The following is a 57671-nucleotide window of genomic DNA, read 5'->3' as shown; positions in this document are numbered from 1 at the left end:
TCTAAAGATATTTTAGGCCAGTACGGTCACTCAGTTTTAATTGTTGCGATTAACGCTGTATGGATGAGCACTTTAATACACGGTATTGCAGCAGCTCCTATGGCTAATTGGTACGGCGCTAAAATTAAAGTGCTAAAGGTTAAATCAAGAGAGCTCGCAAAACTAAAAAAAAGTAGCAATTGAACCCAAATAGGAACTCAGCCACGTCAAGCAATGGCAAAAGGACTACCGTTTGAGCTTACATCGTACCTTGAACTTGTTGAACTAACGGGGCGCTGTATATGAGAAGCCAAACGAGGGTATATTGAAAGTACACATTAACCCTTACTCGAAAAAGTCAACATTACCCCCGAAAACGGGTTAAAGCTCACCACACAATTTACGCGCGTATTTCATGGTGCCCACTTCACAAGCAAGTTACTGTGAAAACTTAAAGCAGAAACGGCGATCAAATATTAGCAACTGCGAAAAGCTATTCGCATAAATTAAAAACCATTCGGTAAAAGTTAAAACGGCAACCCTGCAGTTATTTTCATGCGTGTAATTCGGGTTTAATAGCAACAATGGCATATTTAATTGATTATATGAGAGCAACCAAGCAATAAAAGACAAATACCCAGGCTAAAAAACAAATTTAGAAGTATTATCTTATTTTTTAAATTAAGATGGGTGTTTAGCTTAGAAAACCACTACACAATCGAGTCGAGACTAATTTTTAGATAGGATTGAGACATTAAAAGTAACATAACGAATTATGATTTTAATACAAGTAAATAGGCAGGGCCAAACTCTCCCTCATACTAAAAATACCAATGCATCTTATATACAGGAGTGTAGATGAAAATCTGGATAGGCACGTTCGCGATACTTACCACACTGACATTACTGGTTGGGTGCGATTGGTTTGACGATAAAGTAACAGTGGCTCCTGAGCAACAGGCTTATTTGATACCTGAACGTCATATAGAGAACGCTAAGTTACAAAAACTATCGGCTAAAACATTATCTAATGAGCAGCTTTATCGTCGTGCTTTAAGTTTGTGGCCAGTAGCTTATCGCGAGCTTAGTATTCCTACTTCACTTGGTCAGGCTCGGGTTATAGTAGCAGGGCCAGAAGATGCTGAGGCTGTTGTTCTACTGCATGGTATGCAAGCGAACTCAGCTATGTGGTACCCAAATATAGCGGCGCTAGCCGAACATTATCGGGTTTATGCCATTGACGATTTACTTGGTTCTGGAGGTTCACTTGCTAATGCCGATATTTCAGGAATGGCTCAAGTGGTAAGTTGGTATCAAGAATTATTTGATCTATTGCAATTGGACTCGCTAAATCTAGTTGGTGCCTCGCGGGGAGGTTGGCAGGCGACTGCAATTGCACTAGCAGAATCAAATAATGAAATGTCGCGCATTCAAACTTTGGTGTTACTTAGCCCTGCGCAAACGTTCGGTTGGATTGAGCTAAGCGGTGACTTATTGTCGAGTATTCTGTTTACGTTAAACCCTGTACGCGATGAGGTTCAAGAGAGCTTAAAAACTTTGTCTACCAAAGTACACATGATTAACCCTATTTACTTGGATCAATATGTGGCAGCACTTGATGATAATCCAGTACCAGGTTTAATCACCGAAATGCGACCATTTTCAGATCAGCAGCTTCAACAAATTACTTTGCCTACATTAGTGATGATTGGCGATAATGACATAATGAACAATCGAGATAGTCTTGAGCGGGCAAATAAAATGCTGAAAAAAGTTCAGACTATACAGATTCAAGATGCGGGACATTTTTTAACAGTCGATCAAGCTGAACAAGTAAATCGTGCAGTATTGGATTTTTTATCTCTTTAACTTTTGGTGAGTTTACTTAAGCATAAAATTTTCACTCAAATCCCCACCGAGATCACGTTAGCTATTGAAGCAAATAAAGTAAGACACTTAGCTTTTCGCAGTTTGTATTTGGGTACAGGCTGTACGGAACAACTAAATTGTAATTTTTAGTGTTAATGCCTTTTTCAGCTATTTTAAAGGTTCTTTTAGAAGTGCAAATTGCGCCTTTTTTATTTCCTCGAACTTCTCATCGTTTACGACCATCTCAATGAGTTAGGTTAATTTAATGAAAGGTAAATACTTAAACTAGCCATTGCAACGTTTTAAAAGGAATAGATAAAGTAATTATTCTAACAAGGTTTTTGTTGATAGGGCACAAGGAAAAAGAGCTTACTACAACCTGATATTGCATATAACGGCATTGATTGGACAACTAATGTGTTGCTTGAGCAAATAAAAGCGTTATAAAAAACCGCTCAGTGAGCGGTTTTTTGCATTTTTCCTAAAGGAAATTTAGTTAGAACGTGTAACGAGCACCAATTGAGTAACGAGGACCGTATTGATTAGCAAATAAGAACTGCTCTTCGTAACGTCCGTAACCTTCTTCGGTTGCATTGTTTAAGTTTATGCCATCAAAAAATACCGTTACGTTTTCGTTTACATCGTAGTTAACGCTCATATCCCATTGGCCATACGCTTTAGCATATTGCGGAGGCGCATCAGCTGAACCTTGCGCTTGGCCAACACCAATTAGGTATGAGTCGCGCCACGCGTAAGTAATTTTAACGGATAGGCCGTCTTTTTCGTAAAAGCCTTGGAAGTTAGCAGAGTCACTTAAGCCCGTAAGCGGTGCTTGTTGATCTAGGCTTTCGCTATCAAATTCTACGTCGCCATCTACAAATGTTGCGTTAACACCAATACCAAAACCGGTTTCACCAATTAAGTGCTGAACTGCAACTTCAAAACCATCTACCGATTTACTGTCGGTGTTTTGTGGCTGGCTAATATTCCATGTAATTAGCGGATCGTCGCTGCTTGGTTCAATCACGCCATTTGCATTACCATAACCGCTGGCAATCATTTGTGCAAAAATAGCGTCGGTTGTTGCTTGCTCACCAAGTGATTCAATATCGCTTACGGCCTGTAAGTAACGAGGGCCGTTTAAAATATCATACAAGCCATCAATAGTGGTTTGCGTAATGGTGGTTTGAATAAAGTTATCAACATCTTTTTTAAAGTAACCAACAGACGCGTAGCTGCCTTCTGCGTAGTAATACTCAAGTGATAAATCAAGGTTTGTTGATTCAAACGGCAATAAGTTTGTATTACCTTGGCTACCTGTACGAGAACCTGGTTTTGGGCTGCCTGTTAAACTACGGCCACCGGCTAGATTACCTAGTGGTGCACGCGACATTGTTTTACCCCAAGATACGCGGGCAACTACGTCTTCAGTTAAATCAACACTTACGTCGATTGAAGGCAGTAAAACATCGTAATCACCTTGTTGCTCTAAGAAGTTATCATCGCCGCCAGCAGCGTATTGCATGATCCACTCAGAAGCGCTGATCCAATTAACTTGATCCTCAACGCGTTGACGTACAGTACTGGTTACGTCTGTTTGCTCATAGCGTAGGCCTGCATTTACTTTTACGTAGTAGTTACTTACGTCAAATTCCCAGCTTGATTGAACATAAAAGCTATTAGTGATTTCTTCTACGTAGCTTTCGCTGTCAATACCATCCATATAGGCATTTGCGGCGTATGCATCGCTACCGGTTACATCAGCCGTTAAATACGCAATTTGGCGTGCAACAGCTTCGTCAAAGTCATACGTGTAGTAATAATTAGGTTGTAAATCGCTACCGCCGCCATCAAACTGATCTAATAATCCTGATGTGTCATGGCGAGTAAACATGCTATCTGGGAATATTTCTGTGAACGATGGGTTAAAGCCTGGACCACCTACTAAACCACTCCACGCGGTGTAACCACCGGTGTTTTGTTCAGTGCGTGATGCGCCAAATTTAACTTTAACTAAACCAATGTCATAACTTTCGTTATACCATGTTGTGTGTAGCTGTAATTGCTCAATGTTTGATTCACCTGGAGAGTGAGTAAACTGACTAAAGTTTGAATCAATTTCGCCAGGCGTTAATTCACTTGTGCCATTTAACCAGTTAACTTGTGCACTGGGTACTTCGCCCGTGCGGTAATCATAAATTTTATTAGCTAGCTGATCAGAACCTAAAATTACTTGACCTGCACTTCCCAGCCCGTTGTCGGCGCCGTTATCAGTTTCGTTTTTAGAGTCGTGGTAATCAAGCTCTACGTGCCACGTGTCGCTAATTTCCCAATCTAGGTTTAAACCAATAGAGCGCGCTTTTACTTCTGAAGTGCCTTTATTAGCTGTGAATGACGCGTCATTACCGCTAATATCTGCATATACTGCAGTGCCATTCTCATCAAGCTCGTAGCCATTAATATTGCTACCAAAGTCGTTCCAAATACCCCAACCAATACTCTGTGAACCTGTAACTGCTTTACTTGCAGTGTAATCAAGTGTGGCTACAAAGCCATCTACCGGTGCAAACTGAAAAGTAACTTGTCCGTTTGTACGTTCACGTTCTACATCTTCAATAGAGTAGTTCATGTCTTTAGGGAAGTAGTAGTTACCTGCAGAATCTGTGCGGTTATCAACGACGTTGCTGCTATCTAATTCAGGTAAGTCTACGTTTGCCTGCCAGCCTTGAATATTGGCACTTTGTTTTTGAAAGTCACGCTCTTGGTGCGAAAATGAAAAACCAAAACCAAAAGTGTCATCTACAAAAGTATTGCTGTAAACAGTAGAAAACTCTGGTGTTACGTCATCGCCAGCTTCGTTTGACGAGTCGTGATTTGCTTTAACGGTAGCTGAAAAGTTTTGACCCGGCTTTTGAAAAGGGCGCGCAGTAGAAATATTAACCGTTGCACCTAAGCCACCGCTTGGCACGTCTGCACGTGCAGTTTTAAATACTTCAAGCGCGCTTACACCTTCAGAGGCAACGTTTTCAAGATTATACGAGCGTGTATAACCTGTGCCCGGCATTTGGCGGCCATTTAAGGTTATTAAGTTAAACTCAGGACCAAAACCACGTACTGTAATTTGGCTACCTTCACCGTTAGCGCGGCTTACCGATACACCGGTAATACGCTGTAATGATTCTGCTAAGTTTGTATCTGGGAATTTACCCATTTCTTCAGACGAGATAGCATCTACAATACCCGAAGAGTCGCGTTTCATATCCATAGAACGAATAAGTGAACCACGAATACCTTTTACTTCAATAATTTCTACATCAGGCTTTGCTGATATGTCTGCTTCTGCTTCTGCAGCTATAGCTGTGTTTAATGTGCTCGCAGCAATGATGAGAGACACAGAAGCCGCAAGTTGGCTCTTTTTAAAATTGAATGTGTTCATAATAGCTCTGCTTTATAAAATGTTGTTCAAGAGTGAAGGTGCTGTGTAATACCAATTTTATTAAAAACATGATCATTTTATCGCATTAAATAACTCACTAACTGCGTTAAAAATGATTCATATAGAACAGCTATATGTCACAATTTTCGCCTTGTTATTGTGCTATTTTCTTAGCGCTATAATAGGTCTCTTGTTTAATGCAATTGGTATAAACACCTAGAATTTTGTCAGTGAAATCTTAATTATGGGTTTGAAATTTTTACATTATCAACACGATATACTGCGCCAGCACCTTGGCCCCAATTAGGAAAAATCATTAATACATCTATCGCACTTACATCTAAACCGGCAGCCGATAAGTCAGAAAGCGTATAAGTATATGTTTGCCATTCGTTTAAAACAGGGGCAATGCCTTCAACACTTTCAGTAAGTGCAAGCTCTACTTCAGAGTCACCTTCGTTTGATTCAACTTTGAAAAACCATGGGGCATCAGGTGTGCTTGGCATACTCGTAACTTTCATATCAAACGTAATTTGACCAACCGTTATGATAGCGCTTGCATCAAATGCTTCGCCGCTCCCGCCAACAGATGTACGGCTATTAAATCCCATTACGGTAGGCGTATCATTTATAGTAAATTCTGCTGTTATACCGTGTTGTTCATCATCCATTGCTTCCACTGGCGTAGAGCCGCTACAGCAGTCCCACATTGGCCAATCAAGATTTTGGGTATCAGAGAACACATCAAGTTCAGGGAAATCTTGCGTAATTTTTACATCATCAACTCTATAAACAGCACCGTTACCAGTTCCCCAAGCAGGGAAAATCATAACTACATCAATAGCGCTAATATCTAAGTTTGCAGCAACAAGGTCGGTTAATTTAAATGTGTATGTTTGCCATTGACCTGCAACAGGCGCAATACCTTCAACGCTTTGGGTAATAGGCAATTCGGCTGCAGTAGGGACGTCTCCTGTGCTTTCAAGCTTAACAACCCATGTAGAGTTTGCATCAGCAGGTGCGCTAGTTACTTTCATTTTAAATTGAAAATACCCTTGTGCTAACAGGGGCGTAGCATCAAAAGGGGAGGCTACACCAGCTTCATCAGTAATGTTTGCCGCTCTTGAAATAAAACCGTTTACAGTTGGGTTTTCACCAACACTAAATTCAACTGTATTACCTTGCTGTTCATCAACAACTACTGCAGGAGTTGAGCCTCCGCAACAATCCCACGCAGGCCAATTAATATTAAAAGAATCACCAAATATGGTTAATGGAGTAACTCCTCCTGCTATAGGAACTGGTGCATCACCCTCAAGTAAGGCATCGTCTAAGCTATCGTAACCTGGACGAATGGTTTCACAACCTTTACCAGTATCAGGGTTTGATGCACATTGATAAACACGTACGTAATCAATAGCAAAAGTTTGGCCATTTTCAAATGCGCTAGCGTCTACACCTAAATCATTAACGTTTTCAGGCCAGTCGCCGCCTACTGCTAGGTTTAGCAATAAGTGAAAATCTTTATCAAATGGTGCGCTATCCCAATGCGTTGTAAGTTCGCCAGAACCTTGCTCGAAGTATTCTGCAAACCAACCACGATGTTTTAAGCCCGCAGGCTCATTTTTGGAATTGTATAAAACCTCAGATTGACGCTGGGTTGCATAAAGGTAACCATCTACGTACCAGCGAATTTCACCTTCTTGCCATTCAACAGCATACGTGTGGAAATCATCTGCCGGGTTAGTATCTTCAGGGAATTTGTATTCTTGCCCTGTGTAGCTGTTATCTGGCCACGCGCGTCCGTAATGAAGGGTGCCATGGATACTAGACTCTATACCGCCATCTTCATCTGGTGTTTTAAGGTTTACTGATTCTAAAACATCTATTTCGCCAGAACGAGGCCAAGTGCCGTAAACTTCATCAGTTGGCAGCATCCAAAATGCTGGCCAGCTACCTTGTCCTGATGGAAGTTTGGCGCGCACTTCAAAGCGACCATATGTAAAGTCGGCGTTGTAACGCGTATTTAAGCGCGCTGAAGTGTAAGGTTTTTCTGCACCTTCTTCAGCGGGTAGGGCAACAATGTTTAACACACCGTCTGCAATAAATGCATTTTGCTCGCTGTCGGTGTAACACTGTTTCTCATTGTTACCACCGCCATCGCAGTTTAATTCATAGTTCCATTTGTTTGTATCAATGGCTGAGCCTTCAAACTCGTCGCTCCAAACCATTTGCCAATCTGATACTGGCTCAGAGGCATCTACATTTTCAAAATTTGATTTAGTGGCAGAGTCACCACCACAGCCAGCTAACGTAACTAAAGAGATAGCGGCAAGTAAACGTGTAATGTGCGTTGTTTCAATGTTCATAACTGAACCCCGGTTTCAACAGATTATTGTCAGATTAATTGTTTTTTGAGCTTTGTTTTCTCATGCTGTAAGCGCTTACATTTTGATATGTGTTTTGTAAGCGCTTACAAATGATATTGTGGAGTACGCAAATGGTCAACATATTTGTTTATTTTATTTACAATTAGTTTACGGTAAGACCAGTTTACCAATTTGAGACTGTACATAAATTGCATTTTATACACATGGTTACGTTGTTTGTATTTTTTGATGGGAGCAAGAACGGAATATTTTTTACGACTAAAAGTAGGAAAGGACTTAACAATTAAAAGGTTAGTTACAGGTATATTTATAGTATTTAAAGAGTATTTTGTTTATACCAATCTACATAAAAGTAATTTTAAGTGGATTGGTATCGTATGAGATAAAATATGCTTGTCTTTACTTGTTTTTAAAAGGCATTGAAAGTAATCCCCAAAGCGAGGCATTTTGCTTTTGGCTTGGGTATTCTTTTAAGCCAATATTTATATCTGCGTCGGTTTTTTTAGCTTTATCTTTGTAGCTACCAAATAATTTATCCCACCAAATTACACTAAAACCATAGTTTGAGTTAGTTTCACTAACCACTTGGCTATGGTGAATTCTATGTAATATTTGCGTCATTAATATTAAACGCAGTGGTTTTTCAATGGCATTAGGTAGGCGTATATTTGCATGATTAAATAATGCTAAACCATTAAGTGCTATTTCAAATATAAGTACCGCAATGGCAGGTACGCCAAGAGCAGTTACTGCAATGAGTTTTATAAGTATGCTCAGTACAATTTCGATAGGGTGAAAGCGCAAGCCCGTACTTGTATCAACGTGGGCATCGGCGTGATGTACGCGGTGCAAGCGCCATAAAATAGGCACTTGATGAAATAATCTATGCTGCCAATAAATTAATATATCGAGTAAAAGTATGCTCAATATAATAATTATAATGCTTGGTAGGGCTATTTGATTAAATAAGCCAATGCCGTGCTCTTGATTGTAAAGTGCCACGGCGGTTAACCCAATAGGGACCACTAAGCGCGCAATAACTGATGAAGCAAACACTAACCCAAAATTAGCAAACCAACGTGTACTGCTTTTAATAGGTGCTTGGCGAGCAGGCTTTTGCCATTCAAGCAGCATCATTATAATTAAAACACTAAAAAAGCAGCCGAGTCGCCACCATACTTCATTAGTCATTTATTACCTCTGAATTTGCACTGCTAGGCATGTTTTCAGCTGCTTTGTTAGCATCGGCTTCTTGTTGCTTAAGCGTGTGATAACCGCCATGTATACGGGTAAAAATAGTTATGCCACACGCAATAGCAAAAATGCTCGCCATAATCGCAAAGTGCTGCGGCCAAATACAAAATGCAATAAATAGCGCTATTGTTTCAGTGCCTTCGGTTAAGCCGTTTAAGTAGTAAAAGCTTTTGTATTTAAATTGCGGTTTTTCGAGTTTAAATTTTTCGGCGGCAATCGCAAAAGCTAAAAAGCTTGAGCCCGTACCAATAAAAGTGGCAAGTAATAACGATCCCGCTATCGCGTTTTGCTCAGGGTTTGCCAAAATAAAGCCAAGCGGAATAGCCGCGTAAAATAAAAAGTCGAGTGTGATATCTAAAAAGCCACCCGCGCTTGAACTTTGGTTTGCATAGCGTGCTAATGCGCCATCAAGTCCATCTAAAATTCGATTTAAAGCAATGGCAACTAATGCCCCGTACCACATTTCAAATGCCAGTAATGGCACGGCTAATAAGCCAACTAAAAAGCCTACAACGGTTAGCTGATCGGCAGTTATGCCGCGTTTATGCATAAGCATAACCACAGGTGTTAAAAGTGGCTTAATTATAGGGGTGATAAATTTGTCTAGCATGTTTTTTGCCTTATGCGTTTAAAGCTATGTATTTAAAGTGCGCTACTTAAAGTAATTAGTTTGCCACTTGCAGCGTCGGCGTCGCTATGGTCGTGAGTTACCATAATTGCAGGTAGCTTATGATCGCGTATTTGGCTAAACACGAGTTCGCGTGTATCAACACGCAGCTGGGTGTCGAGTTTGCTAAAGGGTTCGTCGAGTAAAATGGCTTTAGGTTCGCTCAGCAGCATACGTAATAATGCAACACGGGCTTGTTGCCCGCCCGATAAGTTATCGGGATGACGATTGCCCATGTCTTTAAGACCTACTTGCTCAAGTGCGTGTTCTATTTTTTCAAGGCGTTGTTTTTTATTACCTTTGGGCATTGCAAAGGCAATGTTACCAGCAACAGTTAAATGCGAAAACAATAAAGCGTCTTGATAAAGCACTCCAATATGGCGCAAGTGTGGAGGGGTGTTATCGATATTTTGACCATTAAGCCACACCTCACCATTGGCCTTAAAGCTACTTGGTAAAGTACCCGTAAGCCAATTTAATAAGCTTGATTTACCACTGCCTGATGGGCCCATAATAGTCAGAATTTCACCGCCATTAACTTGCTCGTTTAAGCTAAGTAACAGCTCATTTTGGCGATAAAGCTGACAATTTTTAATCTGTAACGATGACTGCATTAAAAAACCTTAACCCTGATAGTGTTAAACATGGGTGCTTTAAATATGTGCACGTTTAAACACGTGCACTTTTGAAAAAATATTTAGGTAAAACCCATGCCAGTATAAATCCAATAAGTGGCAACGCCATTTGCATAATAGCGTACACGGCACTGGTGCGTCTGCTTGCGCCATTAGCAAGCGTAACGGCTTCGGTTGTTATTGTGGCTATGCGCCCGCCGCCAGCTAAAAGCGTGGGGAGGTATTGTCCAAAACTAATTGCTAAGCCCAGTGCGGCTGCAATTAAAATAGGGGCAAACAACTGAGGTAGTTTTACTTTAAAAAACACCTTGCATGGCGCTGCGCCTAGGCTTGCTGCAACATGAGCAAAACGAGGATCTAAGCGCCTATAACTGCTCGCAAGTGACAAAAACACATAAGGCAACACAAACAGTAAATGCGTAAGTACCACATTAAAAAATGCGGCTTGGTTATTTACCAATTGTTGTATCCATACTAGCCCAAACAAAAAGGCAATACTGGGTACTAATAACGGTAAGTAAATAATTAAACTGGTAAAACGAGAAATAGGTTTGTCACTCAACTGCTCTGATTCTAAACACAATAAAGTAAGAATAATGGCAAATAGTGTGGTTACTAAACCGATTGCTAGCGTATTAAAAAGCGGACTGCCCATTTGCATTAGCGCACTTTTAAAATGCAGTAGTGTAAATTGCTCAGGCATTGCATCTGGAAAGCGCCAAAAACCTGCAACCGACCACATAACTAAACCAATAAGTGACAACAGTATAAAGCTAATTACTAATGTGGTGAGTACGACCGTTATTTTTTGCCAATAAAATCCGCCGTATTCGCGCACTCCATTAGTGAGAGAGTCGCTAAATAGCACTTTTACGGCCTTTTCCCCGCCAAGCCAAAGGGCTAACAAACCGCCTGTAACAGCCAGTTGTAATAAAGCACCTGCTGAGGCTTTAATACGCAGGTTTAAATCAACATCGTTAAACCAATGCATTATTGCAACGGCCAACGTGGGTGGTGTATTTGGGCCTAATATAAGAGGCATTTCTACACTTGCGCTTGCATAGGCAAGCACTGCTAAAAGCGGCAAACGCAGTAGCGGATAAAGACTTGGCAGTATTACTTTAAAAAAGGCGGTCATTGGGCAATAACCCAAGTTAAGCGCAACCTTATGTTGTTGGCGTAATTTTTTGCCAAGCTCAGGTTGAGCAAGTACGCCCAGTGCCATTAGTAATAAAAAGGGAAGCTCTTTGAGTGTTAAGCCTAAAATAATACTAATACCGAACGAATCATGCGGAAATATGCCGTTTGGCGCAAGTTCCCAGCCGCTTAACCAGGGCGACGCTAAGCGTGAAATCATACCTGAAGGGGCAATTAAAAATCCTACTGCAATAGCCGCGGCGGCATGAGGTATCACTAATATAGGGCTCAATAAACGCTGAATTCGGTTAAGCCACGGGCTATTAAAAAACGCAGCTAAAATCATTAAGGTAATGATAAATGCAAGCAGAGTACTTATTAAGCCCGTTGCAACGCTTAAGGTAACCATTTGAGTAAGGCCAGGTGTTTGCCAAAGGGCATTAAAACCTTGCAAGCTAAACGTTGTTTGCTCAAGTACGGGCGCATAACCAAAGGCAGGCAGCAATACGCTAATTAAGCCACCAAGTACGGGTAATATAAGTAGAGCGAGTAAAAATCGCGGGCTAAATTTTACAATGCGCGTAAACATATCGGTGCTGCACTGCGTTGTTGCTTTGGTATTTACTGGTACACTTTTTGAAATAACGCTCATTGGCTTACTCCATAACGGGTTTGCCAACCTTGCATAATGGCGTTTACCCAGCTTGGATGAGGTTCGCTCAATGTGCGTTTAATACTGTTTAAAGGCAGTGCAGTTGGATGCGGTTTAGCTGTTTTAAATAAGGCTTGCTGATCAGGCGTTAACGTTGATTGAATAAGTACGCTTTTATCGCCCCATATATGCGCTTTTTGCTTTTGAGCTTGCGCTTCAGGGCTGAGTAAAAAATTAGCCACTAATTGCGCACTTTGCTGGTGGCTTGCATTGTAAGGGATTGCCACAAAATGGGTATTACTTAAACTGCCATCACTCATTGCGTAACTGCGAATGCTGTTTGGTAAATCATAGCGTTTTACAGCTGCCGGTACTTCAGGTGCTGAAAAAGTAAAGGCTAAACTCAACTCTGTATCGTCTACTAAGCGGCGCATTTGAGCACCACTTTGCATAAAATGAGTGCCACCACGCCAAAGAGTTGGGTGTAATTTATCTAAAAAGTCCCACAGTGGGTTTAACACTTGCGCTGTATTTTTAGTTGTAGCTGGTTGGTTTAGCTGCGCTTTAATATTTTCGCTGCTTTGCTGATGCAGTACAACTAAGGCGTATTTTAAAAAGCTCATACCTAAAAAGTCAGGCGGCTTTGGGTAACTAAAGCGACCAGGGTTTTGCGCGCTCCAGTTCAATAATTCGTTTAATGTCGTCGGCAATTTATTGTTTGCCTTACCATTTATTGCAATGCTGTCGTAATAAAATGTAAGTGACGCTTGCCCCCATGGCGCTTCCATCCCATTGGTAGGTAAACCAAAATCAAAGGTTACAGCAGGGTTATTAGCCGGATCGGTTAATGCAAAGTAGGGGAGTTTATTTGCCCATTGCTTTAAAAGCAGAGAGTGCTCACTCATGGTGGCAAAGTTAGCCCCGTTGATCCACATTAAATCTACGCTGCCTTGGTTGTTATTGTTTGCTGATTTTTCGGCAAGTACACGGCTTACTGCTTCGCTGGTATCGCTTAATTTTACATGCACTAGGTTAATGTTGTACTTAGTTTTAACTTGCTGCGCTGCCCATTGAATATAAGCATTTATTTGCGCGTCGCCACCCCATGCATAAAAGTATACATATTGATTGCTACCAAGTGTTTGAACTTGTTGCCAGCGAGATCCCTGTTGTGTGTTTATTACTAAATTACTTTTATTATTTGAGTTAATAACGGTATTAGCAAACGCAGTGCTCGAAAAAACAGCTAAATTTGCGATTGTACAAACGCAAAACGCGACACAGCAAAAGCTGTATCGCGCCTGTGTTTGCCAAAACTTAATGGCGAACATTTAAATCCCAGTTATAGTCTAAAAATTTAACTTTCATGTCATCATTTTTAAGTGCTTTTTGCTGAGCGGGTATCAGTTTAAGAGCATCGCTGTATTGCAAGAAAAACTGCTGTAGCGTGTTTGTACCTCTAAAACCTTTTTCAAAGTCATCGCCGTACCACTTAAATATTGAAGACACGCTTAGCGTATTTTCTTGAGCCATATTGCGTGTCATATCTGATAAAAAGCGGACTGTTTGCTCTTGCAATTGGCTTTCTAAATCAGTGGCTGTATACGCTTCTTCTCGAAGCGCTGGGCAACCAATACTCGCGCAATTTACTGCAAAGTGAATGCGTGGGTCGTTGTATTTACCGCTGCCACGTATTAAACCATGCTCTATACCATCAAGGCTGCGAGTTTTGCCAAGTAATGGCACAAACTCTTTACTCCATGGTGAGCTAAAAAAGCTTCCTAAGTCTTTAATTGACTTGAGATCAGGGTACTTAGTTAAAATAAGCTCAACAGTCCACGCATTATAAGCATTGATTAAAAAAGCGAGTTGCTTAGGCTTTTCCCATGCGTCAAATTCGCTTTGCGTTACAGCCGTTAACGAATCTAAATACGTTTTTAGCTGGGCATGCTCACGTTTTATGGCAGTGTAATCAACCTCAGTACTGTGATTATGGTTAATAGCGACAACATGCTTATTTAACAATGTATTCCAGCTATCGTGCATGTTTTGGGCTTGGGCTGAAAATGACGTTGCAAACGATGTTACAACTAAAGCCGAACCAAGTAGCAATGCTTTTAGAGGTGTTTTAAACATAATTAACCTCGACGCCAAGTGTGGTATTTTTCAAGCAAGTTAAGCACTTTTTCAGGTGCATGAGCGCGTTTCCACTCACCTGCTGCGTATTTATTACCTTCAGCCCAAGTAGGGTAGCTGTGTATAGTACCCAATATTTTATTAAGACCTAAGCCGTGTTTCATTGCCAGTACAAACTCAGCAATTAAATCGCCAGCGTGTTCAGATACCACGGTAACGCCCAATATTTTGTCTTTGCCTTTGGGTGTAATCACTTTAATAAAGCCTTTTGTAGCGCTGTCGGTAATTGCACGGTCTAGCTCTTCAAATTCAAAGCGAGTAATTTCGTAGTCTATGCCTTTGTCTTTTGCGTCTTGCTCGTTTAAGCCAACACGTGCAACTTCTGGGTCAATAAACGTAGTCCACGGAATAACACGGTAATCTACTTTAAACTTTTTAAGGTGACCAAATAAGCCATTTACCGCTGCGTACCAACCTTGATGGGCTGCCACATGTGTAAACTGGTATGGACCTACAATATCGCCTGCTGCAAAAATATTTGGGTACAGTGTTTCTAGGTATTCGTTAGTTACTACTGTGCGGTTTGTTTCAATGCCTAGCTCTTCAAGACCGTAACCTTTTAGGCGCGCACTTCGACCAACAGCACATAATAGCTCGTCATATTCAATATCTATTTCTTTGTCGTTATGTTTAACAACAATATATTTTTTACCATCGCGCGTTTCACAGCGAAGTGCTTGGTGCGATGTTAAAATATTAACGCCACTTTCGGTTAACGCTTCGTGAGCAAAAGTAGACACTTCAAGGTCTTCTTTGATCATGATGCGTTCGCTCATTTCAATTTGCGTAACACTTGAACCTAAACGTGCAAAGCTTTGTGCTAATTCGCTACCAATTGGACCACCGCCTAGTACTACAAGTTTTTTAGGTGCCTCATCTAATTCTGCAAATTTATTCCACAATGTATCGCTTGTTACATAGCCAGTTTCTTCAATACCAGGTAGTGGCGGTACAAATGGGCGTGCGCCAGTGGCAATTACAATGGTGCGCGCCGTGAGTGTTTGCGTGCCACCGTCGTTAAGTTTAATTTCTACAGTCCACGGGTCTATTAATTTACCGTAACCTTTTACTACATCTACGCCTAAGTCGGTGTAGCGCTCAACACTGTCGTGTGGTGCTACATCTGCAATTACTTTGTGTACACGTGCCATTACTTTTTTGAACGAAAACTGCGGTGTCGCATTTTCTAGGCCGTAGTTTTCACCATGGCGAATTTGTTCTGCAATTTTAGCGCTTTTAATGACTGCTTTACTTGGAACACAACCATAGTTTAAACAGTCGCCGCCCATTTCGCCCGCTTCAATAAGGGTTACTTTTGCTTTAACAGCAGCAGCAATATAACTTGTTACCAAACCACCTGCGCCTGCACCAATAACAATCATGTTACGGTCGAATTTTTTAGGCTTAGTGTAGTTTTTGTATACGCGACGTTTTTTAAACACGTTTAAGATTCCTTTTGCAATGAATGGGAATATACCCAATAAAGCGAATGATAAGATTAAGTTGAATGATAAAATTCCAGATAAGCTCTCTATTTGCGCCAGTTGTGTACCTGCGTTAACAAATACAAATGTACCGGCGAGCATACCTGCTTGGCTTACCCAGTAATAAGTCCATGACTTTATTGAAGTAACACCCATTAGTAAGTTGATTAAAAAGAACGGAAACACCGGCACTAAACGAAGAGTAAATAAGTAAAATCCACCTTCTTTTTCAACGCCTGCATCAATTGCGGCTAAGCGCTCAGGAAAACGTTGTTTAATAGTGTCGCGTAGTAAGTAACGCGATACTAAAAAGGCAAGTGTTGCGCCAATAGTTGAGGCAAAAGATGCAACCAATAAGCCTTCAACTAAGCCAAATAATGCACCTGCTGCAAGTGTCAAAATAGCCGCGCCCGGTAAAGAGAGAGCAGTTACTACTACGTATAGTAAAAAGAACCCACCAATAACTAGTAATGGTGACTGCTCTTTGTATTGGTTAAACTGATCCATCGATCCTTTTAAGCCATCAAGCGTAAGTAGTTGGTGTAAGTCAAAATGAAAGAACAGGCCGACGGCGGCCGCTGCAATCAATAATAGAAATATTTTTTTAATCATGTTCTCTCTCTTTCAAACTTGTCTTTAAAAATTATGGGTAAGCGTAAGCTTGGCGTTAATTGGCAACTCAGGAAAAGCTAAAGTTGCACCAAAGTAACCGCCTTCAAATACTGGGCGCCAGTTTTTTTGATTCGTTACGTTGTTCACATCTAATCGTAACTTGGTACTAGGCGTAAAAGCATAGCTAGTATTTACGTTTAGTGTGTACTGATCACGAATTTTTACTGACGCCAAAAAGTCTAATGGGTAACTCTTTGTATATAGACCTGAAAAACCCGTTTGCCATTTCGAATTAATTGAATAATTTCCGTTAAAGCTGAACGATTGCTCAGGGATACCCTGTACACGGGTGTTTGAAGGTGCAAAAGCGGTAAAGCTAGGTGCGCCAACACTGGTACCTTCAATAATATCTGGACGTGAGTTGTCAAATGCATCGGCTACTTGAGCTGAATCTTGGCTACTTGCAGAATTATCGTAGCGAGCATCAATATAGCTGTAGCCAGCACTTAGCCAATAAGGGTAAGCATCATAAAATACTTGGCTTTCAAAGCCGGTAGTACGAATGCCGGTATTGCTACCATCGCGATTACGTAAACTACGACGTTGGCTGAATACTGCTCCATCGGCGTACCAATCGCTGTCGGTTGGTGCGTATTTTAAACCAAATTCAACTAAGGTATTTTCGGTTGAAAAGTTTTGCGCGCTAATCGTGTTGTCGCTACCAAGAGACGTGCCGCCAGCCATGCTATTTGATGTGGCTTCGTTGTAACTTGCTGCGCCATAAGTGGTGTAATCACCGTTTAATCGGTAGTTAAAGCTTATTTGCCCAGAATGTAGCTTATCGTTAATGCTATCGCGAGCTGCAATTTCACCCTCTGGTGCTATTGGGTCGTGCGCGTCTACATCATAAAAATCAATGCGGTAGCCAACACTTGTATGAAACTTATCTGTCCAATCTGAATCTTGCTGAATAGCAAAACCTGTTTGCCATGAACGCGAATCAGTAGTGTCTGATAAGTTAAAGTCGCCACTGCCGTCATTATTAATATCATATTGACCACCAGGGGATACAAATACACCTGGGCTAATTTCAATTAAACGCGCTTGTTGTACATCAGTTAAAGGAATGCGGCGGTTTGAAAGTGGGCCAGTTAAATCAATAGGTAAATCGGCTTCTGTTGTAAATTGGCTGTAGCCTAATACGCGGTTATAACGCACATCAAATGCAAAAATTGTTTGCTGGTCGCTATTCCAAAGATAGGTAAGCTCGGTACGGTTTTGCGCGGTGTCGGCACCATCTATAATTTCAACAAAGCTATTTTGTGCAATTTCTTCACGTTGTAAGTGCTGAAAATACGTAATGTTTTTTATTGATGCATTGTTTGAAAGTTCACGCTTATAAATGCTGTGTAGTAAATAAGTAGTGGCTTCGTTTTGATTATCAGGGTCGGTAAGCACTGTACTGCGATCTATTTTTACTTGCCCAGTTGGTGAGATTATTGAACCTGCTGCCGGTACAGTACTGCCGTTTGCTTGCACGCCTTGGCCGGTAATATAAAGGCCATTATCTATTAGCGCTTGAGTAGGGCGGTTAATACCTGCGTTATCGGTAAATTCAACTTGGTATAACTCAAAGTTAATATCCCAGCTGCTCTTGTCATCGGGTAATACGCGTAATGATGCAAATAAGCTGTCGCTCTTTGTGCCCGAAAAGTCGTAGTAGCTGCCGTTATCTATGTGTTCAGCGCTTACTCTAAAACCTACTTTATCTTTTACAATGGGTGCACTGTAATCCACTAAAACACTGTACTGATCCCATCGACCTGCAGATACCGTTGCTTTGCCTTTACTTTCGTCAGTTGATGCTTTTTTAGAATGTAAGTTTACAAAACCACCGTTGCGTTGGCTTGAGCCAAATAATACCGGCGGCGCGCCTTTTACCACATCTATCTGTTCTATAGAGTTGAACGATAAGGGCACACCAAAGCCGTTATTACCGGCTTGGCGGCGTGTGCCATCTTGAAAAAGCTCACCTAATTGCCCACGAATAGTAGGTAAACTAGGTGCGCCAAAACCACTGGCTGAATATGTATTAGGGCTTACTGCGAGCACGTCTTGTAAAGTCGTAATATTGAGTTGCTCTATTAACTCGCTTGAAATTGGTGTGACTGAGCGGGCTATATCTTGTAGGGCTAAGTTGTCGCCAAAAGGGCCGTCTACAGTGGCGTTTTTAACCGAAAGACCTTGAGATTTAATAACTTGGCCTGCCACCTCAATGCGTTCTATTGCGCCATCTTTTGTTGTTTTTGATTCTTCGGCTGCAAAAGCATTCAGTGGTGTATTTAATATGGTGGCTAGGGAAAGTGCTAAATATGCGTGTTTCAAACGTTTTCTCTCTACGGTTAAAATGTTGTTGGCGATAAAGACCGAAAGGATTAAAAATAAATTTCAGTAAAATTTCGATTCTTTTTGTTTTTTAGAACATAACAAAACAGATGTATTATAAAGGTGGTAATTAAGTACTATAGTTTTATCAGTCGATAAAATATCAATAGAGCGATTGTATTAGAGTGAATGTAAATATTTGCTTTTAATGGGCTTTTTTAATTATAGACTACTTTTCACCTGCTAACATTTTAAAGTTGTTAACTTTTACGCAGCATTTTTTAATTCCTAAAATAAGCTTCACTTTTATTACTACAAAGCTTAATTACTTTTTTAGTTAAAATAATTAAATTTTTTTGAAATAAAAAATAACTTATACGGTCTAGGTTACTTCAACGTTTATTAATATTCATTTAAGGAAATTTTATGACAGGTTCAATGAGTTCTGATGTGCAAAACCGTTTGCAATGGTCACTTTTATCTTTGCGTTTAGGCGTATTTATTGTAATGGTTATGTGGACGTTCGATAAATTCGTAAACCCTGGTCATAGCGCACGTATTTTTGAACATTTTTACGGTATTAGTGGCTCATCTGACATAGTTGCTTATGTTATCGGTGCTCTACAACTTGTATTAGTATTGGCATTTTTAGCGGGTATTAAAAAGCGCATAACTTACGGTATCATTTTTGTAATGCATGGCTTATCTACGCTTTCTTCGTACAACCAGTATATAGATGGCTTTAACAACTTATTATTTTTCACTGCATGGCCAATGTGGGCTGCGTGTTTTGCACTTTACTTATTACGCGACCAAGACGTAAAATTTACTGTAAAGTAATAAAACAATAGCTATACCCTTAAGGTTGTAGCTAAAAATACATTGGGCTGAGTTATTTACTATTTCAGCCCAATGTATAGCCTTTAAGTACTTCTTTTAATAATCCAATCTCTTTGTCATCTTCTAAAAATAATCCTTTTTATATTATTTCATCTTAAATATTGCGTTAGATCAAAGTTAATATATTTGTAAGAACAATATCGACAGCTTTAGTTTATGTTAGCTATACGGTTAGTAGGTTTTAATTACCTCAAGTTATTCAACTCAATGTTGTATAGAAGGCTCGTATGGGAAAGGTCAAAATTTCGTCAGTGCATCAGTCATCAAATCGTTCAGTAAACAAGTCTTCACATAATCAAAATTGCGATGAATGGAGCAAGCTCGATTTAGCACAATTACAAGCAAAGCTAAAAACATCATCCGACGGGTTAAGCCAAACTGATGCCACACAAAGATTGGCACAATATGGACCTAACGAACTAGTTGAAGAAAAAACAAACCTACTACTCAAATTTTTATCTTACTTTTGGGGACCAATACCGTGGATGATCGAGGCTGCTATTATTTTATCGGCGCTTGCTAAGCACTGGGCTGATTTTTTTATTATTCTTGTATTATTGTTGTCCAACGTATTGGTTGGCTTTTGGGAAGAGCATCAAGCGGGTAATGCAATTGCCGCATTAAAAGCAAAATTAGCCAACAAAGCACGCGTTCGCCGCGATACTCAATGGCAAAATTTAAATGCCAGCGAGCTTGTACCAGGTGATGTTATTAGAATGCGGATGGGCGATATAGTGCCTGCAGATGCGCGTTTGCTCGATGGTGATTCAGTAGAAGTAGATCAATCATCACTTACGGGTGAGTCGTTACCGGTTGTAAAGTCGGCGGGTGAAACTGTTTATTCGGGCTCTATTATTCGCCAAGGTGAAATAGAGGCAATAGTATACGCAACCGGCGCTAATACCTTTTTTGGTAAAACAGCACAGTTAGTGCAAGGGGAGCGAACCGCAAGTCATTTTCAGCGTGCAGTGCTTAAAATTGGTAATTATTTAATAATGCTTGCTGCGGCTTTAGTACTGCTTATAGTTATTGTTGCTTTGTTTCGCGATGATCCAATGATCACCACATTGCAGTTTGCACTGGTATTAACTGTTGCTGCAATACCAGTTGCAATGCCAACAGTGCTATCAGTTACTATGGCTGTAGGCGCTCGTTTATTGGCTAAAAAGCAAGTGGTTGTAACGCGTTTAGCTGCAATTGAAGAGCTAGCAGGTGTTGATATTTTGTGTTCCGATAAAACCGGCACATTGACACAAAACCTATTAACGTTAGGTGACCCGTTTTATATCGAAAACTCAATAAATAAAGGCTCTGCTGAGCAAGTTATATTGTACGCGGCATTAGCATCTCGCTCAGAAAATAACGATCCGATTGACTTAGCAGTATTACAAAGTGTAAAAGCTGAGCAGCATCTAGATTCTTATCATATAGAGCATTTTCAGCCATTTGATCCTGTGAGCAAACGTACTGAAGCATTAATTAAAAATGCTGATGGCAAAACGTTTAAAGTGACCAAAGGTGCACCGCAGGTTATTTTAGCTTTATCGGCTAATATTGAGGCAGTTAAAACTCAAGTTGAGGCATCGATAGATGAATTTGCAGCGCGTGGGTTTCGCTCTTTAGCGGTTGCTAAAACAGACGAGCAAGGTAAATGGCAATTTATAGGTGTATTGCCGCTTTTTGATCCACCGCGTGAAGAAGCAATACAAACCATTGCCGATGCAAAAGAAATGGGTATGAGCGTTAAAATGGTCACGGGCGATCAAGTGGCCATTGCGCGCGAAACTGCAAGTAAACTGGGTTTAGGGACAAACATTCTTGATGCTAGTGGATTTGGTGCAACTGAGCATCATCAAGCCACACAGTTAGATGACTCAATCGAGAGCGCTGACGGATTCGCACAAGTATTTCCTGAGCATAAATACCATATTATTGATGTGCTTCAGCATAGAGGGCACATTGTTGGTATGACAGGAGATGGCGTAAATGATGCGCCAGCACTTAAAAAAGCTGACTGTGGCATTGCTGTATCGGGCGCTACAGATGCAGCGCGGTCAGCAGCATCAATCGTGTTAATGACCGATGGCTTGTCGGTTATTATTGATGCAGTTAAAGAAAGCCGAAAAATATTTCAACGCATGAACAGTTACGCTATTTACAGGGTTGCTGAAACACTGCGCGTATTACTTTTTATGACAATGGCGATATTAATTTTTAACTTTTATCCGTTAACAGCAGTCATGATTGTGATGCTTGCTTTACTTAACGATGCCGCCATTTTGTCTATTGCATACGACAATGTGCATTATCAAAATAAGCCCGAAACATGGAATATGCGGCTCGTTTTAGGTATTGCATCTGTGCTGGGAATTGTAGGGCCAATTGCAGCCTTTGGTTTATTTTACTTAGGAGATAAAGTATTTGAACTCGACCGTCCTCATCTTCAAACATTAATGTACTTATTACTTTCTGTAGCAGGGCATTTGACTATATTTTTAGCGCGTACCCGAGGTCCATTTTGGTCTATTAAACCGTCTGCTATATTAATGGTCGCCGTATTTGGCACGCAAGTTATAGCAACACTTATTGCTGTTTATGGGGTGTTTATGACCCCACTAGGATGGGGATGGGCACTTGCTGTGTGGGCATATGCTTTGGTGTGGTTTTTTATTAACGATGGTTTAAAGCTAGTGGCGTATCGAATTTTTGATCCGACAGAAGCACCCTTACTAGAGAAGAGTTAGCACATAGGCTTAAAAAATGGTTATAAGCCAAGTGGCCTATAACCAATAGTACACAAGGGAGTGTATATAAGGTGGTTCAATTATTTGTGAGTAAAGTTACTCACAAATAAAAAGTATTAGTGCATTGCATCATTATACTGCTTTGCCAAGCTTTGTTTTTGCCCTTCGGTTAGTGCTTTACCCGCTAATTGAAATACTTCGTGTTCTTCTTCGCTTAAATGATGATGTACTAAATGATGCAGTTTTTTAGCTGCAACTAACCATGCAGACGAGCTCATTTCGGTATCTTCAAGTTGTTCAATTAATTCATCAATTTCGTGATGTTCAGCTACGCTGTGGCGCGCTTTTTCATGAGTTAAGTCATCAAACATAAGTGGATTGTAAAAGTAACGTTCTTCAAATTTTGCGTGTTGTTCTAATTCTGTTTTTAGCTCGTCCATTAGCGTGTGGCGCTGCTCTGTGTCGCCGTGCGTTTGAATAAGCGCATCTACTAATTCTCGTTGTTTGTCATGGTCATGACGTAGTGCTTCAAAAATATTCATAACTAGTCCTTTTACAATTTATTTGCTTATATCACTAAAACTAGCAAACTAAATGCCAAATATTAAGTTGATGTATTTTATTGCTTTTATTTTGATTTTTTATTTCTAGGCTGCTATCACTGTAAATTTTACAGTGATATGAATGCAATAATTTCAGGCTTTTACGTAGTTCAATTATAAAAGGAGTATAAATTCCTACAGAACCTTACAAATATTTACTGGTTGTTTATTTTATTGCAGTGATAAAGTAGCAACATTATTTAGGTACAATCTATATGTATTACTCCCACATATAATATCAATCGGTATAAATGCAGGTAGCACGTTAACTTAATAGGATAGTTTAAGGATGAACATAAAAAGCCCCATCGCCGCATTATTGCTGTGCGCTTTACTAAGTGCCTGTAGTACAGCCCCACGTTCTGACCCTAACTTATGCATTGAAGAGGCTGAAACGGTTGATCGAAATGGCGCTCAAACAAGCTCAGAAGTTTATAATCAATGCATTAGCGCACAAATTAAAAAGGATGAAAAAAATGACACTTTTTTTGATATTATCGGTACGTTCTTTTTTGAATTTTTTGTAATGGTGGTAGAAAGTAAATAGGCTAACTTACAGCTGTAATTTAAATTAAATAAGTTGCGTAAAAATAGGATTAGTTATGAAACAATTATTGATAGCAATTCCACTTTTTTTATTACTAAGCGCTTGTGCGGCGCAGCCTTACGCAGGCTCGGCAAAATGTATGGAACAAGCAGATATTGCATACGAAACCGATACACGTAAAAATGAGACATTAGATAATGAATGCAAAGCTGCAAAAGTAAATACGCCTAATAAAGAGCTTGAGAATCATGGCTTGGTTGATAGAAGCCTTTTGCAGCTAATCGTTAGCGTTTTAAATGGCGTATTTCAGTAATACAGCATTAATATGATTAAAGGTATGTATGAGGGAAGAACTAAGAGCAAAAATAATTACCGTGTGCGATAAAAAAATAGCAGCTAAAGGCGAAAATGTAGGGCTTTCTTTTTATGCATTTTTTGCCAATAAAAACGACGACCCAGAGCTACTTATGGAGGCCGCTACTTGGTGGATACACACCCATAAATTAGATCATTTTGTAAAAGCACATAAAATTAAACAGATGGTTTTAGACGGACTTTAGTCAAGTAAATGAGCCAATACTTTTAGCTGTGCTTATTTAATCAACAACGACTTGGTTTCTTCCGTTTTCTTTTGCTTTATAAAGTAATTTATCTGCATGTTTAATAAGAACATCTAGTGTGCTTTTTAAAGGGCCACTTACAGAGGCCCCTGCACTAAAGGTGATTTTTGTATCACTAGGAAGGTCTTCTATATTACTGCAATGCTCGGCGAAGCTAATGGCGAGTCGGTTAAATATATCGCGAATTATTCGTTCATCAACCGTATTTAGTGCAAATAACCATTCTTCGCCGCCGTAACGACCAAACTGATGATCATTACATAGTGTTTCTTTTGCAGCTTTTGCAAAGGCAATAAGAACTAAATCTCCAACATCGTGACCAAAATGGTCGTTAACTTTTTTAAAATAGTCTAAGTCAACAATTGCTATCGTCATTTTACCTTCATCAAGCTTTGCTTCTGCTGCGCGCATTATTCCTCTGCGATTAGAGCAATTTGTTAGATAATCTGTTAATGAAATATCGTGATATTTTTGACGTTGTCGAGCTTGCCGATAAAATAAAAATAATGAAGCAATCACTAAAATAAAAGCAATAGCAGCGCTGAGTCGCCAAATTATTTTTTGTTGGTACTCTTCTTTAGCTTGTAGTTCACTAATGTCTTTTTCGTACTCTAGTTGCTGTATTTTTTCTTCTTTTTCTTTTACTTCAAACTGCACCTGTAGTGTTTTTATATTATTTTCACTGGTAGCTTCGTAGTGTTTTTTTGTATAAAGGAGCTTTTGTTCAATTGCTTCAAAAGCCTCGTCAGTGTAGTTAAGGCGTCGCTTTAGCTCATAGCGTTTACCTAAAAAATCGGCTTTATAAATACTGCGGCTGAATTTATCTAATTTTAAAAACACCTCATCGTTTGCTTCATTTGCTCTCTCGAGTAAATCTAGTTTTATATATATGTCAGCTAACAAAATGAGCGATGCGAGTTGCATGTCGTGAACACCTGCAGAACGAGCAAGCTCAATGTTTTCTTTAGTTAGAGTTAAAGCTTTATCGTAATTTGCTTGTAAGTACTCAATACTGGCAATTGAGTACTGAGCAAAGGTTAAGCCTTTTTGCATATTAACTTTTTTGAAATAGAGCAATGCTTTGTCTAGGTATATTAAGGCATCTTTAGGTTTTTTTATCTCGAGCAATACATTGCCTAAGCTCCAATATGCTTTTGAGGTAAAAAGCCCATCTTGTGTTTGCTCATATGCAGCAACCGCTTTTTTTGCATAATATACGGCTTTGTCTTTTTCGTTTAGATAATTGTATGCATCGGCTATTTTTCTAAAAAAGTATCCTTGAGATGCTGAATCATCATCTTTTAATGCTAATTCTAACCCCTCTAGTGCAACATTTAGGGTCTTTTTCAATGCATCTGTATCGGTGTAATAGTAAGCAAGTGCTCGTAAAATAATGATTTTTTCTTTAGTTGAATGCTGTTGCAAGCTCTCTTCTAATTTTGTGGCTAGCGTGTGTGCTGGAGCTGGGTTTGGCTCTCTCGCTAGAGACTTGAGTTGTGATTCGAGAAATAATAAATATACACTTTTTTGATTTGGTAACTCTTTGTTCTTTAAGTAATAGGATAAGTGTGTGTTTAACGCTTCGTATTTTTCTTGTCTAAAAAGTAACTCCGCATACAAAGCGGCCGCTTCTAGATGAAGGTTTTCCCAATTTTGCTCTTTGCTTATTTTAAACGCTTGAGTGAGTTTGTCTTCATTTTGAAGATAGTCTAATTCATTCAGTTTTATGTTGTTGATCAGGACTTGAGTCGTGTCAAAGTCTAGCGCATGTAAAGTTGCACTTAATGAGTCGCCGTTAGCTGAGGCAAGCTTACTTAAAAGTAAAAATAAAAGGAGAACAATATACTTTGCCCATAAAGTATTACCCAAAACCTTTATTTGTGTATTGTTAGTCATGTTAATCCTTTGCTGACTTATTTTTATTATTGAAATACTTATTCACATTGCTTAATAAACTTGGGTTTGAACAGTTTTTTATACTTCTCATTGAAAAAACAAGACCACAAACGATATCAATTAAATTAATAAAAACCAACACATTGAATAATATAGTCGTTGTAGCTATGTGTTTTTATTAAAAATCTGCAGCTACTTCAAACTCTAATCGTTTAAGTGTAATTGGGTGAGTAAATGCTAAGTATTCTGCGTGTAAATGTAATCTATCGGCTTTTTGTCCGTAATGTGTGTCGCCTATAATTGGCATGTTTAAACCTAAACTGTGTGCGCAATGCACTCTTAATTGATGAGTTCGCCCTGTTTTAGGGTATAACTGTAATCGGGTAATGTTGTTGTTACGCTCTAAAACCTGCCAGGTAGTAAGCGACGGCTTACCATGTTTGTAACACACCATTTGGCGCGGTTTATCATCAAAGTCGAGCATTAATGGTAAATCAATTACTCCGCTATCCTCAGCTACGTTACCATTAACTAACGCGACATAACGTTTATCTATGGTGCGTTCAATAAACTGCTTTTGCAGTGCTTTGTGCACGCGTTTATTAAGTGCGATCATCAATAACCCTGAGGTCGACATATCTAACCTGTGCACAATTAGCGGGCCTGAAGCCTCTGGAAACTGCGTTTTGATTCGCATATAAACTGAGTCATCAATATTAACGCCAGGCACAGATAAAAACTCAGCGGGCTTATTTACCACAAGTAAGTCGTCATCTTTGTAAACAATACTTAAATCTTTACCCTGAGCTGGGTTGATAAGTAGCGGGTTATCTTCAACGTTTAAGCCCTTTAGCATGTGCCCAAGTATTGGTTGGCATTTACTGTAACAAGAAGGGTAGTAGTTTTTATGCTGCCTAATTGCTGATTTAGGTGCTGCTCCCCACCAAAACTCTGCCATAGCAAGTGGTTTTAAACCATGCTTATAGGCGTATTGTAATAATTTAGGCGCTGCACAATCGCCAGCACCCGAAGGAGGAGTGTGCTCAGGTAATGCTGCAAAAATAGCATTTAAGTCTGTAGTTTCACCATTTGCATTTAAAAATTGGTACTGCGCAAATAACTTTTTTTGTAAGCTTTTAGAAAGCGTTTTACGGCGCTTTTTTAAATGAGCAATTTCATCAGAAATATTGATGTGTGTTTGCTGCAGTGACTCGATTATATTTTGCCAATAGGCTTTAAGTGCCAGCAGTTGCTTTTTTTCTACGATACTTTGCCCTGCAAGCTTATTTTTTAACTGCTCAAAATCACTTTCGCTAAGCTCTAATTCGCCTTCGGTACGTTGTATTTTACGTTGCTGGCGACCGGCTTGCATTACTGCCTGTTGGGCTAATAGTGCTTGCTGGTAGCTTTGTGTTGCATCATCAAGTTTGCTATTAACTTCATGCAGTTGTTCACTATTTTCTAACTGCTCAATTTGAGCATTAATATCGTTAATTATTTTACTTTGAGTCAAATAGCTATCGTCTTGCAGCTGCATGCTAGAAACAGGCGGCACAAAGCTAATATTACCTTTATCACCTTCAATTTGCCCCGAATAAGCACTTAAAAAGCCTAATTGTTGCTTAGCATTTTGCACCACTAAAACCCCAAACATTTTACCTGCATTTTCTGCTTTTAAATGCGTTAACGTTTCAAGCTGTTGCTGTAATTGTTTTGTGGCTGCTACAGCTAAAGGTTGCGGCTCGTAATAAAAAGGGAAAGTAAACTTTTCAGGAAGCGCGAGAGAATCAATATTTTGAGAAAATAATGTAAAGCACGAAGCAGAATTTGACATAGAAGTAAGAGAAAAGCATTCAGTAAAATAATTGAGCGCATAATAACATATTCATAGTTAAGCCACTAAAAATCTCGCACCCGCATATTCATAAACACTTTAAAGCGGACATTCATGTTTTATGTATCAGTATGGGGGCGCAGCAAACCTAGGAGTATAGTTTGTTAGTAAAGTCTCAGTAGTAATATATCTATCATTATCAGAATACCTAAGCTTATCGATTCTCAATAATTGAGCGCATTTCGAAACGATGACTTACTTGATAGAGCAGAGGCGAAAAATCAATTTACAGAATAACTGAATATTTAGGAGTTCTATATTATGAGTCAAAATATCGCAAGTTTTATCACTAAAACCCTCGAACAAGCTGGCGTAAAACGTATTTGGGGAGTAACTGGCGATTCACTTAACGGCATTAGTGAAAGCCTGCGAAAAATGGGAACAATTGAATGGCTAGGAACGCGACATGAAGAAGTTGCCGCATTTGCGGCCGGTGGCGAAGCGCATTTATCAGGCGAGCTTGCAGTGTGCGCGGGTTCTTGCGGCCCAGGTAATCTTCATTTAATTAACGGCTTATTTGATTGTCAGCGCAATAATGTACCGGTATTAGCTATTGCCGCACACATTCCTTCATCTGAAATTGGCAGTAGTTATTTTCAAGAAACCCATCCGCAAGAATTATTTAAAGAATGCAGTGTATATTGTGAAATGGTTTCGAGCCCTGAGCAAATGCCGTACCTGTTAGAAACCGCAATGCGACAAGCAATATTAAATAAAGGCGTGAGTGTACTTGTGCTACCTGGCGACATTGCATTAAAAGATATGCCTAAAGCTATCAAGCCAAAATGGAACGTGCCAAAACCAGCAACTTATACCCCCGCTTTATCTGATATTGAAGCAATGGCGACTCATCTTAATAAAAGTAAAAAAGTAACCTTATTGTGTGGTGCTGGTTGTAAGGATGCCCACGACGAAATTGTTGCGCTAGCCGAAAAATTACAAGCACCGATAGTGCATGCCATGCGCGGTAAAGAATTTATTGAGTACGATAACCCTTACGATGTTGGTATGACTGGGTTTATTGGCTTTGCGTCGGGCTATCATGCAATGCAAGAAGCCGATACGTTACTTATGATTGGTACTAGTTTTCCTTATCGTGCTTTTTATCCTGAAAATACCACCATATTGCAAATTGATAATCAGGCTGCGTCACTTGGGCGACACGTGCAAATTGACTGTGGCGTGTTAGGGGATACTAAAAATTCAGTGACCACATTGCTTGATTATATTAAAGGTGAACGGACAAGTTCGCACTTACAAAAATGTGTTAAAAATTACAAAGAGTCTCGACAAGATCTTGATGAACTAGCCAGTGGCAAAACCTCGCAAAATTTAATTCACCCGCAATACCTAACGCGTTTACTAAACGAGCAAGCGGCTGACGATGCTGTTTTTACTTGCGATGTAGGTACGCCAACAGTGTGGGCTGCGCGTTATTTATCAATGAATGGTAAGCGCCGCTTAATTGGATCGTTTAATCATGGCTCTATGGCAAATGCCATGTCGCAGGCAATGGGGGTTCAATCTGTAGATAGAGACCGCCAAGTCATTGCAATGTGTGGCGATGGTGGCTTTTCGATGTTAATGGGCGATTTAATCTCGCTTAAGCAGCTTAATTTACCAATAAAGATTGTTGTTTATAATAATCGCTCACTTAGTTTTGTGGCCATGGAAATGAAAGCCAGTGGGTTTTTATCAAGCGATACCGATTTAGAAAACCCAAGTTTTGCTAAAATTGCAGAGGCCTGTGGATTAAAAGGGATTCATGTGGACGACCCTGAAAAATTACCATCGGCAATGAACGAGATGATGAATCACTCAGGACCTGTTGTTTTAGAAGTCGATACTGCAAAACAAGAGCTTTCAATGCCACCGCAAATTAAATTAGAGCAAGCAAAAGGCTTTAGCGTTTACATGATGAAGGCGCTGATAAACGGCAAAGGAAACGAAATTATAGAGCTTGCCAAAACTAACTGGTCACGCTAAGTGAGTTACTTTTCTTAGAAATTGATAGCGCTCTAAAATTGCACGAGTGCTAATTAATAAAACCGTATAATTTTTTGAATATTGACCATGTAGAATGAATGCTCTACCATGTAGGTAGAGTGTTCGTTCTACATAGGTTTGATACTATGCTTAAACAAGAAATAGCAGGGGCTTTAGAAGTCGCCTTTAGTCAGTATGGCTTTGCTGAGCCAAGCGTCGCAAAATTGCAAAAGCTGAGTGGCGTTAGCCTTCGCACGCTTTACAAATATTACCCTTCAAAACAAGCTATGATCGTTGCTGCACTTGAGTATCGACATCAGCGCTATATCGCATTTTTACTCGAAAACGCTCCAGCTAAGGGAGCCGATTGCATAGTGCATATTTTTTCACGATTAAAGCATTGGATGGAGCAATTTGCCCCTAATGGCTGTTTGTCGATTAATGCGCTTAGTGCTTTTCCTGATGATTTAGAAGTTAGTAGCGCCGTGCAAAAACACAAAAATGAGGTGAGGCAACTGCTTGCACAGCAAAGTCTACAGCAGTCACTTGCCGATGTTTTATTTTTACTACACGAAGGCGTTTCGAGTGCATGGCCTGTAATGGGTGACATCGCCGTTATTTCTGCGCAGCAGAGCGCTTTATTACTAATGAAGGGGAAAAGCTAATGACTCATTTACCAAAAACTATGCAAGGTGTTCAGCTTACAGGGCATGGTGATTTTAGTATGCTTAAATACGCGGCTAACATAGCACTGCCAACACTTGGCGCAGACGATGTTTTAATTAAAGTTATGGCAGCGGGTGTTAATAATACCGATTTAAATACGCGTTTAGCTTGGTATTCTAAACAAGATGAAGGTAGTGAAGATGCAAGCTGGTCTGGTAATGCTCTGGTATTTCCACGTATTCAAGGTGCTGATGTGTGCGGTGTTATTGTTGCTGTTGGCAATAATGTAAAGCCAAATAGAATTGGCGAGCGTGTACTTATTGAGCCTTGTATTGTTAATGCTGCTGGTAAAGAGCTTGAAACACCGTGGTATTTTGGTTCTGAATGCGATGGTGGTTTTGCACAATATACCTCTGTTGATGCAAGTCATGCTTATAAAGTTAATAGTCATTATAGTGATGTGGAACTTGCGTCATTTCCTTGCTCGTACTCCACAGCCGAAAACATGCTTTATAGGTCTAACGCAAAACACGGCGAAACCGTTTTGATTACTGGTGCATCTGGTGGCGTAGGCTCAGCTGCTGTGCAACTAGCTAAAGCGCGTGGCGCATACGTTGTGGCTGTTACAAGTAAAAGTAAGGCGCAGCAATTAAAAGATTTAGGTGCAGATAACGTTATTTTTCGAGAAGACGATTTAGTCCAAGCATTAGGGAAAAACAGTATAGATGTCGTTGTTGATTTAGTTGCTGGTGAGCAATGGCCTAAATTATTAGACGTATTAAAACCTAAAGGGCGTTATGCGGTTTCGGGTGCAATTGGTGGCCCGTTAGTTGAGCTTGATATACGCACACTTTATTTAAAAGATTTAAGCTTTTTTGGCTGCACAGTGTTAGAGGCTGGGGTATTTGAAAACTTAATACGCTTTATTGAGCAAGAAAAGGTAAAGCCAATCGTGGCGCATACTTTTCCTCTTACACAAATAGTAAATGCACAGCAGGCCTTTAGTGAAAAACAACACGTGGGTAAGATTGTATTAACTATCCCTCATAGTGATTAAGTTTATTTTAAAAGCTCGCTATGCTGTAAAAACGCAGCGAGCTTTTGCCTCAAAGGGTGTTTTACAAACTCTTTTTAGGCGGAAGAGCTACGTTTGCAAATATTAGTCCTGCAACAAGCGACATAAATATTAAAAACGTTTGTTGGCCTATGTGCTCTGCATATACAAAGTCTTGGCCTTCAATGAGTGAGTTTAAGCCAATATACGTTTTGCTTCCTGGTACTAATACAATCAGGCCTTGCATGGCAACAATAGAGGCCGGCGCATTAGCAACGCGGTTAAACAAGTTACTAAATATACCCACCGATAAAGCACCTACAAACGTACCTAACGTGTAATCAAGGTACATAGCCGAGCCAATACTGGTGCCATACGCTATAAACCCTGATGCAATAGACCAAACCGCGTGCTTAAGTTTGGTTCTAAAAATAACGATTAAGCTGCTACAAAGTAAAAATATAGCCAGCCATGCGGTCCACTTTGGTAATGGCTCAGGTTGTACAAAGTCAGCTTGCCCAAAGAGTGCAAAGCCAATACCTATGCCAATAAAACCGCCAAAATACAGTTTAAATAGCAGCATAAACGAGTCCATGACTCGCGCAGTACCTGACACTAAATGCCGTGCTGCCAGCTCAGCTAAGCCAAGCGCAAGTGCTAAACCGGGTATAAACACAATAATGGCCGAAAGTACCACCAAGCGTATGTTTATTTCAGGTGTTATGTATACGCTTACTGCACAGGCAAGTATTGCTGATATTATGGCCACTAATGGCTCAAGCATATGAGCTACGCGTTTTGAGCGCCCAGACCAAAGTACAAACACATAAACCACTAAAGTAAGAAGCGATGACCAAATAACATCAGTCCAGCTAGTACCCATTAACATTGCAAACGCACCACCAGAAGTTGCAAACGCAACGCCCGTAACAAGTTTATTGTATGGGTTTGGCATTACAAAAATAGCGTCTAGTTGCGCATCAACTTCTTGTAAACTTAGCTTGTCGTCAAGCATTTGGTTTACAAGGTCGTCGGTGTCGGCAAGTGAGCCTAAATCGTGATCGCCAGGGTCTACACGTGCAACATGGGTATATTCGTCTTCGTGGCCATCGGTCCAAATAACAAACGTTACAGAGGTTGGCGACATAACAAACGACGATTTAAGTCCTAAGTATGTAGCCACTTCCATTAGGTGGGCTTCTAGGCGGTAAGCAGGCGTACCATACTTGTGAAGCATCTTACCCAATTTAACGATAAATTTGCGTTTTTCTGTAAAGGTTGCAGTTTTCAAATCTTTTTGGACCAAATATTGCGATAACTAAGCTAAAAATATAGACAATACAGCTAAAAATGCCCACGTTTGATGGGCGCGATTTTAAACACTAATTGGTGCGTGTCTAGTCATTTTTAATCTAATTTTTTATTTTTTTCGGCTATCCATTGCGACATGTATTGAGTGCTGCGCATTGTATGATGTTTGAGCATTTGGCCTGTGAAGTTTTTTTCGCGATGAGCGTTTAAATCACTACTTATTGAATCGACTTTTTTAATTAAAGCAGCGCTCAATTGTACTTTATTGTACAGCGTATTAAGGAGGGTGTTGCCATCTTGCTGCGCTTGCTCAAAGTCACTTTGATTGGTGTACATTTCAACAGCAGCATTGGCAAAGTCATCGGCGGTGTTGGCTATTTTACCCGGCCATGGTAAATCGTTATGCATGCCTTCTGCGCCAATATTTGTGGTAACGCTGGGTGTTTGCATAATCATGGCTTCAAGCAATTTACCTTTAATGCCTGCACCAAAACGCAGTGGTGCTAAACATACGCGTGCGCTTTGCATTACATCAAACGCATTATCGGCCCAGCCTTTTATTAAAAACCCTGTTTTAGGGTTATTTAGTGCCGTGGCTTTTGGTGGTGGGTAAGAGCCATAAATATGTAGTTCTGCTTCTGGGAGTTGCTTGCGAATAAGTGGCCATATTTTTTGTAGGTAAAGTACAGCATCCCAGTTTGGCGCGTGTCTAAAGTTACCTATGGTCATAAAGTGCTGGCGCTGCTCAAACGTTTTTGTACTTGTAGGTAGTGAGCTTAAATCAACCATAAACGGTAAATGGTGTAATAGGCCTGGCTCTATTTTAAATACGCTGTTTAGCAGGCTCATTTCATAACTTGAAATAATTAAGCTTAGGTCGCAGCGTAAAATAGCGGCAATTTCGCGTTTTGCTATGTCTGAGTGTAAATCGCTGGTTGTAAAATCACGCTCACCTTTAAATGCTTCGTGGCGAGCGTTACGCAGACATTGTAAATCTTCGGTATCGAGAATTTTAATGGCATTTGGGCAATGTTTATCGATGCGCCAGCCAAATTGTTCTTCCATCATAAAACGGTCAAACATGACTATATCTGGATTATAGGCTTTAACGTATTCGTCAAAGCTGTCGCAGTTTAGTGCAATGCTTTGACTGGTTATGCCGAAGTCGTCAAGGTTTACCATATGATCGGTGCGCTGCGCGGGCGTTGCAAATTCAACGTCCCAGTTTTGCGCTCTAAATGCATTTAATAACGACATCATGTGCGTTCCCGCAGCAGACGAATTTGGCTCTGGCCATACGTAGCCAATTACCAGCACTTTTTTCATTGGCTAGAATCTCTAATTTGTAAGTTTACATTTACCAGTGTTTTTACTGGCGGGGCTGTATTTTGTAGTAGCTCTTGCAGTATTAAAAGACACCGCTTGGCTATATCAGTTGTACTTATAGCCACAGTGGTTAAGTGATCATTTATAACCGCGCTATTAGGAATATGGTGGCAGCTCACCACTTTAATACAGTGATGTGTTAATGAGTTAATAGCAGCAATAACACCTTGAGCAATAATATCGTTTGCACACACCACTGCGTTTAATGTTGGGTTGTGTTTATATGCTTCTATAAATGCATTTTTAGCGCTAAGGGCTGTGTTTACTGCGCAGTGAATGGGTGCTAATGGTGTAATGCTGTGCTGCGCGCAAGCGGTATTAAAGCCACTTTGTAGTGCTTGTGAATCACTTAAAGTAAGTTCACTGCCTATAAATACAATGTTTGTCACGCCTTGTGAGAGCAGATGCATACTGGCTACGTGGCTGGCTTTTTTATAGTCGGGTAATACACAAGGAGCTGCGCTAAAGGGCACTTCACTCATTACGGTAATTACTTTGTGTTGCGCGCTGAGCGTATCAAGCCATTTGGGGCAAGTATTAGCAACGGGGCAAATAATAAATGCAGCAGCGTTGTATTCTTTTAAGTTTTTAACTGCGTTTGCTTGTAGTTCAAGACTATTATTACTGCTTACAATCATGGCTTGTAAGCCATTGTCGTTTAACAAAAGTTGTAGGCTGGTAGCAAGGTGTGCCATAGCTGGGTTAGTTAAATCGTTTATTACTATGGCCACTAAATTTGAGCGCTTTGAGCGCATAGCAGCGGCATCACGATTATAAACGTACCCTAGCTCATCAATCGCTTTGAGTATTTTTTGTTTACTTTTATTGCCCACTTTATCGCTTTGGGTAAGCACCAAGGATACGGTTGATTTTGATACACCAGCACGCTCTGCAACATCAAAAATAGTGACTGATTTGGCTTTGTTATGCATTGTATTTTAAGTACCGCAGTGGTGAATAAATAGCGCTGTAGTTTAGCTTAATCAGCACTATTAAGTCATCTTTTAGAGGTGTTTAACTTACCTTAATACTTTATGAACAAAGCAAAACGTGTTTATATACGCTTATAAGAGTAAAAAATAACAAAAGGATAAAAACATGAGCGCTTTTAGGCTGTTAGTTGCCTTTATTTGTTGTGCGGCATTGGTGCCAACAAGTTACGCCGAACAGGGTTATCAAACCCCATCACCTGAACTTGCAGCTTTGGTTGACGCTAAGTTAGCACCCACTAGTTACTTATCGAGCGATGGCCAGTGGCTAGCGCTTTTTGAACGCAAACGTGTAGTAACCCTTGATGAACTTGCAAAAGAAGAGCTTAAGCTTGCTGGTATTAAGCTAAACCCCGCTAATTTTTCGCGCTCTCGTGTGAGTGCCAAATTTAGTGCCGTGGAGCTAAAGCATGTTCAAAGCGGGTCGGTTATTAGCATTAACAACTTACCTAATGGCATTATCCGCTCACCTAAATGGTCATCTAATAGTCAATATTTAGCCTTTATTGTTGAGCAACCAACCCAAGCCAACTTATGGCTTTACAGCGTTGAAACTAAACAAGCAAAAGAGCTTTCAAGCGCTGCATTAAATTCGGTATTAACTGCCTCACCATATAAATGGCTGCCAGATAGCAGCGCCATTGTTGCAAATCTCGCTGTTAATTTTGGTAAGCCAAGGCTTGAAAATAACAGCCAAAATGTAGTGCCTGTTATTCAACAAAGTACTGGCGAAAAAGCGCCAGCACGTACTTACCAAAATTTATTAACCAGCCCGTTTGATGAAGCACAATTTAAGTTTTACGGCCAAGGGCAATTGGCTTACATAACGCTTGATGGCAATACTCAAGCAATAGGTAGCCCTTCTTTATTTAAATCGTTTTCGGTGTCACCTGATTCAACCAATATTTTAGTTGCCGGTATTAATGAGCCGTTTTCGTACCAAGTGCCTTACAGCCGATTTGCAAGCACATGGCAAATATGGGGCATGCGCGGCTATGCATTAGCAGAGCTGGCAAAACAGCCACTTGCCGATAATATTCCACAAGGTTACGACAGTGTACGCACTGGCCGCCGTGATTTTGAATGGCGAGCCGATCAAGGTGCAGAGGTTATTTGGGCCGAGGCGCAAGATGGCGGCGACATGAAAACCGACGTTGAGCATCATGATTATGTTTACAGCTTACGTGCACCATTTAAACGCGAGCCTAAATTATTTGCCAAAGTAGAACGCCGTTATGCGGGAATGGAGTGGGGCAACGAAAACGTAGCCATGCTGACAGATTGGCGCTTTAGCGATCGCCAAGTACGTACTTACATAGTGCAACCACGAAATGCCGACAGAAACCGCGTGCTATTTTCAGAACGTAGTTATAACGATGCGTATAAAGACCCTGGTAATGCAATTTACGAGCGCAACGATTTAGGCGCAAACGTAATTAAAATTGTAGGCGGGCGTTATATTTACTTGCGCGGTAATGGCGCTTCAGAGCAAGGTAATGTGCCATTTTTAGATAGGTACGATGTTAAAACAAATAGCAGCAAGCGTTTATGGCAATCAGAAGCGCCATACTACGAGCGTGTTCGCGCTCTGCTTGACGACGAAGGTGAGCGCTTTATTACTATTCGCGAATCTAAAACTGAGCAACCTAACTTTTTTATACGTGATTTAGATAACGACACGCTAACGCAATTAACGACATTTGAGCACCCGTACCCTGCATTTAAAGGCGTAACTAAAGAGCAATTACGTTATAAACGCGACGACGGTGTTGAGCTTTCGGGCACGCTTTATTTACCACCAGGGTACGATAAAACACAAGGGCCGTTACCGGTACTTATGTGGGCTTACCCACTTGAATACAAAGATAAAGCCGTAGCATCGCAAGTTCGCGAATCGCCTTATGCATTTACCTACATTGGTTATTGGGGGCCAATGCCTTACCTTGCTAAAGGGATTGCCGTGTTTGACGACCCTAAAATGCCAATTGTAGGTATTGATGGCAGCGAGCCAAACGATAACTTTAGAAAGCAGTTAGTATCAAGTGCGCAAGCAGCTGTTGATGTATTGGTTAAAAAAGGCATTGCCGATAAAAACAAGATAGCCATAGCAGGGCACTCATACGGTGCATTTATGGTTGCTAACTTATTGGCTCATAGCGATTTATTTAAAACAGGTATTGCCCGCAGTGGCGCGTATAACCGCACATTAACGCCGTTTGGTTTTCAAGGAGAAGAACGTGACTTTTGGCAAGCACAAAGTGTGTACGCTAATATGTCGCCGTTTTTTCACGCTGAAAAAATCAATGAGCCAATGCTAATGATCCACGGTCAAGAAGATCCTAATTCAGGAACATTCCCAATGCAAAGTGAGCGCATGTACGCAGCGCTAAAAGGTTTAGGTAAAGATGCTCGCTTAGTAATGCTCCCTTATGAAGCACATGGTTACCGTGCGCGTAAAAGCTTATTACATGTATTGTGGGAACAAGAACAGTGGTTAGATAAGTATTTGCTAAATGATACAGCAGAGCCAGTAGAGGTAATTACTGAACCCGTGGTAAGTACTGGGCAATAGTAATAAACATGAGTAAGCAACAGCGCGGCTACTTATAGCCGCGTTTTTGCTTTTAATATGAGAGTAAATTAATGATTGATGTAGCAGCACTTGCGGTTTTTATTCCTACGTTCTTTTTTGTGTCTATTACCCCAGGTATGTGTATGACCCTTGCCATGACACTCGGTATGAGCATTGGCGTGCGCCGCACATTATGGATGATGATAGGTGAGCTGTTAGGCGTAGCAACCGTTGCCATAGCTGCGGTATTAGGCGTTGCAAGCGTAATGCTAAATTACCCAGATGCGTTCGCTATTTTAAAGTGGGTAGGCGGTGCGTACTTAATTTATATTGGCGTTAACATGTGGCGAGCCAAAGGCAAAATGTCGGTTGATACCTCAAAACCAAGTGACGTAAGTAGGAAGTCGTTATTTACGCAAGGTTTTGTAACCGCAATTGCTAACCCTAAAGGGTGGGCGTTTATGATCTCGTTATTACCGCCGTTTATTAGTGTTGAGCATGCTGTAGCCCCTCAGCTTTTAGTATTGCTTGGCGTTATAATGACCACCGAGTTTTTAAGTATGTTAGCTTACGCAACAGGCGGTAAAAGCTTACGTTTATTTTTAAGCCGTGGTGATAATATTAAATGGATGAACCGTATTGCGGGCAGCTTAATGGCTGTAGTAGGCGTGTGGTTAGCATTGGGCTAATTCTCAAGGCTGATAACAAACTTATTTGAGTGATATCTGTACAGGTCAAGGTGTTTTTTTGACCTCAAATTAAGCAAATAGAGCTATTATACAAAAATGAGCCAAAAGTATTAACCTAAGCTGAATGCCTTACTGTGGTTACATTTGTTGCTTTTTTTTATGGATAATAAAATTTTCTTTATTTTTTTGTGTTGCATTTTTTTAAAAATTCGATGATTCTAGTTACATATTCAAGGAAGAATGAATTAAGTCAATAGCTTAGCTTTGTGCTTTCTTGCCTTTTTAACGTATAAGGAATTACCTCATGAAAAAAGCTATTCTATCTGCACTTATTTTTGCACCTCTTTTTGCTGGCTGTGTTTCAACAACCGACACTAATACTTCTGCTAATTTAGATCGTAATGCTGCTGTTTCTGACCTTACAACTCGTATGGATACTTTAGGCTATTTTCATCCGGTAACAATACAAGTTGGTATTGACGAATTTTTAAATATGTCTGCAATTATACTTGAACGTCAGCGCAAAGTTATGGGCGAATACCGCACTCAAACAGATAACTACCGTGATGTACAAGCCTTTTTATATGCCCATCAAAAATCAACACCTGAAGAACTTCAAGCAGCTATTGCTGAATTTGATGCCGGTGCAAAAAATAAAGATGAAGAAATTGGTCATAAAATCGCAGCTTATAACTTAGCAAATGAAGGCATTTATCAGCAAAATGTTGCACTTGCGACTGATTTAACTGTCGAAATTGCTAAGTCTGCTTATATTTTAAGTCAATATAGTACTGCAGTTGCTCAAGCGACCGCTATAAACGTAGGTGGTAAATACGTGACTAGTTGGTTATCTAGCGACGAAGAAAATACAGATTCTGCTAAAGAAGAAGATTCTAAAGATATAGGCACCGCGCTTATTAAAGCAAAAGATCAACTTGCGTTAGCACTTGAAGCAAACGACATTATAGAGCTTGAGCAAGCAACAATAACTGCTATAAATGAGCTACAACTTGAGCAAGAAGCGAAAGGCTAATGAAAACAAGCATTTTTGCTTTTTTAATAGCATGTGCTTTTAGTTGTTCTGCTCAAAATTGGCCTGATTGGGTAACCCAACCGCAAAAAAGTGATGAATATATTACTGCGGTTGGTATAGGTGAAAGTCGCTTAGCTGCAAAGCAAGCGGCTTTAGCCGATATTATCACTCAATTAAGTGTTGATATAAGTACGCAGCAACTACAAAAGCTAACAAAGCAAGATAACCAATCAAGCAACTATTTTGAACAAGCAACTACTTTAACTAGCTTACCGTTTACGTTGACTGGGCTAGAAGAGCTTAATGCGCTTGAGGAAAATAATTTATTTGCTTTAAAAATGGGTGTTAAAAAATCGGTTTTAGTGAAAAATCTTAAATCTGATTTATCAAAGTTATCTCGCATTTCTGCGCCAGAAAATAACAACGAACAACGCTTTATTTGGGCGCTTAAAAATAGTGGCGAACTTAATGTTGCGACAAAAAAATTAGCAGTATTAGAGCACCTTTCCGGGCCTAAGCTATTTATTCAATCGACTTTAAATAATTTATTAACTGAACAAGCAAAGGCATTAAATGCTGTTTCTTGCGATGTGATAGGCGCTAATAATATTAGCGAGATTAAATCTGCACTCAATAATGCACTCCCTCATAGCGGCGATACACGCTTATGGGTGCGCCCTCAAATACGCTGGCAGTATGCTAAATCTAATAATAAATACTCTGCTAAAGCTATTTTAACTCTAGCGCTTACGCGCAGTTCAACCCCTTTTAAAGTGTTATTGCAACAGGATCTTGTTGCGCAAGAAAGCGCTGCAACACAAGAAAATGCAAAGCAAAAAGCAACCAATAATTTAGTACAACAACTTAAAGCGCCTGCTAGCCAGTGGCTGTTTGATATTTAGGAATAGCAATGAAATTAGTAAAAAAATTAGCTCTATCTGCACTAACACTCGCCTTATTAGCTGGTTGTAATTCTACACCACAGCAAGGTCGTTCTACTCAGCAGGGTAATGTGAGTAATACTGCTTCAAATGCTGTTATAGCTAAAAGTGCATACATATTTAACGATGCAGATATAACTATGCCAGCTTATTTTGATACACAAGGTTTAGAACGTTGTACGTTCGATGTAAATAATGAAACCGACAGCTGCCCACTTAAAAAACCGATTGTACGTATGTACTTTGACTTAGCAGGCGTGAGTGGCAGTGGTATTGGCGTTGATGCGATGCGTGAGTTTGATAATAAAAACTTATTACTCATGCTTGAAAATCAATTTGCAGGTATTAATCGCTTCAGAATAGTAACCCGTGATGATGACGCTATTTCAAAAGAGCAGCAATTAATTTTACAACAGCAAGGCGTAAAAACAGCGGCCAAACGTGCCGAAGTTAAAGCATTAATCCCCGATTTTGTGGTAAAAATTGATTCATTAAGAACACTAAAAACTGAAGGCGCGATTACAGATTGGGCCGATTACACATTAGAGCTAACAACCGGTGTGATAAATCCGCAAACACGTGAAAAGCTATCGCATCCTAATTTAGGAAAGATTCGCGTTAAATCTGAAGATATACGCGATCGCTCGGAGCTAAAATTCACGACAGTAAGCGGACGATACGCTGCAGGTTTTCACTTTGATCAAAGTGCTCATGTGAATGCGGTACTTAGTGACATGGGATCGCGTGGTATTGATATTTTACTTACTCGTATGTTGAGTGAAATGCCTGCAACAGCACAGGTATTAGGTATTAAAGGCAGTAAAATTAGTTTAGACCGAGGCCAAAATGCGGGTGTATTACCTAATGAAACAATGATTGTTTTTAGCTATGAAGCTGGATTCGTTGAGCCAATTGGCGTTGCAAATGTAAACCCTTCTATTAACAGTGCCCAAGGCGAAATTATCCGCTGGAAAGATTCTGATATGGCTGATGATGTTAAAAATAAAGCCGAAAATGGAATTTATCGCCCATCAAATGGTACAAAAATATTTGCTGTTTCTGTAGGTACTCCAGCTGACTTTTTGGAGAATCGTACATGATAAAAAAGCTTGGCTTATTAGCATTATGTTCTTTGAGTGCGCAAGCTCAAGTGGATGTATTGTCTGATGGTACGCTACAAACACAGGCATGTGCATATGGACGAGGTAGTACGGCTATTTCGGGTGCAAAAACCCAGGCTAGTGCTGAGCTTATAAGTTTTATTAAAGGTAATAAAAGCCTAACAACCCAAAGTGCGCAGCAACATTTAACAACAAGTTTAGATAATGATGCCGCCAGCTTATATGAGCAGCAACGCACTACGATGATGGAAGGTTTGAGTGCTGGTGCCGTTCCTTTAAATTACTCAACGCCAACGCTTAGCGGTAACGACACTTGCATGACTGTCAGTATTAATCCGCAAGAGTTAGGAGAGCCGCAAGAGCAAAACTGGCAGCAAACCACTCAAAATATTAGTGTAACAGTAATAGGCCAAGGCTGGAAAAAAGAAGGTAAAACAGCACTGACGATTGCAGAGCAAGATGCTCTGCAGCGTGCTGTATCGCAAGTTGTAGGTGTGTGGCTTACTCAGCAGCATACTCAATCATCAAGCACGAGTATGAATGTTGTTGATGGTAACGAATCAACAAATATGCAAGAGCTAATAGGGCAACAACTTTCGAGTCATAGTGAAGGGCTTGTTAAAGAATGGCAAACGCTGCAAACCAAAGAACTGCAAAATGGAGGTGTGGAAGTCACCGTTATGGCTGTTGTAGAAAAAGCACCTCTCATTCAAAAAGCATCTAAATTACTGAGCATGATTGGTTCGCCTAGAGTGCAAGTTATTGCGCCAGAGCCATTAAAAACAGAGCTGAAAGTTTGGCTAAACGAGCAAGGTATTGAAGTTGGTAACGCGGCTAGTTTAGTTATTTATGCAAAATCTGAAGTGATTAAGCGAGGCAATAATAGACAGCTTTATTTAAGTGCTGACGTTAGAGATTTAGCTGGAAATATTTATGGTCAGTGGAAAAACGATCCTTCATTTATGTCTTTGCCTAATGACCCTTACGTAGAAAAAGATTTAATGGCAGTACATTTGGCGAGTGAGTCACAATCAAAGGCACTTCATAACACGCTTAATAATGCATTTACTCAAGTTGTTGCAAGAGGGGGGTTGGTTCGTGAAATCATGCTGCCAAGCAATAAACTAACGCAACCAGAAAAATTGCATGATGTATTAAGTACGTTAGGTGGAGTGAGTGATGTATCTATACATAAACAGCAAAAATTCACGGTAGCCAGCCTTAGATTTAAAGGTAATACCGGTGAACTTGCTCACGCACTCGATCGGGCGCTCATAACGATAACAGCAAAAAACCTTTCAAAAATTACGGTCGAAGACGATTTTACACTCAGGTACAAATAAGGATAGATGATGAAATTAAAAATATTAACATTAGCAATGGTTTTAGCTATGCCTGCAATCGCAGCGGAAGAATTTAGCTTAACAGATATGATCCCGGCTCGCCCTGGTGCGCAAGTAGCGGGTGCTGAGCAAGCACAGGTTTCTGGCGATGTAGTGGTTGCAAAAGATACAAACGTTGCAGTTGCTGTTGCTCATCAGGCACTGATGGATGACAACGAAGACGGTATTAAAATGATTCAGGTTGGCAGCGGCACCGGTATTTTATCTATTGGTAGTGCCAGTTATAACACCTACGAAAATATGAATGCGACGTTGCTGTCTAAACGCGGTGCTTATAACCAAGCTTATTTAATTGCGAAAAAACAATTAATTGAAAATATGAAAGGTGTTGAGCATCAATGTAGCAATGTAGTGTCTGCAAGAATGGATGTTATTGATACGGGCGTTGAAGGTACGGCAAACGAACAAACTAATATGATGGAAGCGTGTACAGAGTCTGTATCGGGCTCGTTAGCTGGTTTTGTTACTTATGACGTGTACGACAATATTGATGAGAAAGGTGTACGCGTAAGTTTAATATCGACTCCTAAAACACGTTCACAAATTAAAGGTAATCGTGGTGCTGTAGCAGTAACTACTGAACCAAATGTAATTTTTCAACAAGTAATAAGTGATGTTAAGAGTGGTGTTTTACCACCTGTTGGCGCCAAAGTACTTACGAATGCTGATACTGGTGAAGTTATCGTTTTAGGTTATGGGTCTGCAATTGCTCGTCAAAATAGAAATAGCAATGTTGCTCGCAAGCTTAAAGGCGTTGCTAAATCACAATCGCAAACACGCGCGCGTTCTGCGTTGCTTGCCACTATCCAAGGTGAAAAAGTGTATTGGCAAGGTAGCTTTGACGAAAAGCAAATGGAAGGTACAAAGCAATTTGAGTATGACGACCCTAATTTAAACGATCCGCAACAAGTAGAAATTTTAGAAGAAGACCGTAGTACATTTTTAAATCAATTAAAAACGTCTGACGAGTACTCAACCGTTGCAAAAGGTAAATTACCACCAGGTGTAAGTGTTAAAAGCTTTGCAAGTGATGATGGATTTTGGCAGTACAGCGTAGCTGTTTATGCACCAAGCTTAGAGGCAACGGCGCGCAAAGCAGCTAAAGAGATGGAAGGTAATAATGGCCAAACTGTTAACGGTGTAAGTCACCACGGCCACAAAATAAAAGCACACGGTGGGTTAAATGAAAAAGCGGCTAACCCTCAGGGTGCATCAGGTAAAGTAGCGAGCGAAAAGGAACTTTAATGCTAGCACCTATTTTAGCGCTTTCGTTTGTGGCTTCGGCCACTTTCGACTCAGAGCAAACAATTGAACAACAAACTGCTTTTTTTAAAAGTCAGGCTAATGGTCAATACGCCCGAGTAATGGCGTTAAAATCGAGTGCAAAAAATGCGCTTGAGCAGGCATGTCGAAATGCATTGACCTTGCCACAGCGCAGTATTATTAAAAATACTTTAGCTAAAAAGCTCAATATTACTTTGCCAGAGTCGGTAAGCTTTATTGACGCTGAAATTACGGACTATAAGCAAGAAAAACTGCAAGAATGGTTAACTTGTACTGGTGTTGTAACACCTGCTGCGCAAGATATTAACGAAGCTGGACTTGCCATTAGAGCGGCTTGGCAAGTTGGTAGCCAAAAAGATAAAGCAAACTTACGCCCTTTATTGCAAGTTGCATTGAATCACCCTACAACGATGTCTGATGCAGTGGCATTAGCTGCTGATCAATCGCCAGAAGAGCAACGTTTGAGCTATCTCGATAAATATTTAAAAGCGAGTGAGTTAAAACTCGATGAAGCTAAAGCCTCTGTTGCACAAACGTGGTTTGTTAATGAGCGTTATAAACAAGTTATTTCGCTAACTCAGCAATGCGAAAGCATAGACTGTAAGCGTTTAAATTTAGCCGCTCAAACTGAGTTTGATAATCTGTCTGCAGATGATTTAAGTAGTTATTTTTAATTTTATAGGGATATAAAAATGCACTCAAAAGTTAAAATACTACTAAAAGTTAGCGCGTTAGCTTATTTAACACTGAGCTTAAATAGCTTAGCCCAAACAAGTGACGAGGCCGAATTTGAGGCTTTTTTAAAAAAGCGCCAAAGTGAGTTTAGTCAGTATGAACAACAGCAAAAGCAAGAATTTGAAGCGTTTGTAAGTGCTTGGCATGATGCGCAAAATGCATATTTAAAACAAGTAACCCAAAAGTGGCAAGACCCAAACCTGCCAAGCTCAAAAGTATGGGTCAAATACAGTGATGATTTAAATAAACGCACGAGTGTAAATTTCGAAAGTGGTGAAGTAGTTGTTGAGTTATTAAATAGCCAAAACGACGAGCAAGCTGTTGAATATGCAAAAGATCAATTAAATGAGCTTTCGCAAGTAACAGTAGATAAAACACTTGCAAATGATCCGGTTTATATTGCGGCTAATAATACCATTAATAACAAAAGTTTTACTTCGACGGGTAAGCCTTTAAATAAAAAAATTGAGCGAAATAAGCCATCAACAACGATTCAGCCTAAAAAAATAACCGAGCAAACCGTGCTCTCTACAGAGATTGTAGAGGAGGTGCTCACTGCTAAGGCGCCTGTTATAACTAAGCAAAAAGACAGAGTAACAATTAGCTACCAATTGCCTACTAATACACTTTCCAATCAAGCCAAACGTTATTTACCTGATGTGCAGCAACAAGCTAAACGTTATAACTTAGATCCTGCATTATTATTGGCAATTATACACACTGAATCAAGCTTTAACCCGCTTGCACGTTCGCCAATTCCTGCTTTTGGTTTAATGCAAATAGTGCCTACTTCAGCGGGTAAAGATGTGAGCAAATTTTTGCAAGGTAAACCGCTATTACTTAGTCCTGAGTACTTATTTCAGGCTGATAATAACGTAGAGGCAGGTAGTACTTATGTGCATATTTTAAGTAATCGTTACTTTAAAAATGTACGTAACGAGCAATCAAGAATTTACATGAGCATTGCAGCTTATAATACGGGCCCAGGTAACGTAGCCAAAACGTTAAGTGGCTCTAAATCACTTAATCAGGCAAGTATTGCTGCTAATTCAATGTCTGCAGACAAAGTTTATACCTTAATGGTAAACAATTTACCTGCGCAAGAAACCCGTAATTATTTACAAAAAGTGGTTAAACGCACCGCTTATTATCAAGAGCAATTGAAAGGAATTTAAAATGAAAAAATTATTACCAGTTATAGCCGCTTTAGCTTTAGGTGCGTGTTCAAGCACTGAAAACACACAATCTGCGCCATTGGCAAAAAACGATTCAGTACCAAGCTGGGTGTTATTGCCTGTGTCTGATAAAGGTTTAGCGTCGTCGTCATGTGTTCCTTGGTCGGGCAGTATGTCTACCGACAGAGCACAAGCTATTGCAGCAGCTCGCGCTGATTTATCACAGCAAATACAAGTTAAAGCAAGCGTTATGGACAAGCTATACCAACGCAAAGCGCAAAGTAATGATTCGCTAAATGTTGGTGGAACGTTTGAGCAAGTAAGCAAGCAAGTTGCGCAGCAAAGCCTTGTGGGCGCTATTCCACAAGAAGTTGCATTTGCTAAATTAGACGGTGTAAAGCAGCTTTGTACATTTGTTGTAATGAGCAATACACAGGAAACGTTTAATAACCTAGTTTCTCAATCTGGTAAGCGTTTAGATCCTAGTTCACGAGAAGCGCTTTACGAAGAGTTTAAAGCTCAAAAGGCAATGAAAGATCTTGAAAAAGAGTTAGATAATTTAAATAAGTAAATTATTGAGTTAAATACTAAAAACTAAATTTTAATATTTAAAATGATAAAAAATATAATTCAGACTAATAAATTTTTATAGGACTAATATTTATCATTAGTCCTAATTCAATCGAAATAAAATAAGGAGACATAATGTCATCAATCACGGAATTAAAAGACAGCATCAACACTAAAACTTTGAATTTAGTGCTTTTAACAGTTGTTACTGCAGGTATTTATGCAATTGTATGGATGTTTTTAAATACACCAAAGCTAGAAAAAGTAGCTTCAAAAAAGATAGCTGACAATACATTTCTGATTTGGTTAGCTGTGTGTGTAGGGCTAGGTGGTGCTTTGACGAGTACTGGTGAGGAGTCTTTAGATATTATTGCTGGTTTACTTACTATTGCCTCTTGGGTCTTATATATTATTTGGTCTTTCCGTGCAAAAAGTGCTTTACAAGAATACGCATTAACAGAGCATAAAGTGGATCTTAGAATGAATGGTATTTATACTTTCTTCTTAACTATTTATTACATCAATTATTGCATTAACGATTTACCAGAAGCTCAGAGAAAACAACAAATATTATCAGGGCAAGAGCCTAAAGCTGATAATTTATAAACATTATTTCCGTAATTTAACAGTTGGCTTTAGTAAAATATAGCCAACTTTTTGCTATCTAATGAATTATAAACCCTCGTAAGTTACATGTTTAAAACCAATTAATGTATTCACTTTATCGCTTAAAACACTTTTCTAGCATTAGCTAGCAGAAACCCTACCATTCTTATTTTTCTATAGAAAAATTACTTTTTTGGTATCTAGTTACTCCTTATGTTTAAAATAAAACTATTGTTTAGGAATTTGAAGTTAGTTGACAGTATCAATTAATTTGGTATGGTAGACTTTGTCATCTAATTTAAAACCGAAGGTATGCCTAAATGAGTACTCCTGTAACCGTAAATCCAGCACTAGTTGAGCCTAAAAAAACGCCTCTTATTTATAAAATACTGGTTATGGTAAGTATTATCACTCTAATCGGCGGTACTCTAACTGGCATTATGACTTATGTGAATGTGGGTGTTACAGAGCATTTTTATGCCGACTGGTTTACCTCATTTATAAGTGCAGTATTGGTTATGGCGCCTGTTGGTTTTGTAATGATGACCTTAATGCATAAGCTAGTTAATAAGTTATTGCCTACTAGTAGCGAGCTAAAACGTAATTTAGTTATTAGTGTTTTTATGGCGCTGATCATGGAGTCTGTGATGGCGTTTGTTACCGCTACTAATAATATTGGCTATGCAGATATGCGTGTATTTGTAACTGGATGGGCTGAAGGGTTATTTGCCGCATTACCAATAGGTTTAACTATAATGCTGATAATGTCGGTTACGGTAAAACCTAAAATAGAACGCTTTTTAAAGAGCTAACACTTTGAGCGCTAACGTATTAAAGCAAATAATTTAATACGTTTATAGTGGGCAGATGCATGAAGTAATTAGTTACTTAATTGAGTTTTCTACCGGGCAGCCTTGTTTACGGCATACACCTTCGTTACATAATTTGCATATTTTACGTGCTTCTATCTGCTCGCTTGTTAGGCTGCCAAGCGCTATTTCCATCAAACTTAAAAAGCTTTTTTTTTGTTCATCATTAAAGTTGTTTAGTATTTTAGAGGTGGCTGTTTCTCGGCTGCTTAGTACTAGTTCAACCCTTTGGCTTCCTTTATCAGTTACGTATAAAACAACAGAGCGAGCATCTTTTGCTGACTTTCGTCTTTCTACAAGTTCTTCTTTTTCAAGCGTATTTATTAATCTAACCGCACCAGAATGCGTTAAGCCTAAAACCTTGCTTAGTACATCGATGGTTTCATTTGGGTGATTGTAAATAGTGACCAGTGCCGCTTCGTGGCTCAAGCTTCGCCCGCCTAATTCGGCAATCTGCTTTTCAATGTCATTAGAAACAGAAGTAGCAAACGTGCCGATTAAATTTGATATATATTTTTCATTTTTCATAAATTTAATTATATGTGATTCGATCATATAAATATAGTGACAAATTAAGCGCCCTCATTTATTATATGACTCAGTCACGTATATTGACTCGAAATTAGTTAATCTACTTCGAATATTACACAAATTAGATGAGCGAGGATTTACCGCCAGCTCATCAGTTAAATAGAGCGATATAATTAAATGAAAAATGATTCAGAAACATTACGTTATACAAAAAAGTTTAAAACTGTATTAGATAAAAAGATGGCCTACATAGATGAAGGCGAAGGTGATCCTATTGTGTTTTTACATGGTAACCCTACATCTAGCTTCCTTTGGCGAAACGTTATGCCCTATTTGCAAGGAAAAGGGCGTTTAATTGCTATCGATATGATTGGATTAGGAGATTCACAAAAGTTAGATAACACCCATGAGGGCAGCTACTCACTTGCTGAAAACAGCAAATACACATTTGCACTTTTAGAAGCGTTGGGTGTACATAATAACGTTACCTTGGTGCTGCACGATTGGGGTTCAGGCGTTGGTTTTAACTGGGCTAATACACATCGTGATGCTGTAAAAGCAATTGCGTTTATGGAAGCAATTGTTACTGACTTTCCAACATGGGACGATTTTCCTAAAGATTTGCACGGACCTATTGGCACTATGCGCTCAGCTGAGGGTGAAAAAATGGTGCTTGATGACAACTTTTTTATTGAAACAATATTACCAGCGACCATTGCACGCAAATTAACGCAGGCAGAGCATGATGAGTATCGCAGACCCTTTATAAATGCAGGAGAAGATCGCCGTGCAATTTTAGCAGGGCCTCGCCAACTGCCCATTGCTGGAGAGCCTGCCGATACCGTGGCTTTAGTTAAAAGCTATGCGAGCTATTTAGCTAACTCTCACGATACTCCTAAGCTATTTATTAATGCTGAACCGGGTGCTTTTTTAGTTGGTTACGCAAGAGATTTTGTGCGCACATGGCCAAACCTAACTGAGGTAACCGTAAGCGGTATTCACTACATCCAAGAGGATTCACCGCACGAAATAGGTAAAGCTATTTCAGATTGGTTACCAAGATAAAAAAGGGATGTATTAGTAAACCTGAACTTTGGATAATTAATCTATCTCAAGCCGTTATTTTCAGCGTTAACTACCATATATAGATGACGCTTTTATACAACTAAAAGCGTCATCTATTAACTATTTAAGTAAAAATGGTGCGGTTTTACTCGCCTTTACGCTTGCCACTTTTTCGGGTGAACCTTGTGCTACAATTAAGCCGCCTTCTTCACCAGCACCAGGGCCTACATCAATTACCCAGTCACTATTGCGGGCTACTTGCATATCGTGTTCAACCATAATAACGGTATTGCCAGCATCAACTAATTTATTTAACTGCGACATTAGCATTGATACATCCGATGGATGCAGCCCTGTGGTTGGCTCATCAAGAATATAAAGCGTGTTACCGCGCTGTGCACGTTGCAGCTCGGTTGCTAATTTAATACGCTGCGCTTCACCGCCAGAAAGCTCAGTTGCAGGTTGCCCTAAACGCAAATACCCAAGACCAACTTGCATAAGTGCATCGAGTGCTCGCAGTATTGCAGGTTCATTTTCAAAAAAGGTATACGCCGATTCAACCGTTAAATTGAGGATATCGCTTATGTTTTTATCACGATATGTAACCTCAAGTGTTTGCTCGTTATAACGTTTGCCATGACATACTTGGCAAGGTGAATAAACGCTAGGTAAAAACAGTAGCTCTATACTCACAAAGCCAACGCCTTCACAGTTTTTACAGCGACCTTTTGCAACATTAAACGAAAAGCGCCCAGCATCGTAACGGCGCTCTTTTGCTTTTTGGGTTGAAGCAAATAGTTTACGCACGTGATCAAACAAACCCGTGTAGGTAGCTAAGTTTGAACGAGGGGTACGGCCAATCGCTTTTTGATTTACGGTAATCAGGCGGCTTATATTATTTATACCTTCAATGATTTTTCCGCTGGTGTGTGTTTGCAGCTCTTGTTCGAGTAAGTCGGCTTCGTCGGTTGGCGCTTCCGTTATTATTTTTTGCCCAAGTGCTTCGTAAACAAGTTCTACTAACGCTTGGCTTACTAGGCTTGATTTACCAGAGCCCGAAACCCCAGTAACGGTTGTCATAACACCCAGTGGAAATTCTGCATTGAGTTTTTTAAGATTGTTACGATCAATATCAGCCAATTTTAACCACGCTTTTGGCTGCCTTTGAGCCTTTTTTTGAGCGCTGTTTTGAGTAGACTCTTGACTGGTGTTTTTAGCAAAAAGGTGACGACCGGTGTGCGAATTTTTTATTTTTCTTAACCCTTCAACAGGACCGCTGTAAATAATGTCGCCACCATGCACACCGGCATCAGGGCCTACATCAACAATCCAATCGGCATGTTTAACAACGCTAACATCGTGCTCAACAACAAATACAGAATTGCCAGCCGCTATTAACTCATCAAGCGCTTTTAAAAGTGCTTGTGTGTCGGCAGGGTGTAAACCCGCTGATGGTTCATCTAATACATAAACCACCCCAAATAATTTAGAGCGAATTTGTGTGGCAAGTCGCAATCGTTGCAGCTCTCCGGGTGAGAGCGTTGGCGTTGTACGCTCAAGCGACAAGTACCCTAAACCAAGCATGGTTAGTGCTTCAATACGGGTAAGAATATCGCTGGCAATGCGCTGCGCAACAATGGCTTGCTCTGGATTTTTTGTATTTTTATTTACTTTGGTGTTGGCGGCATTACTTAATTTTTTAGCAAGTTCGTTTAATGTAAGTTGAGATAGCTCGCCAATATCGAGCCCTGCAAATTTAACACTTAGCGACGCTTGTTTTAATTTTTTACCTTGGCAGGTAGGGCACTGCGATATTTGCATAAACTGCGATACGCGCTTTTTAGTACGCGGGCTTTGGGTAGTAGCAAAAGACTGTAAAACAAAGCGTTTAGCGCTTGAAAAAGTTCCCATGTAGCTTGGATCTTCGTTATTTTTTATCGCATTCTGTGTTTGCTCATAGGTGTAATCTGGGTATACCGGCACAGTAGGTGTTTCGTCGGTAAATAAAATCCAATCGCGTGCTTTTTTAGAAAGTTTGTTCCAAGGCGTATCTATGTCATAACCAAGCGAGGTAAGTATACGGCTTAGGTTTTTACCTTGCCATGCTGGTGGCCACGCTTCAATGGCGCGCTGGCGAATAGTTTTTGTATCGTCTGGCACAAGTAGCTTTTCGGTTACTTCAAACACTCGGCCTATTCCTGAGCATTCTGGGCACGCACCTTGTGGCGTATTCGGCGAAAACGCATCGGCGTAAAGTATGCTGTGCCCTTTGAGATAATCGCCAGCACGAGAGTAAAGCATGCGTAGCGCGTTAGAAATAGTTGTTATGCTGCCAACGGATGAGCGAACCGAGGGCGCGCCGCGTTGCTGCTGCAAAGCAACAGCAGGCGGTAGCCCTTCAATAGAGTCAACATCGGGCTCATCAACTTGATCTATCAACCTACGGGCGTAAGGCGATACTGAATCAAGATAACGGTGCTGCGACTCAGCAAACAGCGTTCCAAACGCAAGCGACGATTTTCCAGAGCCCGATATTCCTGTAAAAACCACCAAAGCGTTACGAGGTAAATCTACGTCTACATTTTTCAAGTTGTGAACGCGTGCCCCTCTTACTTGAATGCTATTACTGGGATCAGATAAATCCATTGTTGAGTTTTTATGTGTGCCTGCCATACGTTTATACTCCTGCTTAATCGCGCTTTTCACTTTAAGTTAGCTTTGAATTATTTACTCTTATCACTCGTTATTACCCTAAAGTAGCGCAAGCACACTGAATGAGCGCTTAGTCTGTAGTGGCGCAGCCAAAGCGCTGGGTAAATAACGATGATTGTTTGTTTACATAATAGGTATGGAATGCGAATATAATTTAAACAGTTATTGTTATGTAATTTGTTACGTAATTTACTAGGTAATAAAAAGGAACTAACAGTGAATAAAGCCTTAGTGATCATTTTATTGGTGCTTTCGTGGGCAACCCAAGCCGACTCTATCAAAGCGCTAAATGTTGACCGTGCAGTACCAAATAGCATGCACTTATCGTTTGCAAACGATAGCAACATAACCCCTAAAAAAGGGGATTTTAAAATCGTTAATTATGTATTAATGAGCAATGAAGACGGCGAACGCTGGGCTGTTATAACGCTAACTAACTTATCGTCGGGCAATCGCGAATTAGGCGAGGAGCACTTACTTGCACTTTTTGCTGACGGCAGCCGATTCATGCCAATGGAATTTAAACTCGGTTTCAAAGGCAACGAAACACAATCGGTAACTGTATCGTTTGCCGATTATAAATTCCCTATTTTAAGTGTGTATTCGAGTAACGATTTGTAATTAATAACGATGCGATAATATTAAATTAGGGATATTTCTAAAATTAAGGATTTTTATGAAGTTTGAAGATGCGCAACAAAATATGAACCTCGCATACTTCGGTGGTGGAACCGGTGTATTAGTGTCTGGCTTGGTTTGGTGTATAGCTGGCTTTGTCGCATTACTGCATTCAAATCAATCGAGTATGCTTACTTTGTTTTTTGGTGGTATGTTTATACATCCTTTAGCCATGCTACTTTCAAAAGCTCTTAAACGCTCTGGCAATCATGACCCTAAAAACCCATTAGGTAAATTGGCCTCAGAAAGCACTATTATTTTATTTGTTGGTTTGTTTATAGCGTTTTATGTAGCAAAACTTCAAGCTGAATGGTTTTATTCAATAATGCTGATGATAATTGGTGTTCGCTATTTAGTTTTCAACACTTTATATGGCATGAAAGTGTACTGGATTTTAGGTGCTTCGCTTATGTTTTCTGGCATGTTGTGTATTGTATTAAATGCCAATTTTGTAATCGGCGCCTTTATTGGCGGGATAACCGAAATAGTATTTTCGCTAGTAATATTTGTCCAATCGAAAGGTATGGTTTTAAAAACAGAATAACAAGCTCTTATAATCGCAAAAATAGTGTGCAGTTGGAGTTACCCTTCAGCTTGGTATATAGCAAAGGCTTTTTAAAGTATTGAGTATCTGCAAATTGCATGTATTCATTAGTTGGCTTAGAGCGAGAAGCAGACGCACAGGCAAACTCGTTTTTGGGCAATTCTGAGTTACGTGGTTTGCTAAATTATCAAAGGATGGATTAATTGAGGTGTATTAGTTCAGCTTTTCTCTGAGTCATCACCGTAATTTACTTGGCAAAAGTTTGTAATGAGGCGAACGAACTAGTGCTAGCCTCAATGTGCTAGATAAACATCAGTATCGAACAATTTTCAACTAAGACAGCAGCCCATTATCAAGTTCTTTAACTGCACTCATAGCTGTATAAATTTCCGAATTCAACAGTTCATCCCAGATGTCCAAACAAATACTGATTGCCTCATCATCTTCATCTTCTGTAGCTTCATCGTAAAGACGTTGCAACACCTTTAGAAGAGAGGATTCCCTGATATGCATATGTCGATGCTTAAATGATTCATCATTCTTATTCACTTCAACGATGTTTTTGACTAGCCCCAATAAAGAGTCACTCATGTCTATAAGCATACTGGGAAAAAACTCAAGCTTTTCAAATAAGCTGTTAATACAATGCCTTGCAGCTTTAGACTTAACAAATTCACTAAATAAGACCGTCGAATTATGCTTTGTCCAGTAGCTATCATACTGAACGCAACTACCTACTTTTTGCAAAATATCTTCGTCCTCATCGTTTAACAACGTTATGTATGACGACTTAATTTTGCCAATTCGATCATGGTACTTATCTTCTCTTAAGAACTGGGAAAGCACGGAAGCGCAGCCACTCCTTAGCTCTTTGTCTCCTTTAAGAACCAATGCTAATTCACGTTCAAACAAGTCATTGAAAAACCAACGAGCATAGATCTGTCTAGCCGCTTCTTTCCTAATATCCACATACTGAGAGCCAAGCATTCGGAGAACAAGCTCAATGTATTCATTGACATGCTGACTCTCGAAACCTTGATTGAAAAAGTGGTTTGCACCATACCCTCCACTGACCCGAATATCTTCAGTACATAACTCAATAAACTTAGTATGAGCAAACAGGCTATCGTAATTTAGATAGGGCTTGAGTAACTCTAATGCCGACATTTTGACCGCAGGGTGCTCATCTACAATTGCTTGATCAACTACGTCCCTATTTTGGTTTGCAAGCAATTCGTTTTTAAAAAATAACCTAGCTATCGCTATATATGCTTGCCCGCGAACGCAATTGATTGAGTTATCCATCAAAGATTTTGCTGACGCTACCTCGGCTGAACGAGTTTTGTCAGAGTTCCAAACATTTAGTTTGTTTAATTCAGGGTCTTTGGCATGACGAGCTAAATTGAGCAATAAGTGAAAAACTTTTGTGTCCGTAGCTAACGACTTACAATCGAATAATCTAACTAAAGCACTTTCACTTTCATTATGAGGGAAATGCGCAATCACTTTTTCTAATAAGATATCGCTACAAGGAGCCCAATCATCTTTGTAATCTTCATGAGCTTTCTCTTTACTACAATCAGCTAACCCTCGAAAAAACGCACTGATATATCGAGGATCTATATCTTTTGGTAGTGACAAAGCAAAGCTCGCGAATCTGACAGGTTCATTACAAACAGAACCTTCTAGAGTTCGAGAGAACTGTTCGATGGTCGGTTCAGATATTACTTCTTTAGCTACTTGCTTCCATTTTCTACCAACAGCCTGCTTTTCGGGTGTTAGAATTAGCTTCGACCAAGACCCATTAGATAGTTTGTTTCCAATGGGTAATGGTGAAGTAATCACGCCTCCAATACTCTCATACTTTGAACAAAAGTCAGAAGTTGAATAATTGAAAAATTTCCTATCGAGCACCTTAATCAATTGTTCTGTTGCAGTAGAAATGCGGCTTCCATCGAGTTTAGGCAACAAAAAATATTGCGCACTACCCCAATAGCTATAGCTTGATCCTCTTCGTCTTGTCTCCAAGATCCTCTTGATTTGTTCTATCTCCATTTCACTTTTCAAGTGAATGATATATTCTTCAAGCCTTGCAAAATGTTCGTTGGAGCAGTTTTTTGAAAACTTCGAGACTAATTTACCAGGCAATATCCAAACAGGCTCAAGGTATGTGTTGCCGCACGATAAGTGCGAATTCGGACTACTAAGCTCCAATCAATGACTATATTGGAGTACGCTGTAGATAGGTTCAGCAATAACCTAGCGACCAAATGTACAGTGACAGGATTTTCTATCGCAAGATACGGTTTAACAAGCTCGTATAATATTTCAGAATCCGTTTGTAGGTTTTCTCCCGCCTTTACTATCAGCTTAAAGATACCTGATGTGAGGCTACAATCTGGCTCATAAGCATCAGTTTTATCCTTATGTAGCCATCTTAAAACCTCTTTATAATCATCTTGTGATTCAGCTATATCAGTTATCTTCCGAAGTAAACGACCTATAACCTCTTCTGGAGTATGTTCAGCGACGGCCAAAATCCCGTCTAGATCTGTTGGAGACCAATAGTCTCTTTGCGTTAGCTTTTGATGCTCTCTAATTTCCTCTGAATAACTAGGTTTACAGATAACTTCTTTGTAATGACCCAAGAAAACCTCAATTAATGACAAAGCACGCTTAGGATGTTTCTTAGATAGATTTCGCCAATCTATATAATTTGCTGAGCAGTTTTTTTGAATAAGTTCTGTCCTTAACTCGAACATATCGTCAGAATCATCTTCAATGTTCCAACACAGACTACTGTAGACTTTTTGATTCCAACTATCTGATACATCAACATATGGGCGTAGAGCCTCTACCACTAACTCTGGCTTAAGCTCTGAAATAGAGCCCAGAAGGCCAACTGAAGCATCAACTAACTTTTTATCAGAACTATTGATCAAACTCGCCAAAATGTCGCTCTCGATAAGGTATTCAATTATCTCTGGATTTTTAAAACAACTCGTCGAGATAAACTTCTGATTTAACTCAGAGTCATTAATTAACTTATCGATTAGCTTTCTAGCGGGGGCTTTAATGACTTTTAAGTCCCTTAGCGAATTAAGAGCTAAGAATTTCAGATGAAAGCGAACCTTATCGTTAAGTAAAACAGCTTCAATACTAGAGCAGTAATTTTTTTGGTTAGCATCTAGCAACATGTTTAACGCATACTTAAGGTGCTCTCTCTTGTCTAGAGTTTGGTTGTCAAACTGTCCAAGCTCAGACAATAACTTTTCTGATGATTCACTCCCTGCTCGATATAACTTTGAACCGACCTGATAATCATATAATGCCTGATGCCTAAAACTTATGCGTTGTTCCTGCTTAGTTAACACTCCGACTGACATTAATACTTCTAAGACCCATCGTGAACCTACAGGTAGAGAGGTCAATGACACAGACAAAGAACCTTGTTTCATCATTACACTCACTAGCTTATCAATAAGCTGCTCTGCTTCTTCAACCGATAGATGATGGGCACTTATTTGACTTAATCGATCGTCCCAAAAATTCTTAACCAACTCTAATTTGTTATTAAAGCTAGGGGCAGTCTGTGTCCGATGTGCAATAGTTAGGTATATACCAAGCCATAAAGGTATCTTAAGAATCTCTTTCTTTACAGAAGAAAGCAGTGAATACGTCTCAAATGGCGAGACTAACTCCTCTACTATTTTTTCATCTAATGTAGATAATTTAACTTCATGCAATGATTCTGAAATACTCTGTAGCCAACTTGCGGAGTTTTTCAAGTTAGTTGTCGCATCAAATTAAATTTTATGCCGCCCGCATTGCTTCTTTTTTCTCTGGATTTAA

General features: G+C 39.8%; 45 protein-coding genes and 1 pseudogene (1 of these 46 running past the window's edge). 26 read left to right on the top strand and 20 right to left on the bottom strand.

What is annotated here, in order from left to right; all coding sequences use genetic code 11:
* The 3 genes and pseudogenes from I6F42_RS11255 to I6F42_RS11250 all read left to right on the top strand — a co-directional run.
* A protein-coding gene (locus I6F42_RS11255; RefSeq protein ID WP_197152181.1) for a sodium:proton antiporter crosses the window boundary here: on the top strand, nt 1–183 show its 3' end. The gene continues 1059 nt to the left of window position 1, outside the view; only the last 183 of its 1242 coding nucleotides appear in the window; its start codon lies beyond the left edge, outside the window; its stop codon occupies nt 181–183.
* 18 nt (nt 184–201) lie between these two features.
* Nucleotides 202–484, top strand: a pseudogene (locus I6F42_RS20350) (transposase); the annotation flags it as partial.
* A 353-nt stretch (nt 485–837) separates the two neighbouring features.
* On the top strand, nt 838–1848 hold the full coding sequence (locus I6F42_RS11250; protein WP_197152179.1) for an alpha/beta fold hydrolase: 1011 nt from the start codon (nt 838–840) through the stop codon (nt 1846–1848).
* Between the two features lie 496 nt (nt 1849–2344).
* Here the strand turns inward: I6F42_RS11250 and I6F42_RS11245 are convergent, their stop codons facing one another.
* From I6F42_RS11245 to I6F42_RS11200, 10 genes are all read right to left on the bottom strand, one after another.
* A complete protein-coding gene (locus tag I6F42_RS11245) occupies nt 2345–5284 on the bottom strand; it encodes a TonB-dependent receptor (protein WP_197152176.1) in 2940 nt (979 codons plus the stop codon).
* Between the two features lie 242 nt (nt 5285–5526).
* The gene (locus I6F42_RS11240) at nt 5527–7653 is read right to left on the bottom strand and encodes a glycoside hydrolase family 16 protein (protein ID WP_197152174.1); all 2127 of its coding nucleotides are present in this window, start codon (nt 7651–7653) and stop codon (nt 5527–5529) included.
* 420 nt (nt 7654–8073) lie between these two features.
* A complete protein-coding gene (locus tag I6F42_RS11235) occupies nt 8074–8865 on the bottom strand; it encodes a sterol desaturase family protein (RefSeq protein ID WP_197152172.1) in 792 nt (263 codons plus the stop codon).
* Complete coding sequence (locus I6F42_RS11230; protein ID WP_197152170.1) at nt 8858–9538, bottom strand: CDP-alcohol phosphatidyltransferase family protein; 681 nt, start codon at nt 9536–9538, stop codon at nt 8858–8860. The genes I6F42_RS11235 and I6F42_RS11230 overlap by 8 nt, the downstream gene beginning before the upstream one ends.
* A 32-nt stretch (nt 9539–9570) precedes the next feature.
* A complete protein-coding gene (locus I6F42_RS11225; protein WP_024592912.1) occupies nt 9571–10209 on the bottom strand; it encodes an ATP-binding cassette domain-containing protein in 639 nt (212 codons plus the stop codon).
* 55 nt (nt 10210–10264) lie between these two features.
* Nucleotides 10265–12019 (bottom strand): ABC transporter permease, encoded by a 1755-nt coding sequence (locus I6F42_RS11220; RefSeq protein WP_197152169.1) that lies wholly within the window; start codon nt 12017–12019, stop codon nt 10265–10267.
* Nucleotides 12016–13350, bottom strand: coding sequence for an ABC transporter substrate-binding protein (locus I6F42_RS11215; RefSeq protein WP_197152168.1), 1335 nt, complete (start codon nt 13348–13350; stop codon nt 12016–12018). Before I6F42_RS11215 ends, I6F42_RS11220 begins: the two co-directional genes overlap by 4 nt.
* Nucleotides 13337–14155, bottom strand: coding sequence for a DUF547 domain-containing protein (locus tag I6F42_RS11210; RefSeq protein ID WP_197152167.1), 819 nt, complete (start codon nt 14153–14155; stop codon nt 13337–13339). Before I6F42_RS11210 ends, I6F42_RS11215 begins: the two co-directional genes overlap by 14 nt.
* A 2-nt stretch (nt 14156–14157) precedes the next feature.
* Nucleotides 14158–16311, bottom strand: a complete 2154-nt coding sequence (locus tag I6F42_RS11205; protein ID WP_197152166.1) for an FAD-dependent oxidoreductase — start codon at nt 16309–16311, stop codon at nt 14158–14160.
* A 24-nt stretch (nt 16312–16335) separates the two neighbouring features.
* Nucleotides 16336–18696 carry a TonB-dependent siderophore receptor gene (locus tag I6F42_RS11200; protein ID WP_197152165.1) on the bottom strand — a complete coding sequence of 787 codons (2361 nt, stop codon included), beginning with the start codon at nt 18694–18696 and terminating at the stop codon, nt 16336–16338.
* A gap of 426 nt (nt 18697–19122) precedes the next feature.
* On the opposite strand from I6F42_RS11200, the gene I6F42_RS11195 reads away from it, so the two are divergent.
* Both I6F42_RS11195 and I6F42_RS11190 read left to right on the top strand, forming a co-directional pair.
* A complete protein-coding gene (locus I6F42_RS11195; protein WP_007581772.1) occupies nt 19123–19536 on the top strand; it encodes a hypothetical protein in 414 nt (137 codons plus the stop codon).
* Between the two features lie 287 nt (nt 19537–19823).
* Nucleotides 19824–22340 (top strand): plasma-membrane proton-efflux P-type ATPase, encoded by a 2517-nt coding sequence (locus I6F42_RS11190; protein ID WP_197152163.1) that lies wholly within the window; start codon nt 19824–19826, stop codon nt 22338–22340.
* Nucleotides 22341–22456: 116 nt separating this feature from the next.
* On the opposite strand, the gene I6F42_RS11185 is transcribed toward I6F42_RS11190, so the two are convergent.
* Nucleotides 22457–22882, bottom strand: coding sequence for a hemerythrin domain-containing protein (locus tag I6F42_RS11185; protein WP_007581776.1), 426 nt, complete (start codon nt 22880–22882; stop codon nt 22457–22459).
* A 349-nt stretch (nt 22883–23231) separates the two neighbouring features.
* Between I6F42_RS11185 and I6F42_RS11180 the strand changes: the two genes are divergently transcribed.
* From I6F42_RS11180 to I6F42_RS11170, 3 genes are read left to right on the top strand one after another with little or no spacing between them, the layout of a single operon-like run.
* A complete protein-coding gene (locus I6F42_RS11180; protein WP_165725043.1) occupies nt 23232–23489 on the top strand; it encodes a hypothetical protein in 258 nt (85 codons plus the stop codon).
* A 55-nt stretch (nt 23490–23544) separates the two neighbouring features.
* Nucleotides 23545–23802 carry a hypothetical protein gene (locus tag I6F42_RS11175; RefSeq protein ID WP_008165783.1) on the top strand — a complete coding sequence of 86 codons (258 nt, stop codon included), beginning with the start codon at nt 23545–23547 and terminating at the stop codon, nt 23800–23802.
* Between the two features lie 28 nt (nt 23803–23830).
* Nucleotides 23831–24049, top strand: a complete 219-nt coding sequence (locus tag I6F42_RS11170) for a DUF6500 family protein (protein WP_007377212.1) — start codon at nt 23831–23833, stop codon at nt 24047–24049.
* Nucleotides 24050–24085: 36 nt separating this feature from the next.
* Here the strand turns inward: I6F42_RS11170 and I6F42_RS11165 are convergent, their stop codons facing one another.
* The gene (locus I6F42_RS11165; RefSeq protein WP_197152161.1) at nt 24086–26005 is read right to left on the bottom strand and encodes a GGDEF domain-containing protein; all 1920 of its coding nucleotides are present in this window, start codon (nt 26003–26005) and stop codon (nt 24086–24088) included.
* Nucleotides 26006–26183: 178 nt separating this feature from the next.
* Complete coding sequence (locus I6F42_RS11160) at nt 26184–27839, bottom strand: RluA family pseudouridine synthase (RefSeq protein WP_197152160.1); 1656 nt, start codon at nt 27837–27839, stop codon at nt 26184–26186.
* A 321-nt stretch (nt 27840–28160) separates the two neighbouring features.
* Between I6F42_RS11160 and poxB the strand changes: the two genes are divergently transcribed.
* The 3 genes from poxB (at nt 28161) to I6F42_RS11145 (ending at nt 31608) form a co-directional block, all read left to right on the top strand.
* Nucleotides 28161–29885, top strand: coding sequence for a ubiquinone-dependent pyruvate dehydrogenase (gene poxB, locus I6F42_RS11155; protein WP_197152159.1), 1725 nt, complete (start codon nt 28161–28163; stop codon nt 29883–29885).
* A 146-nt stretch (nt 29886–30031) separates the two neighbouring features.
* Nucleotides 30032–30550: a TetR/AcrR family transcriptional regulator gene (locus I6F42_RS11150; protein ID WP_010553645.1), complete on the top strand. Its 519-nt coding sequence runs from the start codon at nt 30032–30034 to the stop codon at nt 30548–30550.
* Nucleotides 30550–31608 carry an alcohol dehydrogenase family protein gene (locus I6F42_RS11145; RefSeq protein ID WP_197152158.1) on the top strand — a complete coding sequence of 353 codons (1059 nt, stop codon included), beginning with the start codon at nt 30550–30552 and terminating at the stop codon, nt 31606–31608. The genes I6F42_RS11150 and I6F42_RS11145 overlap by 1 nt, the downstream gene beginning before the upstream one ends.
* Before the next feature lie 61 nt (nt 31609–31669).
* Here the strand turns inward: I6F42_RS11145 and I6F42_RS11140 are convergent, their stop codons facing one another.
* The 3 genes from I6F42_RS11140 to I6F42_RS11130 all read right to left on the bottom strand — a co-directional run bounded on the left by I6F42_RS11140 (nt 31670) and on the right by I6F42_RS11130 (nt 35234).
* Complete coding sequence (locus I6F42_RS11140; RefSeq protein WP_010553647.1) at nt 31670–32896, bottom strand: threonine/serine exporter ThrE family protein; 1227 nt, start codon at nt 32894–32896, stop codon at nt 31670–31672.
* A gap of 116 nt (nt 32897–33012) precedes the next feature.
* Entirely contained in the window at nt 33013–34242 is a 1230-nt protein-coding gene (locus I6F42_RS11135) for a glycosyltransferase (protein WP_197152157.1), read from the bottom strand.
* A complete protein-coding gene (locus I6F42_RS11130) occupies nt 34239–35234 on the bottom strand; it encodes a LacI family DNA-binding transcriptional regulator (RefSeq protein ID WP_007581798.1) in 996 nt (331 codons plus the stop codon). The genes I6F42_RS11135 and I6F42_RS11130 overlap by 4 nt, the downstream gene beginning before the upstream one ends.
* 166 nt (nt 35235–35400) lie before the next feature.
* Here I6F42_RS11130 and I6F42_RS11125 point away from each other — a divergent pair, with 166 nt between their 5' ends.
* The 12 genes from I6F42_RS11125 (at nt 35401) to I6F42_RS11070 (ending at nt 48232) form a co-directional block, all read left to right on the top strand.
* Entirely contained in the window at nt 35401–37863 is a 2463-nt protein-coding gene (locus I6F42_RS11125) for a prolyl oligopeptidase family serine peptidase (RefSeq protein ID WP_197152156.1), read from the top strand.
* A gap of 71 nt (nt 37864–37934) precedes the next feature.
* Nucleotides 37935–38552: a LysE family translocator gene (locus I6F42_RS11120; RefSeq protein ID WP_197152155.1), complete on the top strand. Its 618-nt coding sequence runs from the start codon at nt 37935–37937 to the stop codon at nt 38550–38552.
* 304 nt (nt 38553–38856) lie between these two features.
* Nucleotides 38857–39585 (top strand): hypothetical protein, encoded by a 729-nt coding sequence (locus I6F42_RS11115; protein ID WP_010553652.1) that lies wholly within the window; start codon nt 38857–38859, stop codon nt 39583–39585.
* A complete protein-coding gene (locus tag I6F42_RS11110) occupies nt 39585–40487 on the top strand; it encodes an LPP20 family lipoprotein (protein ID WP_197152153.1) in 903 nt (300 codons plus the stop codon). Before I6F42_RS11115 ends, I6F42_RS11110 begins: the two co-directional genes overlap by 1 nt.
* A gap of 8 nt (nt 40488–40495) precedes the next feature.
* Nucleotides 40496–41626, top strand: a complete 1131-nt coding sequence (locus tag I6F42_RS11105) for a hypothetical protein (RefSeq protein WP_010553654.1) — start codon at nt 40496–40498, stop codon at nt 41624–41626.
* The gene (locus I6F42_RS11100; RefSeq protein WP_197152151.1) at nt 41623–42990 is read left to right on the top strand and encodes a hypothetical protein; all 1368 of its coding nucleotides are present in this window, start codon (nt 41623–41625) and stop codon (nt 42988–42990) included. The genes I6F42_RS11105 and I6F42_RS11100 overlap by 4 nt, the downstream gene beginning before the upstream one ends.
* Nucleotides 42991–42999: 9 nt before the next feature.
* Complete coding sequence (locus I6F42_RS11095) at nt 43000–44295, top strand: hypothetical protein (RefSeq protein ID WP_197152149.1); 1296 nt, start codon at nt 43000–43002, stop codon at nt 44293–44295.
* Complete coding sequence (locus I6F42_RS11090; RefSeq protein WP_197152148.1) at nt 44295–45008, top strand: hypothetical protein; 714 nt, start codon at nt 44295–44297, stop codon at nt 45006–45008. The genes I6F42_RS11095 and I6F42_RS11090 overlap by 1 nt, the downstream gene beginning before the upstream one ends.
* Before the next feature lie 18 nt (nt 45009–45026).
* Complete coding sequence (locus I6F42_RS11085; RefSeq protein WP_197152147.1) at nt 45027–46244, top strand: murein transglycosylase domain-containing protein; 1218 nt, start codon at nt 45027–45029, stop codon at nt 46242–46244.
* A 1-nt stretch (nt 46245) separates the two neighbouring features.
* Entirely contained in the window at nt 46246–46815 is a 570-nt protein-coding gene (locus tag I6F42_RS11080; protein ID WP_010553659.1) for a hypothetical protein, read from the top strand.
* Nucleotides 46816–46949: 134 nt separating this feature from the next.
* A complete protein-coding gene (locus I6F42_RS11075) occupies nt 46950–47420 on the top strand; it encodes a DUF4234 domain-containing protein (protein ID WP_010553660.1) in 471 nt (156 codons plus the stop codon).
* A gap of 320 nt (nt 47421–47740) precedes the next feature.
* Entirely contained in the window at nt 47741–48232 is a 492-nt protein-coding gene (locus I6F42_RS11070; RefSeq protein ID WP_197152146.1) for a DUF2798 domain-containing protein, read from the top strand.
* Between the two features lie 72 nt (nt 48233–48304).
* Here the strand turns inward: I6F42_RS11070 and I6F42_RS11065 are convergent, their stop codons facing one another.
* Nucleotides 48305–48817: a MarR family winged helix-turn-helix transcriptional regulator gene (locus tag I6F42_RS11065; protein WP_010553662.1), complete on the bottom strand. Its 513-nt coding sequence runs from the start codon at nt 48815–48817 to the stop codon at nt 48305–48307.
* 180 nt (nt 48818–48997) lie between these two features.
* On the opposite strand from I6F42_RS11065, the gene I6F42_RS11060 reads away from it, so the two are divergent.
* Nucleotides 48998–49885: a haloalkane dehalogenase gene (locus I6F42_RS11060; RefSeq protein WP_197152145.1), complete on the top strand. Its 888-nt coding sequence runs from the start codon at nt 48998–49000 to the stop codon at nt 49883–49885.
* A 120-nt stretch (nt 49886–50005) separates the two neighbouring features.
* Here the strand turns inward: I6F42_RS11060 and uvrA are convergent, their stop codons facing one another.
* Nucleotides 50006–52558: an excinuclease ABC subunit UvrA gene (gene uvrA, locus I6F42_RS11055; RefSeq protein ID WP_197152144.1), complete on the bottom strand. Its 2553-nt coding sequence runs from the start codon at nt 52556–52558 to the stop codon at nt 50006–50008.
* A gap of 255 nt (nt 52559–52813) precedes the next feature.
* Between uvrA and I6F42_RS11050 the strand changes: the two genes are divergently transcribed.
* The gene (locus I6F42_RS11050; protein ID WP_197152143.1) at nt 52814–53218 is read left to right on the top strand and encodes a hypothetical protein; all 405 of its coding nucleotides are present in this window, start codon (nt 52814–52816) and stop codon (nt 53216–53218) included.
* Between the two features lie 55 nt (nt 53219–53273).
* A complete protein-coding gene (locus I6F42_RS11045) occupies nt 53274–53819 on the top strand; it encodes a DUF7010 family protein (RefSeq protein WP_197152142.1) in 546 nt (181 codons plus the stop codon).
* Between the two features lie 333 nt (nt 53820–54152).
* Here the strand turns inward: I6F42_RS11045 and I6F42_RS11040 are convergent, their stop codons facing one another.
* Entirely contained in the window at nt 54153–55967 is a 1815-nt protein-coding gene (locus tag I6F42_RS11040) for a hypothetical protein (protein WP_197152139.1), read from the bottom strand.
* Nucleotides 55952–57607, bottom strand: coding sequence for a hypothetical protein (locus I6F42_RS11035; protein ID WP_197152137.1), 1656 nt, complete (start codon nt 57605–57607; stop codon nt 55952–55954). The genes I6F42_RS11040 and I6F42_RS11035 overlap by 16 nt, the downstream gene beginning before the upstream one ends.
* Nucleotides 57608–57671: the final 64 nt, after the last annotated feature.

The organism is Pseudoalteromonas sp. SWYJZ12 (genome assembly GCF_015864395.1).
Taxonomy (GTDB): domain Bacteria; phylum Pseudomonadota; class Gammaproteobacteria; order Enterobacterales; family Alteromonadaceae; genus Pseudoalteromonas; species Pseudoalteromonas arctica.
Note: the sequence above shows the minus strand (reverse complement) of the source record. Positions and strands in the feature narration are given on the sequence as shown.

Excerpts from the sequence above, each read along its gene's own strand:
- I6F42_RS11250 (WP_197152179.1), top strand. The coding sequence starts at position 838 with ATGAAAATCTGGATAGGCACGTTCGCGATACTTACCACACTGACATTA.
- I6F42_RS11245 (WP_197152176.1), bottom strand. The coding sequence starts at position 5,284 with ATGAACACATTCAATTTTAAAAAGAGCCAACTTGCGGCTTCTGTGTCT.
- I6F42_RS11240 (WP_197152174.1), bottom strand. The coding sequence starts at position 7,653 with ATGAACATTGAAACAACGCACATTACACGTTTACTTGCCGCTATCTCT.
- I6F42_RS11235 (WP_197152172.1), bottom strand. The coding sequence starts at position 8,865 with ATGACTAATGAAGTATGGTGGCGACTCGGCTGCTTTTTTAGTGTTTTA.
- I6F42_RS11230 (WP_197152170.1), bottom strand. The coding sequence starts at position 9,538 with ATGCTAGACAAATTTATCACCCCTATAATTAAGCCACTTTTAACACCT.
- I6F42_RS11225 (WP_024592912.1), bottom strand. The coding sequence starts at position 10,209 with ATGCAGTCATCGTTACAGATTAAAAATTGTCAGCTTTATCGCCAAAAT.
- I6F42_RS11220 (WP_197152169.1), bottom strand. The coding sequence starts at position 12,019 with ATGAGCGTTATTTCAAAAAGTGTACCAGTAAATACCAAAGCAACAACG.
- I6F42_RS11215 (WP_197152168.1), bottom strand. The coding sequence starts at position 13,350 with ATGTTCGCCATTAAGTTTTGGCAAACACAGGCGCGATACAGCTTTTGC.
- I6F42_RS11210 (WP_197152167.1), bottom strand. The coding sequence starts at position 14,155 with ATGTTTAAAACACCTCTAAAAGCATTGCTACTTGGTTCGGCTTTAGTT.
- I6F42_RS11205 (WP_197152166.1), bottom strand. The coding sequence starts at position 16,311 with ATGATTAAAAAAATATTTCTATTATTGATTGCAGCGGCCGCCGTCGGC.
- I6F42_RS11195 (WP_007581772.1), top strand. The coding sequence starts at position 19,123 with ATGACAGGTTCAATGAGTTCTGATGTGCAAAACCGTTTGCAATGGTCA.
- I6F42_RS11190 (WP_197152163.1), top strand. The coding sequence starts at position 19,824 with ATGGGAAAGGTCAAAATTTCGTCAGTGCATCAGTCATCAAATCGTTCA.
- I6F42_RS11185 (WP_007581776.1), bottom strand. The coding sequence starts at position 22,882 with ATGAATATTTTTGAAGCACTACGTCATGACCATGACAAACAACGAGAA.
- I6F42_RS11180 (WP_165725043.1), top strand. The coding sequence starts at position 23,232 with ATGAACATAAAAAGCCCCATCGCCGCATTATTGCTGTGCGCTTTACTA.
- I6F42_RS11175 (WP_008165783.1), top strand. The coding sequence starts at position 23,545 with ATGAAACAATTATTGATAGCAATTCCACTTTTTTTATTACTAAGCGCT.
- I6F42_RS11170 (WP_007377212.1), top strand. The coding sequence starts at position 23,831 with ATGAGGGAAGAACTAAGAGCAAAAATAATTACCGTGTGCGATAAAAAA.
- I6F42_RS11165 (WP_197152161.1), bottom strand. The coding sequence starts at position 26,005 with ATGACTAACAATACACAAATAAAGGTTTTGGGTAATACTTTATGGGCA.
- I6F42_RS11160 (WP_197152160.1), bottom strand. The coding sequence starts at position 27,839 with ATGTCAAATTCTGCTTCGTGCTTTACATTATTTTCTCAAAATATTGAT.
- poxB (WP_197152159.1), top strand. The coding sequence starts at position 28,161 with ATGAGTCAAAATATCGCAAGTTTTATCACTAAAACCCTCGAACAAGCT.
- I6F42_RS11150 (WP_010553645.1), top strand. The coding sequence starts at position 30,032 with ATGCTTAAACAAGAAATAGCAGGGGCTTTAGAAGTCGCCTTTAGTCAG.
- I6F42_RS11145 (WP_197152158.1), top strand. The coding sequence starts at position 30,550 with ATGACTCATTTACCAAAAACTATGCAAGGTGTTCAGCTTACAGGGCAT.
- I6F42_RS11135 (WP_197152157.1), bottom strand. The coding sequence starts at position 34,242 with ATGAAAAAAGTGCTGGTAATTGGCTACGTATGGCCAGAGCCAAATTCG.
- I6F42_RS11130 (WP_007581798.1), bottom strand. The coding sequence starts at position 35,234 with ATGCATAACAAAGCCAAATCAGTCACTATTTTTGATGTTGCAGAGCGT.
- I6F42_RS11125 (WP_197152156.1), top strand. The coding sequence starts at position 35,401 with ATGAGCGCTTTTAGGCTGTTAGTTGCCTTTATTTGTTGTGCGGCATTG.
- I6F42_RS11120 (WP_197152155.1), top strand. The coding sequence starts at position 37,935 with ATGATTGATGTAGCAGCACTTGCGGTTTTTATTCCTACGTTCTTTTTT.
- I6F42_RS11115 (WP_010553652.1), top strand. The coding sequence starts at position 38,857 with ATGAAAAAAGCTATTCTATCTGCACTTATTTTTGCACCTCTTTTTGCT.
- I6F42_RS11110 (WP_197152153.1), top strand. The coding sequence starts at position 39,585 with ATGAAAACAAGCATTTTTGCTTTTTTAATAGCATGTGCTTTTAGTTGT.
- I6F42_RS11105 (WP_010553654.1), top strand. The coding sequence starts at position 40,496 with ATGAAATTAGTAAAAAAATTAGCTCTATCTGCACTAACACTCGCCTTA.
- I6F42_RS11100 (WP_197152151.1), top strand. The coding sequence starts at position 41,623 with ATGATAAAAAAGCTTGGCTTATTAGCATTATGTTCTTTGAGTGCGCAA.
- I6F42_RS11095 (WP_197152149.1), top strand. The coding sequence starts at position 43,000 with ATGAAATTAAAAATATTAACATTAGCAATGGTTTTAGCTATGCCTGCA.
- I6F42_RS11090 (WP_197152148.1), top strand. The coding sequence starts at position 44,295 with ATGCTAGCACCTATTTTAGCGCTTTCGTTTGTGGCTTCGGCCACTTTC.
- I6F42_RS11085 (WP_197152147.1), top strand. The coding sequence starts at position 45,027 with ATGCACTCAAAAGTTAAAATACTACTAAAAGTTAGCGCGTTAGCTTAT.
- I6F42_RS11080 (WP_010553659.1), top strand. The coding sequence starts at position 46,246 with ATGAAAAAATTATTACCAGTTATAGCCGCTTTAGCTTTAGGTGCGTGT.
- I6F42_RS11075 (WP_010553660.1), top strand. The coding sequence starts at position 46,950 with ATGTCATCAATCACGGAATTAAAAGACAGCATCAACACTAAAACTTTG.
- I6F42_RS11070 (WP_197152146.1), top strand. The coding sequence starts at position 47,741 with ATGAGTACTCCTGTAACCGTAAATCCAGCACTAGTTGAGCCTAAAAAA.
- I6F42_RS11065 (WP_010553662.1), bottom strand. The coding sequence starts at position 48,817 with ATGAAAAATGAAAAATATATATCAAATTTAATCGGCACGTTTGCTACT.
- I6F42_RS11060 (WP_197152145.1), top strand. The coding sequence starts at position 48,998 with ATGAAAAATGATTCAGAAACATTACGTTATACAAAAAAGTTTAAAACT.
- uvrA (WP_197152144.1), bottom strand. The coding sequence starts at position 52,558 with ATGGCAGGCACACATAAAAACTCAACAATGGATTTATCTGATCCCAGT.
- I6F42_RS11045 (WP_197152142.1), top strand. The coding sequence starts at position 53,274 with ATGAAGTTTGAAGATGCGCAACAAAATATGAACCTCGCATACTTCGGT.